The 55067-nt window shown below is 73.3% G+C and carries 54 protein-coding genes and 1 pseudogene (1 of these 55 running past the window's edge); 24 read left to right on the top strand and 31 right to left on the bottom strand.

From position 1 onward, the window contains the following. The 9 genes from ACFXPX_RS00275 to ACFXPX_RS00235 all read left to right on the top strand — a co-directional run. Nucleotides 1-717, top strand: partial view of an NADH-quinone oxidoreductase subunit J gene (locus tag ACFXPX_RS00275; protein ID WP_380531204.1) — the 3' portion only. The gene continues 180 nt to the left of window position 1, outside the view; the window shows 717 of its 897 coding nt (coding positions 181-897); its start codon lies off the left edge, out of view; the stop codon is at nt 715-717. After that, the gene (gene nuoK, locus ACFXPX_RS00270) at nt 714-1013 is read left to right on the top strand and encodes an NADH-quinone oxidoreductase subunit NuoK (protein ID WP_360244848.1); all 300 of its coding nucleotides are present in this window, start codon (nt 714-716) and stop codon (nt 1011-1013) included. Before ACFXPX_RS00275 ends, nuoK begins: the two co-directional genes overlap by 4 nt. A 14-nt stretch (nt 1014-1027) precedes the next feature. Then, the gene (gene nuoL, locus ACFXPX_RS00265) at nt 1028-2941 is read left to right on the top strand and encodes an NADH-quinone oxidoreductase subunit L (RefSeq protein WP_380638849.1); all 1914 of its coding nucleotides are present in this window, start codon (nt 1028-1030) and stop codon (nt 2939-2941) included. Between the two features lie 157 nt (nt 2942-3098). Beyond that, nucleotides 3099-4718 (top strand): NADH-quinone oxidoreductase subunit M, encoded by a 1620-nt coding sequence (locus tag ACFXPX_RS00260; protein WP_380590768.1) that lies wholly within the window; start codon nt 3099-3101, stop codon nt 4716-4718. Continuing rightward, nucleotides 4715-6352: an NADH-quinone oxidoreductase subunit NuoN gene (nuoN, locus tag ACFXPX_RS00255; protein ID WP_380638847.1), complete on the top strand. Its 1638-nt coding sequence runs from the start codon at nt 4715-4717 to the stop codon at nt 6350-6352. The genes ACFXPX_RS00260 and nuoN overlap by 4 nt, the downstream gene beginning before the upstream one ends. Nucleotides 6353-6605: 253 nt before the next feature. Further along, nucleotides 6606-7616 carry a polyprenyl synthetase family protein gene (locus tag ACFXPX_RS00250; RefSeq protein WP_375888997.1) on the top strand — a complete coding sequence of 337 codons (1011 nt, stop codon included), beginning with the start codon at nt 6606-6608 and terminating at the stop codon, nt 7614-7616. 94 nt (nt 7617-7710) lie between these two features. Further along, a complete protein-coding gene (locus tag ACFXPX_RS00245) occupies nt 7711-8373 on the top strand; it encodes a response regulator transcription factor (protein WP_360244863.1) in 663 nt (220 codons plus the stop codon). A 277-nt stretch (nt 8374-8650) separates the two neighbouring features. Continuing rightward, the gene (locus ACFXPX_RS00240) at nt 8651-10648 is read left to right on the top strand and encodes a 2-oxoacid:acceptor oxidoreductase subunit alpha (RefSeq protein ID WP_380531041.1); all 1998 of its coding nucleotides are present in this window, start codon (nt 8651-8653) and stop codon (nt 10646-10648) included. Continuing rightward, on the top strand, nt 10645-11700 hold the full coding sequence (locus tag ACFXPX_RS00235) for a 2-oxoacid:ferredoxin oxidoreductase subunit beta (protein WP_380590770.1): 1056 nt from the start codon (nt 10645-10647) through the stop codon (nt 11698-11700). The genes ACFXPX_RS00240 and ACFXPX_RS00235 overlap by 4 nt, the downstream gene beginning before the upstream one ends. Before the next feature lie 81 nt (nt 11701-11781). On the opposite strand, the gene ACFXPX_RS00230 is transcribed toward ACFXPX_RS00235, so the two are convergent. From ACFXPX_RS00230 to ACFXPX_RS00220, 3 genes are all read right to left on the bottom strand, one after another. Continuing rightward, nucleotides 11782-12162: a VOC family protein gene (locus ACFXPX_RS00230; RefSeq protein WP_380531035.1), complete on the bottom strand. Its 381-nt coding sequence runs from the start codon at nt 12160-12162 to the stop codon at nt 11782-11784. Between the two features lie 165 nt (nt 12163-12327). Next, nucleotides 12328-14001, bottom strand: coding sequence for an LCP family protein (locus ACFXPX_RS00225; protein ID WP_380638845.1), 1674 nt, complete (start codon nt 13999-14001; stop codon nt 12328-12330). Further along, nucleotides 13994-14344 (bottom strand): DUF6542 domain-containing protein, encoded by a 351-nt coding sequence (locus tag ACFXPX_RS00220; protein ID WP_380590772.1) that lies wholly within the window; start codon nt 14342-14344, stop codon nt 13994-13996. The genes ACFXPX_RS00225 and ACFXPX_RS00220 overlap by 8 nt, the downstream gene beginning before the upstream one ends. A 417-nt stretch (nt 14345-14761) precedes the next feature. Between ACFXPX_RS00220 and ACFXPX_RS00215 the strand changes: the two genes are divergently transcribed. Beyond that, on the top strand, nt 14762-15403 hold the full coding sequence (locus tag ACFXPX_RS00215) for a TetR/AcrR family transcriptional regulator (RefSeq protein WP_380397464.1): 642 nt from the start codon (nt 14762-14764) through the stop codon (nt 15401-15403). A 130-nt stretch (nt 15404-15533) separates the two neighbouring features. Here the strand turns inward: ACFXPX_RS00215 and ACFXPX_RS00210 are convergent, their stop codons facing one another. The 5 genes from ACFXPX_RS00210 to ACFXPX_RS00190 all read right to left on the bottom strand — a co-directional run bounded on the left by ACFXPX_RS00210 (nt 15534) and on the right by ACFXPX_RS00190 (nt 21508). Next, nucleotides 15534-16241 carry a hypothetical protein gene (locus ACFXPX_RS00210; RefSeq protein WP_375889014.1) on the bottom strand — a complete coding sequence of 236 codons (708 nt, stop codon included), beginning with the start codon at nt 16239-16241 and terminating at the stop codon, nt 15534-15536. 292 nt (nt 16242-16533) lie between these two features. Continuing rightward, the gene (locus ACFXPX_RS00205; protein ID WP_380531025.1) at nt 16534-17316 is read right to left on the bottom strand and encodes a GNAT family N-acetyltransferase; all 783 of its coding nucleotides are present in this window, start codon (nt 17314-17316) and stop codon (nt 16534-16536) included. A 64-nt stretch (nt 17317-17380) separates the two neighbouring features. Continuing rightward, a complete protein-coding gene (locus ACFXPX_RS00200; protein ID WP_375889020.1) occupies nt 17381-17941 on the bottom strand; it encodes an RICIN domain-containing protein in 561 nt (186 codons plus the stop codon). Nucleotides 17942-18005: 64 nt separating this feature from the next. Beyond that, a complete protein-coding gene (locus ACFXPX_RS00195) occupies nt 18006-18455 on the bottom strand; it encodes a CAP domain-containing protein (protein ID WP_380638843.1) in 450 nt (149 codons plus the stop codon). Nucleotides 18456-18586: 131 nt separating this feature from the next. Continuing rightward, a complete protein-coding gene (locus ACFXPX_RS00190; protein ID WP_380638841.1) occupies nt 18587-21508 on the bottom strand; it encodes a BTAD domain-containing putative transcriptional regulator in 2922 nt (973 codons plus the stop codon). Nucleotides 21509-21642: 134 nt separating this feature from the next. Here ACFXPX_RS00190 and ACFXPX_RS00185 point away from each other — a divergent pair, with 134 nt between their 5' ends. After that, the gene (locus tag ACFXPX_RS00185; RefSeq protein WP_380531014.1) at nt 21643-23091 is read left to right on the top strand and encodes a BTAD domain-containing putative transcriptional regulator; all 1449 of its coding nucleotides are present in this window, start codon (nt 21643-21645) and stop codon (nt 23089-23091) included. Nucleotides 23092-23106: 15 nt separating this feature from the next. On the opposite strand, the gene ACFXPX_RS00180 is transcribed toward ACFXPX_RS00185, so the two are convergent. The 10 genes from ACFXPX_RS00180 to ACFXPX_RS00135 form a co-directional block, all read right to left on the bottom strand. Further along, nucleotides 23107-23604: a hypothetical protein gene (locus tag ACFXPX_RS00180; protein WP_380638839.1), complete on the bottom strand. Its 498-nt coding sequence runs from the start codon at nt 23602-23604 to the stop codon at nt 23107-23109. A 101-nt stretch (nt 23605-23705) separates the two neighbouring features. Beyond that, nucleotides 23706-24185, bottom strand: coding sequence for a hypothetical protein (locus ACFXPX_RS00175; protein ID WP_380531009.1), 480 nt, complete (start codon nt 24183-24185; stop codon nt 23706-23708). 139 nt (nt 24186-24324) lie between these two features. Next, complete coding sequence (locus ACFXPX_RS00170) at nt 24325-24483, bottom strand: hypothetical protein (RefSeq protein WP_380524109.1); 159 nt, start codon at nt 24481-24483, stop codon at nt 24325-24327. 121 nt (nt 24484-24604) lie between these two features. Further along, nucleotides 24605-24745 (bottom strand): hypothetical protein, encoded by a 141-nt coding sequence (locus ACFXPX_RS00165; RefSeq protein ID WP_380524107.1) that lies wholly within the window; start codon nt 24743-24745, stop codon nt 24605-24607. A gap of 93 nt (nt 24746-24838) precedes the next feature. Then, nucleotides 24839-25969 carry a methyltransferase domain-containing protein gene (locus ACFXPX_RS00160; protein ID WP_380638837.1) on the bottom strand — a complete coding sequence of 377 codons (1131 nt, stop codon included), beginning with the start codon at nt 25967-25969 and terminating at the stop codon, nt 24839-24841. 215 nt (nt 25970-26184) lie between these two features. Next, a complete protein-coding gene (locus ACFXPX_RS00155; protein ID WP_380524102.1) occupies nt 26185-27033 on the bottom strand; it encodes a helix-turn-helix domain-containing protein in 849 nt (282 codons plus the stop codon). Nucleotides 27034-27043: 10 nt separating this feature from the next. Next, on the bottom strand, nt 27044-27562 hold the full coding sequence (locus tag ACFXPX_RS00150) for a DUF6879 family protein (protein WP_380524100.1): 519 nt from the start codon (nt 27560-27562) through the stop codon (nt 27044-27046). Then, nucleotides 27543-27806: a hypothetical protein gene (locus ACFXPX_RS00145; protein ID WP_380524098.1), complete on the bottom strand. Its 264-nt coding sequence runs from the start codon at nt 27804-27806 to the stop codon at nt 27543-27545. The genes ACFXPX_RS00150 and ACFXPX_RS00145 overlap by 20 nt, the downstream gene beginning before the upstream one ends. 135 nt (nt 27807-27941) lie before the next feature. Continuing rightward, nucleotides 27942-28142 carry a DUF397 domain-containing protein gene (locus tag ACFXPX_RS00140; RefSeq protein ID WP_380524096.1) on the bottom strand — a complete coding sequence of 67 codons (201 nt, stop codon included), beginning with the start codon at nt 28140-28142 and terminating at the stop codon, nt 27942-27944. Between the two features lie 10 nt (nt 28143-28152). Beyond that, entirely contained in the window at nt 28153-29091 is a 939-nt protein-coding gene (locus tag ACFXPX_RS00135; protein ID WP_380638835.1) for a helix-turn-helix domain-containing protein, read from the bottom strand. Between the two features lie 132 nt (nt 29092-29223). On the opposite strand from ACFXPX_RS00135, the gene ACFXPX_RS00130 reads away from it, so the two are divergent. The 5 genes from ACFXPX_RS00130 to ACFXPX_RS00110 all read left to right on the top strand — a co-directional run bounded on the left by ACFXPX_RS00130 (nt 29224) and on the right by ACFXPX_RS00110 (nt 31695). Beyond that, on the top strand, nt 29224-29592 hold the full coding sequence (locus ACFXPX_RS00130; RefSeq protein ID WP_380524092.1) for an ATP-binding protein: 369 nt from the start codon (nt 29224-29226) through the stop codon (nt 29590-29592). Nucleotides 29593-29606: 14 nt separating this feature from the next. Beyond that, nucleotides 29607-29840, top strand: coding sequence for a hypothetical protein (locus ACFXPX_RS00125; RefSeq protein ID WP_380524090.1), 234 nt, complete (start codon nt 29607-29609; stop codon nt 29838-29840). After that, nucleotides 29828-29953 carry a hypothetical protein gene (locus tag ACFXPX_RS00120; RefSeq protein WP_380524088.1) on the top strand — a complete coding sequence of 42 codons (126 nt, stop codon included), beginning with the start codon at nt 29828-29830 and terminating at the stop codon, nt 29951-29953. The genes ACFXPX_RS00125 and ACFXPX_RS00120 overlap by 13 nt, the downstream gene beginning before the upstream one ends. A 63-nt stretch (nt 29954-30016) precedes the next feature. After that, nucleotides 30017-30466 carry a hypothetical protein gene (locus ACFXPX_RS00115; protein ID WP_380638833.1) on the top strand — a complete coding sequence of 150 codons (450 nt, stop codon included), beginning with the start codon at nt 30017-30019 and terminating at the stop codon, nt 30464-30466. Nucleotides 30467-30579: 113 nt separating this feature from the next. Continuing rightward, nucleotides 30580-31695 (top strand): alpha/beta hydrolase, encoded by a 1116-nt coding sequence (locus ACFXPX_RS00110; RefSeq protein ID WP_380638831.1) that lies wholly within the window; start codon nt 30580-30582, stop codon nt 31693-31695. Between the two features lie 8 nt (nt 31696-31703). Here ACFXPX_RS00110 and ACFXPX_RS00105 read toward each other — a convergent pair whose 3' ends face one another. From ACFXPX_RS00105 to ACFXPX_RS00095, 3 genes and pseudogenes are all read right to left on the bottom strand, one after another. Further along, entirely contained in the window at nt 31704-32420 is a 717-nt protein-coding gene (locus ACFXPX_RS00105; RefSeq protein WP_380638829.1) for a DsbA family oxidoreductase, read from the bottom strand. Nucleotides 32421-32512: 92 nt separating this feature from the next. Beyond that, complete coding sequence (locus tag ACFXPX_RS00100; protein WP_380638827.1) at nt 32513-33070, bottom strand: GNAT family N-acetyltransferase; 558 nt, start codon at nt 33068-33070, stop codon at nt 32513-32515. Between the two features lie 181 nt (nt 33071-33251). Further along, a pseudogene (locus ACFXPX_RS00095) lies at nt 33252-33623 on the bottom strand (MerR family transcriptional regulator); the annotation flags it as partial. 155 nt (nt 33624-33778) lie between these two features. On the opposite strand from ACFXPX_RS00095, the gene ACFXPX_RS00090 reads away from it, so the two are divergent. Further along, complete coding sequence (locus tag ACFXPX_RS00090) at nt 33779-34759, top strand: oxidoreductase (protein ID WP_380594943.1); 981 nt, start codon at nt 33779-33781, stop codon at nt 34757-34759. Nucleotides 34760-34821: 62 nt separating this feature from the next. Here ACFXPX_RS00090 and ACFXPX_RS00085 read toward each other — a convergent pair whose 3' ends face one another. Both ACFXPX_RS00085 and ACFXPX_RS00080 read right to left on the bottom strand, forming a co-directional pair. Next, nucleotides 34822-35205 (bottom strand): hypothetical protein, encoded by a 384-nt coding sequence (locus tag ACFXPX_RS00085; RefSeq protein WP_380638825.1) that lies wholly within the window; start codon nt 35203-35205, stop codon nt 34822-34824. A 254-nt stretch (nt 35206-35459) separates the two neighbouring features. Continuing rightward, the gene (locus ACFXPX_RS00080) at nt 35460-36176 is read right to left on the bottom strand and encodes a chitinase (protein WP_380524077.1); all 717 of its coding nucleotides are present in this window, start codon (nt 36174-36176) and stop codon (nt 35460-35462) included. A 276-nt stretch (nt 36177-36452) separates the two neighbouring features. On the opposite strand from ACFXPX_RS00080, the gene ACFXPX_RS00075 reads away from it, so the two are divergent. Then, the gene (locus tag ACFXPX_RS00075) at nt 36453-38483 is read left to right on the top strand and encodes a hypothetical protein (RefSeq protein WP_380638823.1); all 2031 of its coding nucleotides are present in this window, start codon (nt 36453-36455) and stop codon (nt 38481-38483) included. 21 nt (nt 38484-38504) lie between these two features. Here ACFXPX_RS00075 and ACFXPX_RS00070 read toward each other — a convergent pair whose 3' ends face one another. After that, nucleotides 38505-38696 carry a DUF6011 domain-containing protein gene (locus tag ACFXPX_RS00070; RefSeq protein WP_375889049.1) on the bottom strand — a complete coding sequence of 64 codons (192 nt, stop codon included), beginning with the start codon at nt 38694-38696 and terminating at the stop codon, nt 38505-38507. Nucleotides 38697-38739: 43 nt separating this feature from the next. On the opposite strand from ACFXPX_RS00070, the gene ACFXPX_RS00065 reads away from it, so the two are divergent. Beyond that, nucleotides 38740-39537: a TetR/AcrR family transcriptional regulator C-terminal domain-containing protein gene (locus ACFXPX_RS00065; RefSeq protein ID WP_375889051.1), complete on the top strand. Its 798-nt coding sequence runs from the start codon at nt 38740-38742 to the stop codon at nt 39535-39537. Here the strand turns inward: ACFXPX_RS00065 and ACFXPX_RS00060 are convergent. Continuing rightward, complete coding sequence (locus ACFXPX_RS00060; RefSeq protein WP_375889053.1) at nt 39524-39943, bottom strand: winged helix-turn-helix transcriptional regulator; 420 nt, start codon at nt 39941-39943, stop codon at nt 39524-39526. The genes ACFXPX_RS00065 and ACFXPX_RS00060 overlap by 14 nt on opposite strands. A gap of 110 nt (nt 39944-40053) precedes the next feature. Between ACFXPX_RS00060 and ACFXPX_RS00055 the strand changes: the two genes are divergently transcribed. Both ACFXPX_RS00055 and rarD read left to right on the top strand, forming a co-directional pair. Beyond that, nucleotides 40054-40941, top strand: a complete 888-nt coding sequence (locus tag ACFXPX_RS00055) for an SDR family oxidoreductase (protein WP_380524072.1) — start codon at nt 40054-40056, stop codon at nt 40939-40941. A gap of 202 nt (nt 40942-41143) precedes the next feature. Continuing rightward, entirely contained in the window at nt 41144-42121 is a 978-nt protein-coding gene (rarD, locus tag ACFXPX_RS00050; RefSeq protein ID WP_380638821.1) for an EamA family transporter RarD, read from the top strand. On the opposite strand, the gene ACFXPX_RS00045 is transcribed toward rarD, so the two are convergent. The 3 genes from ACFXPX_RS00045 to ACFXPX_RS00035 are packed head-to-tail and all read right to left on the bottom strand — an operon-like array spanning nt 42111 to nt 45465. Further along, on the bottom strand, nt 42111-43106 hold the full coding sequence (locus ACFXPX_RS00045) for an ABC transporter permease (RefSeq protein ID WP_380638819.1): 996 nt from the start codon (nt 43104-43106) through the stop codon (nt 42111-42113). The genes rarD and ACFXPX_RS00045 overlap by 11 nt on opposite strands. After that, nucleotides 43093-44136, bottom strand: coding sequence for an ABC transporter ATP-binding protein (locus tag ACFXPX_RS00040; protein ID WP_375889061.1), 1044 nt, complete (start codon nt 44134-44136; stop codon nt 43093-43095). The genes ACFXPX_RS00045 and ACFXPX_RS00040 overlap by 14 nt, the downstream gene beginning before the upstream one ends. Nucleotides 44137-44139: 3 nt before the next feature. Beyond that, nucleotides 44140-45465 carry an outer membrane lipoprotein carrier protein LolA gene (locus ACFXPX_RS00035; RefSeq protein ID WP_380638817.1) on the bottom strand — a complete coding sequence of 442 codons (1326 nt, stop codon included), beginning with the start codon at nt 45463-45465 and terminating at the stop codon, nt 44140-44142. 181 nt (nt 45466-45646) lie between these two features. Between ACFXPX_RS00035 and ACFXPX_RS00030 the strand changes: the two genes are divergently transcribed. Then, nucleotides 45647-48253 (top strand): bifunctional FO biosynthesis protein CofGH, encoded by a 2607-nt coding sequence (locus ACFXPX_RS00030; RefSeq protein ID WP_380638815.1) that lies wholly within the window; start codon nt 45647-45649, stop codon nt 48251-48253. A gap of 271 nt (nt 48254-48524) precedes the next feature. After that, nucleotides 48525-49640 carry an ADP-ribosylglycohydrolase family protein gene (locus tag ACFXPX_RS00025; RefSeq protein ID WP_375889069.1) on the top strand — a complete coding sequence of 372 codons (1116 nt, stop codon included), beginning with the start codon at nt 48525-48527 and terminating at the stop codon, nt 49638-49640. A 188-nt stretch (nt 49641-49828) separates the two neighbouring features. On the opposite strand, the gene ACFXPX_RS00020 is transcribed toward ACFXPX_RS00025, so the two are convergent. The 3 genes from ACFXPX_RS00020 to ACFXPX_RS00010 form a co-directional block, all read right to left on the bottom strand. After that, the gene (locus ACFXPX_RS00020) at nt 49829-50038 is read right to left on the bottom strand and encodes a DUF397 domain-containing protein (protein ID WP_350505095.1); all 210 of its coding nucleotides are present in this window, start codon (nt 50036-50038) and stop codon (nt 49829-49831) included. Then, a complete protein-coding gene (locus ACFXPX_RS00015) occupies nt 50035-50898 on the bottom strand; it encodes a helix-turn-helix domain-containing protein (RefSeq protein ID WP_375889071.1) in 864 nt (287 codons plus the stop codon). Before ACFXPX_RS00015 ends, ACFXPX_RS00020 begins: the two co-directional genes overlap by 4 nt. Before the next feature lie 596 nt (nt 50899-51494). Next, a complete protein-coding gene (locus ACFXPX_RS00010; RefSeq protein WP_375889073.1) occupies nt 51495-52247 on the bottom strand; it encodes a GPP34 family phosphoprotein in 753 nt (250 codons plus the stop codon). A 297-nt stretch (nt 52248-52544) separates the two neighbouring features. Here ACFXPX_RS00010 and ACFXPX_RS00005 point away from each other — a divergent pair, with 297 nt between their 5' ends. Next, entirely contained in the window at nt 52545-54977 is a 2433-nt protein-coding gene (locus ACFXPX_RS00005) for a D-alanyl-D-alanine carboxypeptidase family protein (protein WP_380638813.1), read from the top strand. Nucleotides 54978-55067: the final 90 nt, after the last annotated feature.

Raw genomic sequence — 55067 nt, 5'->3', positions numbered from 1 at the left:
GGCGCGGTGTTCCTGGGCGTGGTGCAGATCGTGGTGTACACCGGCGCGATCATGATGCTGTTCCTGTTCGTGGTGATGCTGGTCGGCGTGACCAGCGAGGACTCCCTCAAGGAGCAGTTGAAGGGCCAGCGGTTCGCGGCGGTGCTGTGCGGGCTGGGCTTCGGGGTGCTGCTGATCGCGGGCATCGCGAACGCGCGGCTGGACCACTTCACCGGGCTGGCCGAGGCGAACGCCGAGGGCAACGTGCCGGGCCTGGCCCGGCTGATCTTCACCCGCTACGTGTGGGCCTTCGAGGTCACCGGCGCGCTGCTGATCACGGCGGCGGTCGGCGCGATGGTGCTGACCCACCGGGAGCACGTGAAGGCGCCGAAGACCCAGCGGGAGCTGGCGGAGCAGCGGGTGCGGGACAACATCCAGTTGCCGCCGCTGCCGGCGCCGGGCGTGTACGCGCGGCACAACGCGGTGGACGTGCCGGCGCTGCTGCCGGACGGCACGATCGCGGAGGACTCGGTGATGGCGACGCTGCGCGAGCGCGGCCAGGTCCGGGACGTCAGCCAGGAGATGCTGCGGCGGATGGCGGAGCTGGAGAACAGTACGGCGGACTGGCTGGGCCGGCCGTCCTCGGAGCGGCCGGTGGTGGCGGCTCCGCGCGGGCCCCTGGAGCCGGTCCCGGGCCACGGGTCCGAGCCGCGCGAGGCCGGGGAGGGAGAGCGGTGAATCCGGTCAACTACCTCTATCTGTCCGCCCTGTTGTTCACCATCGGCGCGTCCGGGGTGTTGATCCGGCGCAACGCGGTGGTGCTGTTCATGTGCGTCGAGCTGATGCTGAACGCCTCGAACCTGGCACTGGTGACGTTCTCCCGGCTGCACGGGACCCTGGACGGTCAGATCATCGCGTTCTTCACGATGGTGGTGGCGGCGGCCGAGGTCGTGGTCGGCCTCGCCATCATCGTCTCCATCTTCCGGACCAGGCACTCCGCTTCGGTCGACGACAGCAATCTGATGAAGCTGTAGGCGGAGGACCTTCGGTGAACTCTCTCATTCCGCTGCTGGTGGCGGCTCCGCTGGCCGGTGCCGCCCTGCTGCTCCTGGGCGGTCGGGCCTTCGACCGCTTCGGCCACTGGCTGGCGACCGCGCTCGCCGCGCTCTCGTTCGGCTTCGGCCTGGCCCTGTTCTCGGACATGCTGGGCCGGGACGTCGAGCACCGGGCGGTGACGAAGCACCTGTTCAGCTGGGTGCCGGTGAACGCCTTCCAGGCCGACGTCTCGTTCCGGCTCGACCAGTTGTCGATGACCTTCGTGCTGTTGATCACCGGGGTGGGCACGCTGATCCACCTGTACTCGGTGGGCTACATGGCGCACGACGAGCGCCGGCGCCGCTTCTTCGCGTACCTGAACCTGTTCCTGGCCGCCATGCTGCTGCTGGTGCTGGCGGACAACTACCTCCTGCTGTACTTCGGTTGGGAGGGCGTGGGCCTGGCCTCGTACCTGCTGATCGGCTTCTGGCAGCACAAGCCGAGTGCGGCGACGGCCGCGAAGAAGGCGTTCCTGGTCAACCGGGTCGGCGACATGGGCCTGTCGATCGCGATCATGCTGATGTTCGCCGAGTTCGGCTCCTTCGCCTTCACCCCGGTCCTCGGTTCGGAGGGCGCGGTCGGGGCGGTGCACGGGGCGAGCGAGGGCAGGCTGACGGCGATCGGCCTGATGCTGCTGCTGGCCGCGTGCGGCAAGTCGGCGCAGGTGCCGCTGCAGTCCTGGCTGGGGGACGCGATGGAGGGCCCGACCCCGGTCTCGGCCCTGATCCACGCGGCCACCATGGTGACCGCCGGGGTCTACCTGATCACCCGGTCCTCGGCGATCTTCGACCTGGCGCCGGACGCCCAGACCGCCGTGGTGGTGGTCGGTGCGGTGACGCTGCTGTTCGGTGCGGCCGTCGGTTGCGCCAAGGACGACATCAAGAAGGCGCTGGCCGGCTCGACCATGTCGCAGATCGGCTACATGGTCCTGGCGGCCGGGCTGGGCCCGATCGGCTACGTCTTCGCGATCATGCACCTGGTGACCCACGGCTTCTTCAAGGCCGGGCTGTTCCTCGGCGCCGGGTCGGTCATGCACGGCATGGACGACGAGGTGAACATGCGCCGCTACGGCGGCCTGTGGCGGCACATGCCGTGGACCTTCGCCACGTTCGGCCTGGGCTACCTGGCCATCATCGGCTTCCCCGGGCTGTCCGGCTTCTTCTCCAAGGACAAGATCATCGAGGCGGCCTTCGCCAAGGGCGGCACCGAGGGCTGGATCCTCGGCCTGTGCGCGCTGGTCGGCGCGGCCGTCACCGCGTTCTACATGACCCGGGTGATGCTGCTGACCTTCTTCGGCGAGAAGCGCTGGCAGCCGGACGCCGAGGGCAACCTCCCGCACCCGCACGAGTCGCCGCGGACCATGGTCGTGCCGATGGTCCTGCTGGCCTTCGGCTCGGTCTTCGCCGGCGGGCTGTTCGTCTACCACGGCTCCTTCCTGAAGTGGCTGGAGCCGGTCACCGGCCACAGCGAGGGCAACCCGCCGCTCGGCTCCTGGACGGTCACCGGGCTGACCACGGCCTGCATGCTGGCCGGCGTCGGGCTGGCGTACCTGATGTACGGGCGCTCGCCCGTCCCGGTGGTGCCGCCGGTCGGCTCCCCGCTCACCCGGGCGGCCCGCCGCGACCTGCTGCAGGACGACTTCAACCACGCGGTGCTGGTGCGGCCGGGCTCGGCGCTGGCGGCGACCCTGGTCTACTTCGACAGCCGCGGCCTGGACGGCTTCGTCAACGGCCTGGCCGCCCTCATCGGGGGCCTGTCCGGCCGGCTGCGGCGGGTCCAGAACGGCTTCGTCCGCTCGTACGCGCTCTCCATGTTCGGCGGCACGCTGGTGCTGGTCGCCTCGACTCTCCTGATGAGGTCCGTGTGATGACTGTGATTCGCCCGCTCGCCTCCGGGCGCTCGGACCCGGCGCCGGCACTCTTCGCTCCGGCACTCCCTCCTTCGTCGGTCGCTGGTCGCTCATCGCTCTCGGCACCGGCGCGCCCTTCGGCTCGGGGCGGGGAAACGCGTCGGGAGGCCAGGCCGTGAGCGTGCTACTGACCACCACCTGTGCCGTCCCGGCGGCCGGCGCGGTGCTGACCGCCGCCCTGCCCGCCGGGTCGAACGCGGCCCGGCGGCGCACCATCAAGACCGTCGCGCTGGCCGTGTCGGGGGTGACCCTGGTGCTGGCCGCCCTGGTGGCGCTGCGCTTCGACCCGCACGGCGCCCGGTTCCAGCTGACCGAGTCGTACAGCTGGATCCGCTCCTTCGGCATCACCTTCTCGCTCGGCGTGGACGGCATCGGCGCGGTGCTGGCCCTGCTGACGGCCGTCCTGGTGCCGATGGTGATGCTGGCCTCCTGGCACGACGCGGACCCGGCCGCCCCGGGCCCCGACGGCAGCTTCGAGAACAAACGGCGCACCCAGGCCTTCTTCGCCCTGATCCTGGCGGTGGAGGCGATGGTGGTGGTGTCCTTCTACGCCACCGACGTCTTCCTGTTCTACGTGTTCTTCGAAGCCATGCTGATCCCGATGTACTTCCTGATCGGCGGCTTCGGCGACCGGGCCGGCGGCCCGGACTCGGCGCGCCAGCGCTCCTACGCGGCCGTCAAGTTCCTGCTGTACAACCTGCTCGGCGGCCTGGTGATGCTGGCCGCGGTGATCGGGCTGTACGTGATCGCCCAGGAGCAGGGCTTCGGCACCTTCGACCTGCCGACCCTCACCGGGGCGATCGCCGACGGCAGCCTCAAGCTGTCCGGGACGGCGCAGAACGCGCTGTTCCTCGGCTTCTTCTTCGCCTTCGCGGTGAAGGCCCCGCTGTGGCCGCTGCACACCTGGCTGCCGAACGCGATGGGCGAGGCGACGGCCGGCACCGCGGTGCTGATCACCGCGGTGGTGGACAAGGTCGGCACCTTCGCGATGCTGCGCTTCTGCCTCGGGCTGTTCCCGGACGCCTCGAAGACCTTCGCCCCGGCGATCCTGGTGCTGTCGCTGGTCGGGATCGTCTACGGCGCGCTGCTGGCGGTCGGCCAGAAGGACATCAAGCGGCTGGTCGCCTACGCCTCGATCTCGCACTTCGGCTTCATCATCATGGGCGTCTTCGCGATGACCAGCCAGGGGCAGAGCGGCGCGACCCTCTACATGGTCAACCACGGCCTCTCCACCGCCGCGTGGATGCTGGTGGCCGGCTTCCTGATCTCGCGCCGCGGCTCGCGGCTGATCGCCGACTACGGCGGCGTGCAGAAGGTCGCCCCGGTGCTCGCCGGGACCTTCCTGATCGGCAGCCTGGCGACCCTGTCGCTGCCGGGACTGGCCCCGTTCGTCAGCGAGTTCCTGGTGCTGGTGGGCACCTTCACCCGCTACCCGGCGATCGGCGTCGTCGCCACCCTCGGCATCGTGCTGGCCGCGCTGTACGCGCTGCTGCTGTACCAGCGCACCATGACCGGCCCGGTGAAGGAGGGCGTGCGCGCGATGCCCGACCTCAAGGTCCGGGAACTGGCCGTGGTGGCACCGCTGGTGGCGCTGACGATCCTGCTCGGGGTGTACCCGAAGCCGCTCACCGACCTGGTGAACCCCTCGGTGGACGCGACGCTCTCGCAGGTCCACCGGACCGACCCGGCGCCGGCCCACCCGGTCGCCGCCACCTCAGGAGGTGAGCAGAAGTGAGTGCCACCGCAGTGCTCGCCGCCGTCGGCGGCAACACCCCCGGCATCCCGGCGCCGCACATCGAGTACGGCCAACTCTCCCCGATGCTGGTGGTCTTCGGGGCCGCCGTGGCGGGCGTCCTGGTCGAGGCCTTCGTCCCGCGCCGGCTGCGGCACTGGACCCAGGTGTCGCTGGCGCTGGTCGCGCTGGCCGGCGCGTTCGCCGCCGTGGTGGTGCTGGCGACGCAGGGCCACGGCGCGCCGCGGGTCGACCTGCTGGCCATGGAGTCGGTCGCCCTGGACGGCCCGGCGCTGTTCCTCCAGGGCGTGATCCTGCTGGTCGCCGTCGTCGCGGTGCTCACCTACGCGGAGCGCAGGCTGGAGCCCAAGGCCGGCGGCCTGCCCGCCGACGCCTTCGCCGCCCAGGCGTCCGCCACCCCGGGCGGGGAGCAGGAGCGGGACGCGGTCCGGGCCGGCTTCGCGACCACCGAGGTCTTCCCGCTGACCCTGTTCGCGGTCGGCGGCATGCTGCTCTTCCCGGCCGCCAACGACCTGCTGACCATGTTCGTGGCGCTGGAGGTCTTCTCCCTCCCGCTGTACCTGCTGTGCGCGCTGGCCCGGCGCCGCCGGCTGCTGTCCCAGGAGGCGGCGGTCAAGTACTTCCTGCTGGGCGCCTTCGCCTCGGCGTTCTTCCTGTTCGGCACCGCGCTGCTGTACGGCTACGCGGGCAGCGTCAAGCTCGGCGACATCGCGGACGTCATCTCCGGCAAGGCGATGACGACCCCGGCGCAGCTGAGCAGCACCCAGAGCGACGCGCTGCTGCTGACCGGCCTGGCGCTGCTGGCGGTGGGCCTGCTGTTCAAGGTGGGCGCGGTGCCGTTCCACTCCTGGACCCCGGACGTCTACCAGGGCGCGCCGACCCCGGTGACCGGCTTCATGGCCGCGGCCACCAAGGTCGCCGCGTTCGGGGCGTTCCTGCGGCTGTTCTACGTGGCCTTCCCGGGCCTGCGGCTGGACTGGCGGCCGGTGCTGTGGGGCGTGGCGATCCTGACCATGGTGGTCGGCGCGGTGCTGGCGGTGACCCAGCAGGACGTCAAGCGGCTGCTGGCGTACTCCTCGATCGCGCACGCCGGGTTCATCCTGACCGGGGTGATCGCGGTCAACAAGCAGGGCCTGTCCTCGGTGCTGTTCTACCTGGCGGCGTACTCCTTCGTGACGCTGGGGGCCTTCGCCGTGGTCACCCTGGTGCGCGACTCCAAGGGGGAGGCGACCCACCTGTCCAGCTGGGCGGGGCTGGGGCGGCGCTCGCCGCTGGTGGCGGCGGTCTTCGCGCTGTTCCTGCTGGCCTTCGCCGGGATCCCGCTGACCTCCGGCTTCACCGGGAAGTTCGCGGTGTTCCAGGCGGCGGCGGCCGGCGGGGCGACGCCGCTGGTGATCGTGGGTGTGCTGAGTTCGGCGGTGGCCGCGTTCTTCTACATCCGGGTGATCGTGCTGATGTTCTTCTCCGACCCGCAGCCGGGCGGTCCGACGGTGGCGATCCCGAGCGCCTTCACGGCGACCGCGATCGGGGCGGGGGTGCTGGTCACGCTGGGTCTGGGCCTGCTGCCGCAGTACTTCCTGGACCTCGCGTCCAAGGCCTCGCTGTTCGCGTACTGACCGTAGCCGGTCGGTTTGTTCGGAGATCGGCCCGGATCCGCGGGCCGATCTCCGGTCTGTGTTTCCCGATGAATTCGCCCCCACCGCCGCTGCGTCCGCGCAGGCCTCCTGACCAGGGCTTCCGGCGCGGTCATGACGGGATCCGCACGCCCGTGCAGTGATCCACTCGCGACCGGATACCCTGCCTGTATGGCCAGCGGCGGCACTCAGGGACCAGGCCGCTAGATCGACCAGGGACAGAGGAGTGGTCTTCGTGACCGTCGTGGGACCCTTCGGGCTCAGCGTGCAGGACCGCGACCTGACCCGGGACGTCCAGGCCGGACTGGACGCGGTGGAGGCGGCGCTCTCCGAGGCCGTCAAGAGCGACGTCCCCTTCATCACCGTCACCGCCTCCCACCTGATCGAGGCCGGCGGCAAGCGCTTCCGCCCGCTGCTCCTGCTGCTGGCCGCCCAGTTCGGCGACCCGGGGGCGCCCGGGGTGGTGCCGGCCGCGGTGGTCGTCGAGCTGACCCACCTGGCCACGCTGTACCACGACGACGTGATGGACGAGGCCCCGGTGCGCCGCGGCGCGGAGAGCGCCAACTCCCGCTGGGACAACTCGGTGGCCATCCTCACCGGCGACTTCCTGTTCTCCCGCGCCTCCCAGGTGCTGGCCGACCTCGGCCCGGAGGCGGTCCGGATGCAGGCCGAGGCCTTCGAGCGGCTGGTGACCGGCCAGATCCTGGAGACCCGCGGCCCCGGCCCGGAGGCCGACCGGCTGCTGCACTACCTGGACGTGCTGGCCGGCAAGACCGGATCGCTGATCGCCGTCTCCTGCCGGATAGGAGCGCTGATGGCCGGCGCCCCGCCCGCACTGGTGGACACCCTCGGCGAGTTCGGCGAGCGGATCGGCATCGCCTTCCAGCTCGCCGACGACGTCCTGGACGTCGCCAGCGACGGCCACGAGTCCGGCAAGACCCCCGGCACCGACCTGCGCGAGGGCGTGCCGACCCTGCCGACCCTGCTGCTGGAGCAGATGCCGGCCGACCCGGACGACCCGGCCGACACCCGGCTGCGCGAACTGCTCGACGGGGACCTCTCGGACGACGACCTGCACGCCGAGGCGCTGCGCCTGCTGCGCGCCCACCCCGCCCTGGAGCGCGCCCGCCGGGAGACCCTGCGGCACTCCGAGGAGGCCCGGGCGCTGCTGGCCCCGCTGCCGGACTGCGCGGCGAAGGCCGCCCTGGACGGGCTGTGCGACGCGGTGGCCATCCGCACCATGTGAGCGTCCCCGGGCGGATCCGACCCCGAGCCCGTGCGGGCGCGGGCGGATGGGGGAGACTGACACCCGTCAGCTCACGCCTGCCCGGAAGGTCGCCATGCGCCGCGTCGTCATCGCCGAGGACTCCGTACTGCTCCGGGAAGGCCTGACCAGGCTGCTCACCGACCGCGGCCTGGAGGTCGTGGCGGGGGTCGGGGACGGCGCGGCCCTGGTGAAGACGATCCACGACCTGGCGGCGGCGGACGCCCTGCCGGACGTGGTGGTCTCGGACGTGCGGATGCCCCCGACCCACACCGACGAGGGCCTGCGCGCCTGCGTGGAGCTGCGCGGGCGCTATCCGCAGCTGGGCGTGCTGGTGCTGTCGCAGTTCGTGGAGGAGCGCTACGCCTCCGAGCTGCTGGCCGGGTCGACCCGGGGCGTCGGCTACCTGTTGAAGGACCGGGTCGCCGAGGTGCGCGAGTTCGCGGACGCGGTGGTGCGGGTCGCCGAGGGCGGCACCGCGCTGGACCCGGAGGTGGTGCAGCAGCTGCTCAGCCGCAGCCGCAAGGGCGACGTCCTGGCCAATCTCACGCCGCGCGAGCGCGAGGTGCTCGGTCTGATGGCGGAGGGGCGCACCAACGCCGCCGTGGCCAAGCAGCTGGTGGTGTCCGACGGGGCGGTGGAGAAGCACGTCAGCAACATCTTCCTCAAGCTGGGGCTGGCGCAGAGTGCGGAGGACCACCGCCGGGTGCTCGCGGTGCTGACCTACCTCAACTCCTAGCCCGGGGCCGCCCGGGGCCGCCCGGGGCTGTTCGGGCCGTCCGGGGTTTGCTCGGGGGCTGTTCGGGGCGCCCGCCGCGGGGCGGCTGCTCCGTACCCGGAATGATCTCCGGCGGCCGGGCGTTGTCCTTGGGTGCGGTACCGGCGTGGGCGGGGGAAATTCCTGCGGGAGTTCCAACCGGGCCCGAGGTCGCGCGCATAGGATGCGAGCGGTGCACCAAGCGGACGGGGCACGGGGCCGCGCCCGCGGTGGTGCGTCCACGAGGAGGTCCGCGGCAGTGACCAGTCAGGTCGATCAGTCGGAGGCAGTGGACGGATCGGGCGGCGACGAGGGTCGTACCGGCAGTGGTGACGGACGCCCCGGAGCGGCCGGACCAGCCGGCCCGCACGCCCCGGGCGGTCCACCGGAGAGGCGCCCCAAGCCCGTTCGCAGACTCGACCGGGTGATCATCCGCTTCGCGGGGGACTCCGGCGACGGCATGCAGCTCACCGGGGACCGGTTCACCTCGGAGACGGCCGCGTTCGGCAACGACCTCTCCACGCTGCCGAACTTCCCGGCCGAGATCCGGGCCCCCGCCGGCACCCTGCCGGGCGTCTCGTCCTTCCAACTGCACTTCGCCGACCACGACATCCTCACCCCGGGCGACGCCCCGAACGTGCTGGTGGCGATGAACCCGGCGGCCCTGAAGGCGAACCTGCCGGACCTGCCGCGCGGCGCGGAGATCATCGTCAACACCGACGAGTTCACCAAGCGCGCGCTGGCCAAGGTCGGTTACGCCGCGGACCCGCTCGGCGACGACTCGCTGGACGCCTTCCACCTGCACCGGGTCCCGCTCACCACGCTGACCCTGGAGGCGCTCAAGGACAGCGGGCTGGCCCGCAAGGACGCCGAGCGGGCGAAGAACATGTTCGCCCTGGGCCTGCTGTCCTGGATGTACCACCGGCCCACCCACGGCACCGAGTCCTTCCTGCGCGCCAAGTTCGCCAAGAAGCCGCAGATCGCCGAGGCCAACATCAGCGCCTTCCGGGCGGGCTGGAACTTCGGCGAGACCACCGAGTCCTTCGCGGTCTCCTACGAGGTGCCGCCGGCCAAGCTCCCGGCCGGGCGCTACCGCAACATCTCCGGCAACCTGGCGCTGTCCTACGGGCTGATCGCCGCCGGGCAGCGCTCCGGGCTGCCGCTCTACCTGGGCTCGTACCCGATCACCCCGGCCTCGGACATCCTGCACGAGCTGAGCCGGCACAAGAACTTCGGGGTGCGCACCTTCCAGGCCGAGGACGAGATCGCCGGCATCGGCGCCGCGCTCGGCGCGGCCTTCGGCGGGGCGCTCGGCGTGACCACCACCTCCGGGCCGGGCGTGGCGCTCAAGTCGGAGACGATCGGCCTGGCGGTCTCGCTGGAACTGCCGCTGCTGGTGGTGGACATCCAGCGCGGCGGCCCGTCCACCGGCCTGCCGACCAAGACCGAGCAGGCGGACCTGCTGCAGGCGATGTTCGGCCGCAACGGCGAGGCGCCGGTGCCGATCGTCGCCCCGGCCACGCCCGCCGAGTGCTTCGACGCGGCGCTGGAGGCGGCCCGGATCGCGGTGACCTACCGCACCCCGGTGTTCCTGCTCTCGGACGGCTACCTGGCGAACGGCTCGGAGCCCTGGCGGATCCCGGAGGTCGACGAACTGCCGGAGATCGAACCGAAGTTCGCGACCGGCCCGAACCGCGAGGACGGCGCCTTCTGGCCGTACCTGCGGGACCAGCACACCCTGGCCCGCCCCTGGGCGGTGCCCGGCACGGCCGGCCTGGAGCACCGGATCGGCGGCATCGAGAAGCAGGACGGCACCGGGAACATCTCCTACGACCCGGCCAACCACGACCTGATGGTCCGCACCCGGCAGGCCAAGGTCGACGGGATCACCGTCAAGCCGCTGGAGGTCGACGACCCGACCGGCGACGCCCGGGTGCTGGTGCTCGGCTGGGGCTCGACCTACGGCCCGATCACCGCAGCGGTGCGCCGGGTGCGCGCGGACGGCGGCGAGGTCGCCCAGGCGCACCTGCGCAACCTCAACCCGTTCCCGGCCAACCTGGGCTCGGTGCTGCGCAGTTACGAGAAGGTCATCGTGCCCGAGATGAACCTGGGCCAGCTCGCGCTGCTGCTGCGGGCGAAGTACCTGGTGGACGCCGAGTCCTACAACCAGGTGCGCGGACTGCCGTTCAAGGCGGCGCAGTTGGCGGACGTGCTGTGGGCGGCGATCGGCACCCTGGACGAGGAGGACCACCGATGAGTGAGCACGCGTTCCCGTCCTTGGAGCTGGTGCCCAAGGCCGACGGGCCGCAGAGCGCCCGGGACTTCAAGACCGACCAGGAGGTGCGCTGGTGCCCGGGCTGCGGGGACTACGCGGTCCTGGCCGCGGTGCAGTCCTTCATGCCGGAGCTCGGCATCAGGCGGGAGAACACGGTCTTCGTCTCCGGCATCGGCTGCTCCTCGCGCTTCCCGTACTACATGAACACCTACGGGGTGCACTCGATCCACGGCCGGGCGCCGGCGATCGCGACCGGGCTGGCCTCCTCCCGGCGGGACCTCAGCGTGTGGGTGGTGACCGGGGACGGCGACGCGCTGTCGATCGGCGGCAACCACCTGATCCACGCCCTGCGGCGCAACGTCAACCTCAAGATCCTGCTGTTCAACAACCGGATCTACGGCCTCACCAAGGGCCAGTACTCGCCGACCAGCGAGCTCGGCAAGATCACCAAGTCGACCCCGATGGGCTCGCTGGACGCGCCGTTCAACCCGCTGTCGCTGGCGATCGGCGCCGAGGCCTCCTTCGTCGCCCGCACCATCGACTCGGACCGCCAGCACCTGCAGTCGGTGCTGCGGGCGGCGGCCGAGCACGAGGGCACGGCGCTGGTGGAGATCTACCAGAACTGCAACATCTTCAACGACGGCGCCTTCGAGGTGCTCAAGGACGCCGGCACCCGGGACGAGGCGCTGATCCGGCTGGAGCACGGGCGGCCGATCCGCTTCGGCGCGGACGGGGCCAACGGCGTCTTCCGGGGCGAGGACGGCGAGTTGTCCACCGCCCCGGTGACGCCGGAGAACGAGGCGCGGGTGCTGGTGCACGACGCCCACGCGGCCGGCCCGACCGGCGCCTTCGCGCTCTCCCGGATCGCCGACGCGGACACCCTGCACCACACGCCGATCGGCGTGCTGCGCGACGTCCGGCGCCCGGTCTACGACGAGCTGATGGACAGCCAGCTGGCCACCGCCGTCGCCCACCGCGGGCCGGGCGACCTGGCGGCCCTGCTGGCGGGCGGCGACGCCTGGACGGTGGACTGACCACCCCGCCCGGTCCCGCCGCGACGCGACGCGTGGGCGCCCCCGTCCCCTTCCGGGACGGGGGCGCCCACGCGTTCACGGCTACGGCCGGGCCCACTCCACCAGCTCGATCGGGACCCCGTTCGGGTCGGTGACCTGGAAGAGCCTCTCGCCCCACGGCTCCTCGCGCAGCGGCAGGGTGATCTCGACCCCCTCGCCGCGCAGTCGCGCCTCCTCCGCCGCGACGTCCTCGACGGTGAACGCCAGGATCACCCCGTCCGCGGTCCGGTGCCGCTGCTCCTCGGGCAGCACCTCCAGCCCGCGCCGCAGGTAGACGACGCCGACCCCGCCGCCGGGGTGGCCGAGCGAGACGAAGCCGTCGGCGGACATCAGCTCGGTGTAGCCGAAGTGCCGCTGGAGGAAGGCGGCGGAGGGGGTGGTGTCCTCGACGGTCAGGGAGACGACGGTGCTGGTGATCTGCATACGGAGCCCTCTCGTCACTGCGCACGGTTATCCCGTACGCAGTACACTATACACAGTACGGAGAATCATGCCAGGAGTCGGCCAGGAGTCGGTCAAGGGTCGGCCAGGGAAAGCGCCGAGGGAGGCCCCGGCGGGGACCTCCCTCGTGCGGTGCCGCGGTTCGCGTCAGAAGACGCAGGGGATGCCGCCGTCGGACGTGGCGTCGACGCCGGGGCCCTGCATCGGCAGGTTGGCGGCCGGGTCGCCGGTGGGGGCGGGGCCGCCGGGGGCGGCGGACTTGTCGTCGGCGCCGGTGAAGGCGGTGCCGAGGGTGACCACCACGTGGTCGGCGGCGGCGCTGGCGGACTCGGTGGCGGTCACGCCGTAGCGGGCGGCGACCTGGTCGGCGGCCTCCTTGGCGCCCTTGCCGTAGGTCACCGTGGTGGTCTTCGGCTTGCTGCGGGCCGGGCCGGTGGTGCCCTCCTTGAAGCCCATCGCGACCAGGGCCTTGGCCTCGGCGGAGGAGGAGACCCCGGCGGCGGTGGAGGCGTTGTACACGTCGACGGTGGCCGGGGAGGCCGCCTTGGCCGGGGCGGTCGCGCTCGGCGAGGGGCTGGCCGGGGCCTCGGTGGTGGGGGCGTCGGTGGCGCCGCCCGCCGGGGCGGCCGCGTCGGCGTAGCCGAACAGCTGCTTGACCACCTTCTGGATCTTCGAGGGGGTGACCAGGTTGACGTCCTGGCCGTTCCTGGTGCCGAAGCCGTCGAAGGTCAGGGTGTTGAACTCGACGTTGCCGCCGGTCAGCGCCGGGGCCTGCTGGGCGAAGTCCAGGACGTTCCACTCGTTGTCGATCACCAGGTCCTTCTGGACGACGCCGAACAGGTCCTTGAGCTTGCCGAGGTCGCTGATGATGCCGTCCTGCTTGAGCTTGTGCACGACGGAGGAGATGAAGGCCTGCTGGCGGTGGGTGCGGGCGAAGTCGCCGGTGTTGCCCTTGCCGTCGTCCAGGTTGTGGCGCTGGCGGACGAAGGCCAGCGCCTGGGAGGCGTTGAGGGTGTTGATGCCCTTCTTGAAGTCGGCGCCGGAGCCCTGGCCCTCCATCGCCGGGTCCTTGGTGTCGTGGGTCAGGCAGACCTGGATCGGCTCCACGGCCTTGGCGATGTCGTAGAAGCCCATCAGGTTGACCTCGGCGATGTGGTCCACCGGCTGGTTCACGAAGGTCTGGACGGTGCGGATGGTGGCCGCGCGGCCGGCGTCGCGGCCGGCCTTCTCCAGGTCGGCGCCCTTGAGGCCCTTGGCCTTCGGGCTCCGGTCGAAGGCGTCCTTGGCGTTGCCGTACGCCTCCTTGATCTTGTGCATGCCCTGCTGGGAGCCGTCGCCGTTGTAGGTCATGACGTAGTCGTCGCGCGGGATGGAGACCGCCTGCACCTTGCCGCCGCCGGCCGGTATGTGCAGCAGGATCAGGGAGTTGGTGTTGTAGCCGCCGATGTCCGAGCTGTGCCCGGCGTGCAGTTCGTCCTGGACGAACTGCGGGGGCAGGTCGGAGCCGTCCATGGCCTTGCGGCTGTCCAGGCCGATCAGCAGCAGGTTGACCGAGTTGTCCAGGTGCTTGGGGGCGTCCTTCTTGGTCTCCGCGATCGCGTTGGACGTGGTCATCCCGTCGGTCAGCGACGTGTACTCGTACCAGACCACCCCGCTGGCCGCGAACACCGCGAAGCCCACCGTGGTGGCGACCACCCGGCCGGCGATCAGCAGCGGGGAGTTGCGGCGCCCCGCCGCCGGGGCCGCCGCGGCCCTGCGGTCGGCGGCCCGGCCGCCCCCCGGCCGTTCCCGTTCCCGCTCGTGCCCACGCTCGTCAGCCATGCTGCCTCCTCCGGTCCAGGACCACCCGGGCCACGATCACCAGCAGGGCCGCCACGGCGGCCTGCGCCATCACCGGGAAACCGTGCACCACCCACTTCGCGGCGCCGGTGGCCAGGGCCTTGCCCCGGTACGTGTCGCCGTTCGCCGCCAGTTCGGCCGCGGCCGTCACGCCGAGCACCACCAGCGGGGAGGCGGCGACCACCCACCACCAGCCGCGGCGGGTGCTGAGCCCGGCCGCGACGCCGGTGCCGAGCACCGCGCACACCGCGAAGGCCAGGCCCATGCCCGGCCCGGAGAACTCGTCGACCACCGCGCCGACCAGCGGCAGCCCGAGGGCCGCCACCGCGGGCAGTGCGGGCCCGCCGGAGAAGGGACGTGTGGGGCCCGCGGGCCGGCTCGTCGTCCGCCGTCGCGAACCCTGGTCGGACGAACGTCCTCGCTGCCCCGCCACTCACTCACCCCCGGGTGTTCCCGTGCTTCGCGCGCCACGTCGGCGCTGCGCCGGGTCTGCCGTGGTAGAGCGGTTGCGGCGCTGCCAGTACGGGACGCTGGTGTTCGGCCGGCCGGTTCCCGTTCTCGGTTTCCCGCTGCTGCTCGGGGGCAGGCCCGTTTTCGGATTTGCTCTACAGAGGTGTAGAGATCGTACGCAGCATAGAGCACGCCTGTTCGGTGGCAAGTCCGCTCGTGAACGGGCCAGCAGACACTACACCGGGCAGTTTCTGAGACGGTCGGCGGGGCGCCGACGGAGAAGGAGAAGGTCGTGGCGACCACGGGCGCAGCGGGACGGCCGGAGAAGCGCAGGGCGATCACCGGGGCCGCGACCACGGTGTTCGGGCGGGAGGGGTACGTCCGGGCCAGCATGGACGCGATCGCGGCCGAGGCCGGGGTGTCCAAGCGCACGGTCTACAACCACTTCGCCGACAAGGAGACCCTCTTCCTGTCGGTGGCACTGCAGAACTCGGCGGAACTGGCCGAGCGGATGCGGGAGTTGCTGGCGGAGCACCTGGACGGGGCGGTGGACGTGCGGCGCGCCCTCACCGCCTTCGCGGTGGAACGGGCGAACGCGGCGCCGGCCGCGGGTGAGCTCGGGGCGCTCGGCCGGGCGATCCGGGCCGAGGTGGCCAACATCCCGGCGGACGTCCTGGAGGCCTGGCTCGAGACCGGCCCGGCGGCGGCCCAGCGCGCCCTCGCGCAGTGCCTGGCGGAGCTCGGCGGGCGCGGGCTGCTGGCGGTCCCGGACCCGGGGCTCGCGGCCGAGCGGTTCACCCTGCTGACCTTCCACGGCGTGGCCGAGCGCTCCTTCTGGGGCGCCCTGCCGGTGGCCGAGGAGGAGGTCCGGCGGACGGCGGAGTCCGGGGTGGACGCCTTCCTGCGGATCCACGGCGGGCCGGCCGCGGGCTGAGCGCGGGCCGGCCACGGCCGACCGGCGGGCGCGCCGGTGGCCGTGCCGGTGGGCGGGGCGGCCCGGAGCCGCCCCCCCCACCGGGTCGTCGAAGGTGCACCGGCGGTCGCCGCCGGTCACCGTCGACGGGTCACTTCCAGTTGACGCCCTTGCCCAGGGTGTACGGCTCGCCCCAGTACTCGGCGCCCGACACCTTGGTGGCCGTCGGGGCCAGCGCCAGCACGCAGGAGGTGATCGACTGCCCGTTGGTGAAGCCCTTCGGGAAGGACGGGTGCGGGCACTTGTCGAAGCTGCCGATCAGCATCACCTCGGCGGCCTCCGAGCCGTCCGGCAGGGTGCCCTTCACCTGGGTCAGGCTGGAGAAGGACAGGTCGGTGCTGCCGGTGTTGGTGACCTTGAAGCGGATGTAGTACGGCACCATGCCCGCGGCCTTGTCGCCGAGCTTGAGCGAGGTGAGGTCGGCCGGGTCGCCCTTGTCGATCGAGGTGACCGCGAGCGCGACGGTGCCCTTGGTGCTGCCCGAGCTGAACGGGATGGTCGCCGCGTCGCCGAGCTTCACCGTGGTGCCGGGCGCCGCCGTCGCACCGGCCTGGGCCGGGGCGCCGCCGGTGGTCCCGCCGGTGGCCGCACCGCCGGTGCCGCCGGTCGGCGCGGCCGCCGAGGCGGAGGCCGCCGGGGTGGTCGGCGCGGCGGACGGCGTGGCCGGGGCCTGGGTGGCCGGCGGGGTGGTGGCGCTGTCGGACGACGCGGCGTCGTCGTTGCAGGCGGTCATGGTGAGCGCGCCGACCACGGCCAGGCCGGCCAGGGCCATGGTGCGACTGTTGCGGATGGTCTTCATGTGAGGTCCCCCGTGCGTGCGGACCGCCGTGTCGGCGGTTCTCCTGAGGGACGTTCATAGCGCAGTGGGGAAGCCGGGCGCCATTCCTCGCCGCCGTCTTGACGCCGCCGTGACGAGTCCCACGCGGGTTCGTGACAAGGGATGCCGAGTCGTGATCAGTGGTACCCGAACCGCCTGCCACCTCGGTCGATCCGGTGCCGTGCGATTCTGTTCGCCATGCGTACGGATGCCGTGACGATGATCGGCCAGGCCCGCCGGCCGGCGGCCGACCCGGAGCCGGGGGCGGCGCCGCTCAACGCGCCGTCAGCACCAGTTCGTTGTAGGTGGTGACGGTGGTGAAGCCGAGCTGCCGGTAGAGGTGGATCGCCGGGGCGTTGTCGGTGCGGACGTTGAGGCCCAGGTGGTCGGTGGTCGGGGCGAGCCGGCGGGTCAGTGCGGTGACGCAGGCGCGGGCGAGGCCGCGGCCGCGCGCGTCGGGGTGGGTGACGACGTTGCCGAGCACGGCGACCCGGTGGGCGGGGGAGTGCACGTGCACCCCGGCGGCGGCCAGCAGCCGCCCCCGCTCGCGGACGCCGACGTAGCCGCCGCCGGCGAGCAGCCGCGGGTCGAACCAGGACTCGGGGTAGCCCTCGGCCAGCAGGGCGCGCAGGTCGCCCTGGTCGGACGGCGTCAACGGCCGGGCGCGGTGGCCGGGTTCGGCGGGGAGCAGCCCGTGGTCCGGGAGGATCATCCGCAGCAGCGGGGTGCGCCGCTCGGTGGTGTAGTCGGGGGCGAGGGCCCGCTCGGCGCCGTCCGGGAGCCCGGCCGTGAACCGGCGCGGCAGGAAGGGGCGCAGCGCGCCGAGCAGGTCCTCCAGGGCGGGGACGGCGGCGGGCCGGGCGAAGGCGAGCAGCACCGGGGTGTCGCCGCCGCTGTAGAGCAGGGCGACCGGCCCGTGGTCGGGATCGGCGGTGTACCAGGCGGTGTTGGGCCAGAGGGTGTCGTCGAGGTCGCCGAGTTCGAACAGGTGCAGCGCGGGGTCGGTGCGGAACCGTTCGGCGAGGGCGGTGCGGTCGTGCAGGCTGATGAGGGGCACGTGACCGAGGATAGGCCCGTTCCGCAGGCCGCCTCCGGCCGGCGGAACGGGCCCCGTGGGGTGCCTACTTGTGCCAGCGCTGGGCCGGGTCGGCGGCGTTGCAGGAGGTCACCGAGGTGTACTGGGCGATGCCGTTGCCCTTGAGGCACTGCCCGGTGGCGACGTTGCGGATCAGGTACCAGCCGCGGTCCTCGTCGGTCAGCCGCCACTTCTGGTTGGCGCCCATCCCGGGGCCGTTCTGCTGGTTGAGGCCGTCCCAGCCGCCGGGGGTGTCCCAGAGCTGGACGGCGCCGGTGCCGTGCGAGTCGAGGTCGAGCACCTTGCCGCTGCCGCCGTGCGAGATGGCGGTGGTGCCGTCGCAGTAGTCCCAGAACGTCCAGGTCTGGGCGGGGGACTGGTTGGCGGTGTAGGTGCCGACCCGCGTCCCGTTGGTCTCGTTGTCGGACGGCAGGTCGAGGGCGCCGGCGGAGCCGTTGAAGACGTTGACGGTGGCGCTGACGGACGGCCCGAGGTCGCAGGGCCCGGGCGTGGCCGCCTGGGCGGCGGGGGCGGCGACCAGGACGGTGGTGGCCAGGGCCGCGGCGGCGCCGAGGCCGGCGAGCAGGCGGCGGGTGGGGGTGGTCATGGCGGTTCTCCTTCGGGTGGGGTGCGGTGGGTGTTACTGCGTCACTGCGGTGTGCGGTCGGCCGTCAGACCTGGCCGAGGGTCAGCACGTAGCGGCCCGGGGCGCCGGAGCGGCCGGGGGCGAAGCCGGTGCCGAGGTGGTCGAAGCGCGGGTCGAGCACGGCGTCGCGGTGCCGGGGGCTGTTCATCCACAGCTGGACGGCCCGGGGCACGCTGTCGGCCGGGGCGATGAGCTCGGCGGCGAAGCGGAACGCGAAGCCGGCCGCCCGGATCCGGTGCCAGGGCGTGCTGCCGTCGGTGCCGTCCTGCTGGAGGAGGTCGTGCGCGGCGAGGTCGGCGGCGTGGCGCTGGGCGGCGGCGTCCAGCCGTCCGTCCGGGGTGAGCGGCCGGGCGCCGGCGTGGACCCGCCGGAAGTTGACGGAGGTCAGCAGCTCGGTGCGGAAGTCGACGCCCGGTCCGGTCGGGTCGGCTGCCGCGGGGGTCAGGACCCGGCCGTCGTGCACGAGCGTGGTCATGGGTCGCGCCTCTCCTCGGGGTGTCGCCCCGGGGCGGCGGGTGCCGCGGTCCGGGGCCGGATGAGGAGTACGGTCCCGGACCGCGGTAGACAGGCGGTCAACGCGCGTAGCGGGCGATCACCCGGGGCCGGTCACCCCAACTCGGCCAGGACGGCGCTGACCTGGGCCGCGTCCTCGTCGAGGCCGAGCCGCCGGTAGCCGTCCAGGGCGTCGGTGAGGCAGGCCCGGGCCTGGCGCGGGCGGCCGAGGCCGGTGAGGGCGGTGCCGAGGGTGCGCAGCAGTCCGGCCTCCAGGGCGGGGCTGGTGCGGCGGGCCTGCGGCAGGGCGGCCTCGGCGACGTCGGCGGCGAGCAGCCAGCGCTGGGCCTCGCCGTGGATCCGGGCGGCGAGCTCCCCGGCGGCGGCCTCGAACACGGTGACCTGGAGGGCGGCGAACTCGTCCCGGGCGCCGAGCGCATGGGTGAGGGCGCCCGGGCCGTCCCCGCACAGCCGCAGCACCCGGGCCAGGTAGTAGCGGCCGGTGGCGGCGGAGACCGGTCCGGCGGCGGTCATCAGCCGGGCGCCGCGTTCGGCGGCCTCCCGGGCCTCGGCGAGGCGTCCGGTCTGGGCGGCGTTGAAGGCGAACTCGCCGAGGGCGCTGCCTTCGGCGCGTTCGGCGCCGAGGCGGTGGAAGAGTTCGGCGGCGCGGCCGGCGTGTTCGGCGGCCTCGGCGTGGCGGCCGTGGACGCGGGCGTTGCCGCCGAGGTTGACCAGGGCCTTGGCGAGGACCCGTTCGGTCTCGGGCGTGGTGCAGAGGTCGACGGCGCGGTGCAGCTCCGCCGCCGATTCGGCGTAGTGGTTGAGGTGCCAGAGCATGGCGCCGCGCAGGTAGCGGGCGAGGGCGAGCGGGCCGTGTTCACCGCGGGCCCTGGCCTCGTCGGCGAGGCGTCCGGCGAGGTCGACGATGATGCCGGTCTGGGTGCGTTCGGCGAGCACGGCGCCCATCCGGTCGGCGAGTTCGGCGGCGCGGTCGAGCGGCCGGGAGGGGTCGGCGCAGCTGAGCGCGATGGCGGCGGCGTGCACCTCCGCCTGCTCGCGCATCCAGCGCACGGCCTCCTGGCCGTCGGCGATGGGCACGCCGGGGGAGGCCACGGGGGCGCGGAGCAGGCTGAGTTCGGCGTCCTCGGCCTTGCGGGCGGCCCGGTCGGCGTTGCGGGCGGCGGCGAGGCAGAAGTCGGTGAGCCGGTCGGCGGCGGCGGTGTGCTCGGCGGTCGGTTCCTCGGCGGCGAGCCGGCCGCGGGCGTAGTCGCGGACGAGGTCGTGGAAGCCGTAGCGGCCGAAGCGGGGGGAGTGGAGCAGGTTGAGGTCGACGAGGGTCTCCAGCAGCCGGTCGGCCTCGTCCTCGGTGCGGCCGAGCAGTGCGGCGGCGCAGGACAGCGGGAGGTCGGGGGCGTCGGGCAGGGAGAGCAGGCGGAAGGCGCGGGCGAGTTCCGGGTCGAGGCGGTGGTAGGAGAGGGCGAAGGTGGCCTCGACGGTCCGCTCGCCGTCGCTGAGTTCGGCCAGCCGGTGCTCCTGGCGCAGTCCTTCGGCGAGGCCGGCCAGGGTGAGCGCGGGGTCGGTGGAGATCCGGGAGGCCGCGATCCGGACGGCGAGCGGCAGCAGGCCGCAGGCCCGGACGACGTCCTCGGCGGCCGCCGGTTCGGCGGCGACGCGGTCGGCGCCGACGATCCGGGTGAGCAGTTCCAGCGCCTCGGCGGGCGGCAGGGTGTCCAGGCGCAGGTGGTGGGCGCCGGAGAGGCCGGTGAGCCGCCGTCGGCTGGTGATCAGGACGGCGCAGCCGGCCGCGCCGGGCAGCAGCGGTTCGACGTGGTCGAGGGTGGCGGCGTTGTCGAGGACGACGAGGACGCGCCGCCCGGCGAGGGCCGAGCGGTAGAGGGCGCTGCGTTCGCCGGTGTCGTCGGGGATCCCGCCGGGGGCGACGCCGAGGGCGCGCAGGAAGCCGGCCAGCACGGTGCCCGGGTCGGGCGGGGTGCGGTCGGCGCCGCGCAGGTCGGCGAAGAGCTGGCCGTCGGGGAAGCGGGCGCGGACCTGCCGGGCGGTGTGCACGGCGAGGGTGGTCTTGCCGACGCCGCCCATGCCGTCCAGGGCGGAGACCACGACGGCGCGCCCGCCGGCCCCGGCCAGCCGGTCGGTGAGGGCGTCCAGTTCCTCGGTGCGGCCGGTGAAGTCGGGCAGTCCGGAGGGCAGCTGGTCGGGCGCCTGCCAGGGCTCGGCGGCGGGTTCGGGGTCGGCGCCGGCGGCCCGGGCGGGCAGCAGGGTGGTGTCCTCGCGCAGGATGCGCAGCTGGAGTTCGGCGGCGGCCCGGTCGTGCGGGGGCAGGGCGGGGCGGGCGTCCTCGTAGACGGCGAGCGCCTCGGCCTTGCGCCCGGCCTGGTAGAGGGCGCGCATCAGGACGGCGGTGAGCCGGGGCCGGCCGGGGTGTTCGAGGGCGAGTGCGGTGGCCTCGGCGGTGAGGTCGGTGCGGTCGCCGAGGTCGGCGTCCAGTTCGAGCTGGGTCTCCTTGGCCGAGATGCGCTGTTCGGCGAGGTGGGCCCGGAGCGCTTCGGCGTGCGGTCCGGGGAGCCCGGCGAGGGCTTCGCCGGCCCACAGCCGCTGGGCGCGGCGCAGCACTTCCCGGACGTCCTGCCCGGGCGCGTCCGCCCGGCGCAGGTGCTCGGCCTCGGCGAGCAGGGCCTGCCACTGCTGGGTGTCGGTGGGGGCGGTGCGCAGGGCGTAGCCGTCGCCGACGCGGTGCAGCGGCAGCTGGTCCGGGTCGCCGGCGGTGTGCGGCCTGAACGCGGCGCGCAGCCGGGAGACGGCCAGCTGGACGGCCTTGCGCGGGTCGGACGGCGGGGTGCCGCCCCACACGCCCTCGACCAGCACCGAGGTCGCGACCGTCCGCCCGGCGGCGCCGATCAGCACGGCGAGCAGGGCACGCTGCTGCGGGCGGCCGAGCTCCACCTCTTCCGTCCCGTACCAGGCCCGTAGCGGGCCGAGCAGCGCGAAGCGCAGTCCGGTCCCCCCGATGTCCACCATGTCGTCCCGTTTCGTGAGTCGTCGCGTGCCGGGTTCTCGCCACTTCCGTCCGGACGGCGGCGCCCCCATGTCCCGGCTTCTATGCTCTGTTCACAGATTGTGCCCTGGACGTCGGAATTCCGAGAGGGTGGGGAGTGGAGCTCGATTTCCGCGTACTGGGGCCGTTGCGCGCCCGGTGCGAGGGCCGTGAGGCCGACCTCGGCAGGCCGCAGCAGCGTGCGGTGCTGGCGGCGCTGCTGCTCGCCCCGGGGGAGTTGGTGGCGACGGACCGGCTGGTCGAGGGCGTGTGGGGCGAGGACGACGCGCACTGGCCGAAGGATCCGGTGGGCCAGATCGGCACCCACGCGCACCGGTTGCGGCGGGCCCTGGACGCGCCCGGGCTGCTGGTCGCGGCGGCCGGCGGGTACCGGTTGTCGGTGCCGCGCGCCTCGGTGGACCTGTTCCGGTACGAGGCCGCGGTGGCCGAGGCCGTCGCGCTGCGTCACCGGGAGCCGCTGCGGGCCCGGGAGTTGCTGGTCGGGGCGCTCGACGCCTGGGAGGGGCCGCGGGCGCTGGAGGGCGTACCCGGTCCGCTCGCCGAGCGGGCCCGGGAGCGGCTCGCGGCCGGGCGGCTGGCGGCGCTCAAGGTGCGCTACGACCTGGACCTCGCGCTCGGCGGGCACGAGGAGGCACCGGCGGCGCTGGAGCCGCTGGGCGAACTCGCGCGGGCGTACCCGCTGGACGAGGAGGTGCACCGGCTGCACCTGCTGGCGCTGCACCGCTGCGGCCGTTCCGAGCGGGCGCTGGCGGCGTACGAGGAGCTGCGGGAGCGGCTGGACCGGGAGCTGGGCCTCGAACCGGGGGCCGCGGTGGCGGAGCTGGCCGAGCGGGTCCGGGGCGGGGAGCCGGTGGTGGCGGTGGCCGCGGTGCGGGCACTGCCCCGGCCGTGCCAGCTGCCGCCGGACATTCCCGACCTGGTCGGCCGGGCGGGGTTGGTGGGGGAGGCGGAGCGGGCGCTGCGCGCGCTCGCGGCCGGCGCCTCGCCGGTGGTGGGGCTGTCGGGGCCGTCCGGCAGCGGGGCCTCGGCGCTGGCGGTGCACGTCGCGCACACGGTGCAGGACGCCTTCCCGGACGGGCAGTTGTACGCGGCCGGCGGGGAGGCCGGTGCGGTGCTGGCCGGCTTCCTGCGCGCCCTGGGGGAGCGGCCCGGCGACGGTGCGCAGGTCGCGCAGCTGCGGGTCCGGTACCACGAACTGCTCGCCGGACGGCGGGTGCTGGTGGTGCTGGACGGGGTGGCCGACCCCGGGCCGCTGCTCCCGGAGGTGCCGGGCTGCGCCGTGGTGGTGGCGGGCGCCGAGCCCGGGGCGCTGCCCGGCTGCGCCGTGCGGCTCGCGGTGGGACCGCTGGAGCCGCACGACGCCTACGAGCTGCTGGCCCGGATCGTGGGCGCGGAGCGGATCCGCCGCGAGCCGGACGCGGTGGCGGGGCTGGCCGCGGCCTGCGGGTACCTGCCGGTCCTGCTGCGGACGGCGGCGACCCGGTTGGCGGCCCGCCCGCAGTGGTCGGTGGCCGACCTGGTGCGGTGGTTCGCGGGGCGGGGGTGAGCCCGCCCCGCGGTCTCAGTACAGGTCGGAGGAGAGGGCGACGGTGTTGGAGTCGGGGCCGTTGCTGCTGCGGGGGATGATGCCGCCGTTCCAGTGGACGCCGGAGCGGCCGGCGTCGAAGACCATCAGCTTGGCGTGCGGGTGGCCGGCCGTGCCGAGGGACCAGCAGACGCCGCCGTTGGCGGCGTAGACCACGAGGTTGCCGTCGGACTGCATGACGGCCTTGTAGCCGCAGCCGACGGTGCCGCTCGCGAAGGCGACCTTGCTGAACTGCCCGCTGCCGTCCTTCTGGTAGACGACGAAGTTGCCGTCGGGCTGCATGATCACGCGGGCGGTCATCGAGTCGACGTGCCAGCCCGGGTAGAGCGGCTCGTCGTCGTAGATCGCGGTGTAGCCGTTGCCCGTTTCGAGCGCCGCCTGGGCGGTGCCGGTGGCGGTCATCGTCCCGGCCAGGGCGAGGGCGGTGGTCGCGCCGGCCATCGCCAGGTGCCGGAGGGTCTTCGTCGTCTTCATGTCCCCGTGTGTCTCTTCCAGTTGCTCCGCGCCCCGTGTTCCCCCGGGGGCGCCGTGTCGAAGGTGGTTCGCGGGGCGGGGGTGGGCCCGCCCCGGCGGTCTCAGTACAGGTCGGAGCTGCGCAGGGTCGCCCAGTCGAGGCTGTGGCCGGGCGGGTTGGTGAAGGAGATCGCGAGGCCGCCCTTGTTGGCGACCACCAGGGTGGCCTTGCCGGCGGGGTTGGGCTTGAAGGTGCCGCTGGCCCAGCAGACCTTGGCGTTGGCGCCGTAGACGACGAAGTTGCCGTCGTCCTGCATGATCGCCTTGAGGCCGCAGCCGAGGGTGCCGGGGGCGACCCACGCCACGGTGGGGTAGGCCGTGTTGGTGTTCTTGTAGAGGACCAGGTTGCCGTCGCCCTGCATGATCAGGCTGGTGTCGTCGCTGGAGAGGCGGTTGCCCTGGTAGAGCACCCCGGGCTCGTCCATGCCCACCATGGGGTCGGCGTGCGCGGCCCCCGCCGACACCACCGTCCCGGCCAGCGCCAGCACACCGACGGTGGCGGTCATGGCCATGTGCCTCAGCGTCTTCTTCGTCTTCTGCATGTCCCCGTGTGCCCCTTCTCCGTGCTCCGCGCCCCGTGTTCCCCCGGGGGCGCCGTGTCGAAGAGGATCATGGCGCACGGCGGTAGACAAGCGATGAACGCCCGCCCGCCGGTGACGGCGGGCGGGCGCGGCCGCGCGGCTAGCCGTTCAGGTACGGGCAGGTGCCCGTCAGGATCTGCCACTGGGTGCAGAAGCCCGTCCCCCCGTCCCGGGGCGACGCGGCGGCAGCGGCGGCGGGCACGGCCAGCGCCCCGAGCAGGGCGCACACACTGAGGACGAGAGTGGCGATACGGCGCACGGAGGTGCCTTCCCACGAAGCGGCTGGACGGCCCCGGCCTACCCGCCGCAGTGCCCCGCACGCACGGTGTCGCCCGTGTGAGTGACGAACCCAGGCCGCCGCCCGCTCTGGGTCAGCGGTCTCAGTACAGGTCGGAGCTGCGCAGCCGCACCCACGCCAGGCTGTGGGTGGGCGGGCTGGTGAAGGAGATCGCGAGGCCGCCCTTGTCCTTCGCGCCCCGTGATCCCCCGGGGGCGCCGTGTAGAAGAGGATCATGGCGCACGGCGGCAGGTAAGCGATCAACGCGCCCGCCCGTCGGACTCCGACGGGCGGGCGGTGCGCTGGTCGAGGCGTCCAGTCGGGCTGCGGCCCGGGGTCAGCGCAGGGTGCTGCCGGGGTTGTCCAGCCACACGTGCTGGTCACCGCGGGCCGTGACGGTCAGGCCGAAGCGGGTCAGTTCCGGTCTGCCGTCCGCCAGCCAGGCGCGGCGGGCGGCCACCACTTCGTCCCACAGTCGGCGGGGCCCGCTCTGGTGGACGGCGTCGGCTCCGTGCCAGTCGTTGAAACGCACGGTCGCCCAGGACCCTGATTCGTCCGAGAGCCGGAAGCGGTGGGTGCCGGCCGGGTCGGCCGCCTGCCAGGTGTGCAGGGTCCGGACGCCCGGCACCCGCAGCCCGACGGCGAACGCCGCGTGGACGTTCTCCTCGGCCAGGTCGGGGTCCATGGGGGACGGGCCCCGGCGGGCCGGAGGCAGGTCCGGGCTCGTGACCGTGTGGGGTCGCTGGGCCCGCATCCACATGAACGACACGTCGCCCACGAATCGCCCGTGCGAGTCCCGCCCCCGCTCGCCGACTTCCAGCCGCAGCAGCCCGGCGTTGGCGTACGGGGTGCCCCAGGGGGTCACGACGACCCCGCCGGGGCGGGTCTGCTCGATCCACGCGAGCGGCACCCGCTGAACGGCCGCCGTCGAGTGGATCCGGTCGAAGGGGCCACCGGCGGGGTGGCCGAGCAGACCGTCGCCGACGACCTGGCAGGGCTTCAACCCGAATGCCGCCAGGTGCTTCCCGGCGGTGGCGGCCACCACCGGGTCGACCTCGACCGTCGTGACGGCCCGGTCGCCGAGCCGGTGGCACAGCAGGGCGCTGGTCCAACCGGTGCCGGTGCCGACGTCGAGCACCGTGTCTCCGTCCGCTACGTCCAGGTGATGGAGCATGGACGCGACCAGGCGCGGCATGGATCCCGACGACGTGGCGACACCGGGTCCGTCCGCCCGTCCGTCGTCGAGCTGGGTGACGACCTGCCGGCCGGAGTTGACCTCGGTCCACCACCCGACCGGATCGGCGCCCTTGTCGACCAGGCGGTATCCGTTGGAGGCATCGCCGTCCTCGACCCAGATGCGGTCGGGCACGAAGGCAGAGCGCGGGGCGTGCTCGAAGGCGCCCCGCCACTCCTCGTCCAGCTCGCCGGCCTCCGCGAGACCGGCGAGCAACTGCGCGTACTCGTCCATCGGTTCGGGCTCACTTCTTAGGCGGGTCGGTGACGGGCTTGGTCCACTGGCCGTCCGACTCCTTCGGGGACTGCTTCTTGTCCCCGGACCCGCCGCCCTTGCCATCGCCGTGCTTGCCCATGTCGGCCACTCCCTCGGAGGTGCTGGAATCGATGGCAATACGCTAGGAGGGCGGGCGAGTTGGGATCCACGGGATTCTGCGGGATTGCACGACGTCACCCGATTGCAGCAATCGCGGCCGTGATCAGCGCACGAGCCTTCGAACCGTGGACCGCCATGCCCGCCAGTGCGGTGAACGTGTCGGCGTACATGGTCACTTCGCCGGGCTGGGTCAGCGTGAGGTGCCCGGAGACCAGCTCCACGTTCACCTGGGTCGCGTCGAAGATCCAGAACCCTTCCACGGGCATCCTCGTGCGGTGCATCCGGGTGGGGACGATTCCCACGCTGACATTCGGCAGAGTGCTCGCTGCCATCAGCTGCTCAAGCTGCTCCGCCTGGGTGTCGGCGTCACCGAGCCCGTTGCGCAGCACGGACTCCTCGATGAGGAAGGCGAAGCGACGCTGTCCCTCGCGGAGCACCTGTTGCCGTTCCATCCGGACCGCCACGGCAGCGGCCACGTCGTCGACCGGGACCCGCCTGAGCTGGACGGCGCGCAACACGTCCTCGGTGTACCGGCGCGTCTGGAGGAGCCCGGGAACGAGCCATGACGAATAGGCCCGGAACCGGTGCGTTCGCTCGAAGAGCGGCAGAACGGCCTCCTGTGCCCTCCGCAGGCCCGCCCGCTCCATGCGGCGCCACTCCACCCACATGCCTTCGACGGTCCGCAGCGAGGCCACCAGGTCCGCCGCCTCGTCCTCCCTGCCGCAGGCGCGGCACCACGCGCGCAGGTCGTCAGCGGACGGCGAGGTTCTGGCACTGGAGATCCGGGACACCTTGGACGGATGCCAACCGCACAGCGCCGCAAGCTGCTTGCCGTCCAGCCCGGCGTCCTGGCGCATCTCCCGAAGGCGATCCGCGAGGACCTTGCGGGCGGCTTGGACGTGAGACGATCCGGAATCGGGCATGGGGGTCAGGTCAGGTCAGCTCGTAGTCCTCGTGCGGCGTGGCCCGTTCCCAGACGGTCTCGAAGGCGGAGCCGACCAGTTGAACGGTGGCCCGGTCCGTCCGCCACTCCCGGTCGACGACCTCACCGGCGCCGGAGAAGTACGTGAACAGCACGGCTGATCCGTCGAACATCCAGAGGTCTGTTCCCGGCAGCGCGATGTCGGCAGCCCTCCGCCGGGGCAGCCAGCGGACCAGTTCGCCCGCGGCGATGTTGGCGAACGTGAGGTCATGCTCGTACCGGATGTAGTCCGTCACCGGCTCCGAGACGATGCGGGCCCGCCGCATGACCACGCCCCGCCCGGTCGTCTCGGCCGCGAGGTCGGCCCAGGAGCCCCACCAGCCGGGCAGCTTGGAGGGATCGCTGTCGTACCGGTGGCCGGCGCGCCAGCGGGCGAACTCCGGGTCGTCGGGCGTGTAGCTGTCGCGCATCTCCAGATGCACGGCGGAGCGCTGCGCCTTGGCCAAGCCCTCACGTACGGGGTACTTCACCGGTTCCGTCCTCCAGTCGCGGAATGAACTGCCGCATCACGGCGGGGAGCCGGACGATCGTCTCGTGATCAGGGACGCCCGTGCCGTGGCCGGGGATCGATCCGATCTCCTGGCACGCCTTCACTTCTTCCGCCGTGGCCTTGTAGGACTGGATCAGCAGGTCGCCGCTGTCCTCGTCCAGCCAGATCGTCGGCGAGTCGTCGACGGGGGTGTTCGGGATGATCCCCAGGAAACGCAGCCTCATGACCTCTCCCTGTATCGGTCCGGTCGCACTCAGTTGCACGACTATCGCCCCGGGCAGTCGATGAGCGCAAGAACCGCTGGTACGAACCCCGCCCGCTCGTTGGGGGCCAACGAGCGGGCGGGGGCGGGCGGTGGTTCAGGCGAGGTGGTCGAACTCGCCGGCCTTGGCCCCGAGGAGGAAGGCCCGGAGCGCGGCGGCCGAGGTGGTCAGGATGGAGAAGGGCTCGTCAGACTCGCGAAGGTGGCGGACGTCCTCAGCTCCGGCTGCGAGTTCAACGCAGCTGCCGCCTTCGTTCGAGCCGCTGAACGATGACTTTTGCCAACGGAGTTCGGACATCGGAAGCCTTTCAACTTTGCAGCAAGTAGAGAAGATGTCGAATGAGTCCCCACGAGTCGCGCGAGGAAAGCGTGTTGAGCGACTGGTCGACTGGAGGTAGAGCCAGCTCACTCAGCTGGTTGAAGGTCCTCCGGTAGGTCTCGATCGAATGCTGGTCGCCAAGATACTCGGTGTGGCTTGGGTGATCCACGACGACAGTGGAGAGGTCCGACGATCCGGGATCGACGAGCACAAATTGGCTGGTGTAGGGCGGCTTCTGTGTGGCAGTGAAGGGCAGGACCTGAATGCTGACGTTCGGAAGCTCTGAAATCTCCAGCAGATGAACGAGCTGTTCCCGCATGGCTGCATCGCCCGGGAATCGCATTCGCAACGCTGTCTCGTGGATGACAAATCGAAACTGGCGCAGTGGCAAGTCTGCGAGAATATGCTGCCGCTGCCTCCTGAAGTCGATTTCCGCCGCGACGTCCAACTCGCGCTGCTGGCTGGCATCCTTGTAGATCGCCTCGATGTAGGCGGGTACCTGGAGAAGCCCAGGGATGAAGAACGTCTCGAAGTTGTCGAGCCTGGCGGCGCTGTGTTCCGTCTCGGCCAGGTCGAGTAGCAGGGTTGGCACGCGGTCCGCGAAGTCGGTCCACCAGCCCTTCCTTGTGCTCCGGCCCATCTCCGCGAGCTTCGCACGGTAGGTCGAGTCCGCACATCCGTACGCGTCGAGCCAGATCTTGAGACGTTCGGAGTTGAGCGTGATCCGACCGGCCTCGGTGTGGCTCACCGCCGGGCCCTTCATCCCTACAAGCGCGCCCGCCTCCGGCGCGGACAACCCTGCTGCCGTGCGCAGGCGCTGCAACTCCTCGCCGAAGCGTCGTTGCCGCTGGCTGATCGGTCCCTTGTATGCCACTACCGGCCCCTCCTCGTCGGTGCAGTTTTCCGCATGGGTCGAGCTGCTCGCCACCGCGATCTCACCGCAGCATATGCAGCGTTGCTTGTTCGATTGCAGAGATGGCAACGGCTCCCCTGCTCTCAGTGTTGCACCGGTCACATGACGGAACGTCAGTGACTCCCCTCCTCTCCCCAGGGGTTACTCATGTGTGCCTTCGTTCCCCCCGACTGCTCCGCCGCCCGCAGCGAGCTCTCCTCCCTCCTCTCCAGCGCCGGGTGGCCGCCCTCCCGCATCTCGGACGCCGAACTCGCCTTCCACGAGCTCTTCGTCAACGCCTGGGAGCACGCGGGCAGCCCCGCGCCGCTCTGCACCTTCTCCCTCTCGCCCCGCCGCCTCCGGGTGCAGGTGTGCGACGACAGCCCCCTGCTCCCGCCGCCGCCCGACCTCCCCGCCGACCCGCTCGCCCTTTCCGGGCGGGGGCTCCACCTGGTTCGCGCGCTCACCCACCGGTTCGGCGCCGATTCCCGCAAGCACGGCAAGGTCGTCTGGTTCGAACTGGAGCCCCTGGCATGAACCACCGTCGCCCCATGCAGCCCACCGATCCCCGGATCCGGGCCTACAGCGACGAGCACATCCGTACGCTCCTGGCCGAACTCCACGAGCGCGGCCGCAAGTTCGGTCTGGTCTTCCCGTCCGCGACCACCGACAAGACCCTCGACGGCCGCGTCCTCGTCCGCTTCAACACGGCCCCGGCGTCGACTCTCCTCAACCTGCTCACCCTGCTCCTCGACGCCGACCGCGAGCGCCCGTGCGGTTCCTGATCGCCGCCGCCTTCGCCGTCCTCCTCGCCCTGGCGCTGGCCACCGTCGCCCTGGGCGTGATCACCGCACTCAACGTTGCAAGACCCGACGAAGAGGAGTCCGGGGAGGTCTGACCTGAACCTCTACCGCCTCCTCTCTGCCGCCCAGCGCATCGCCGGTGTGGAACTCTGAGTCGCATGGACGAGGTTGCGAGCCGCCTGCGCGGCGCCTGGGAGTGGTGGCACGCCGCCATCGAGGACTCCCAAGAAGGCCACTGGATCCGCACCGACTTCGAGCGGGAGGTCGTGGACGACATCGCCGCCGTGACCGTCGGCGGCCCGGTGCCGTCCGGTGAACTGCCATGGCGCGGCCGGCTGGCCCGGATAGCCATGTGGGGCTCGGCCGTCCGGCTCGCGGCAAAGGCCGGGGGTTGGGAGCTGACGTCCGTCGTCGGGGTGGACCCGCCCCGGCCCGCGGGCATGGCCGAACTGCTCTCCGCCCTCTATGCCGTGGGGGAGCTGGGCGAGCTCTGGCTGATCCGGCTCAAGGAGGACGGCCCGCCGCCGGCGGTCCTCGCGGCGCGGGCGGAGGCCTTCCTCTTCGGGCCGGGCTCGGCCGAGGACCTCCGCCAGTTCTTCTACGACTGATCGATTCCCCGGAAGCTCCCGGAACGGGAAGTCGGCCCCGCCGACGTCCGGTGCGTGAATTCCCTGCCGCCCCAGCTGCAACCGAACACCCGTTTCCACCCGTTTCAGCAGGTGTGAAGCTCACCGGCACTCCGTTCTTCGTCCTCGCGCTGCTCCTCCTCCCGCTCTCCGTGGGCCTGCTGATGTACCTGTGGAACCGGGTGCGCGGCCCGCAGGCCCTGCGGTTCGGGTCGCGGCTGCTGATGGTGGCCTTCGCCCAGATCACGGCGGTGACGCTGGTGTTCGTGCTGGTGAACAACGACAACCAGCTGTACGGCAGCTGGGACGACCTGCTCGGCACCGGCAACCACGTGCGCGCCGTGCCCGTGCCGCCCCCGGCGGACGCCACGGCGGCCGCGAACGCGCCCGACCAGCCCAAGGTGGTGCAGCAGTTCGGGCCGGTGGACGACAACGCCGTGCCGAAGGACGTGAAGACGACCCAGCTCAAGGGCCGGGTGTCCGGGGTGGACGGTGAGGTGCTGGTCTGGACGCCGCCGCAGTACGACGACCCGGCGTACAAGGACAAGAAGTTCCCGGTGGTCGAGCTGCTCGCGGGCTTCCCCGGCTCCTCCAGCGCCTGGTTCGGCAGCATGAACGTCTCCAAGCAGCTGGGGCCGCTGATGAAGTCGGGGCAGATCGCGCCGTTCATCCTGGTCTCGCCGCGGGTGGTGCTGCTCGGCAGCCACGTGGACACCGGCTGCGCGGACGTGCCGGGCAAGGTCAACGCCGAGACCTGGCTGGCGCGCGACGTGCCGCAGATGGTGCTGGACAACTTCCGCGCCGAGCCCGGCCCCGAGCGCTGGGGGGTGGCCGGCTATTCGGCGGGTGCGCACTGTGCCGTCCGGCTCGCGCTGGGGCACCCGAACCGCTTCCACGCGGGTGTCAGCATGTCCGGCTACAACGACCCGATGGGCGAGAACGACTCGCTGACCGCCAAGGACGGGCACCTGCGCGAGGTCTCCAACCCGGTCTACCTGCTCCAGCACGCGCAGACGCCGCCCAACGTGGCCCTGTACATGACCGGGAAGAAGGGCGACGGCCTGGAGGACGCCCAGGCGCTCCAGAAGAACGCCAAGGCGCCGACCACCGTCACCCCGGTGGAGGTCAACGGCCCGCACCTGACCTCCACCTGGCAGCCGCTGGTGCCGTCGGTGTTCACCTGGCTCACCCAGACCATCGGGAAGAGCTGAGCGGGGTGTTACCGCTGCGGCAGCTCGCAGCCGTCCGGCCCGCAGGCCTCGGCGTCGCCGGACGCGCCGACCTGGACCAGCGGAGCCGGCACCCGGCTCTCCCAGGCCTGCTCCAGCGCCATGGTAAAGGTCTCGGCGGGCTGGGCGCCGGACACCCCGAGCCGCCGGTCGAGGACGAAGAACGGCACGCCCGTCGCCCCCATGGCGCTCGCCGTCGCCTCGTCCTCGCGCACCGCCTCGGCGTAGGCCTCCGGGTCGGCCAGCACCGCGGCCGCCGCCCCGCCGTCCAGTCCGGCCCCGACGGCCAGCTCGACCAGCCGCCCGGGGTCGAAGGCGGAGCGCTCCTCGGCGAAGTTGGCCCGGTACAGCGCGTCCAGCAGCTCGGCCTGCCGGCCGTGCTCGGCGGCGAAGTGCAGCAGCCGGTGCATGTCGAAGGAGTTCGCGGCGTCCCGGCCCTCGTCCAGGTACGGCAGGCCCTCGCCGCGCGCGTTCTCGGCGATCCGGGCCTCGGCGGCCTCGGCCTGCTCCAGGCTCAGCCCGTACTTGGCGGCGAGCAGCGGGATGAGCGGGCGGGCCGCGCTCGGCGCGTCGGGGTCCAGCTCGAAGGAGCGGTGGACGACCTCCACCTCCTCGCGGTGCGGGAACGCCGCCAGGGCCCGTTCGAACCGGGCCTTGCCGATGTAGCACCACGGGCAGTTGATGTCGCTCCAGATCTCCACGCGCACGGCGCCGCACTCCTTTCGTCGCGCAGGGCTGTCCCGCGTCGATACCCGGGGGAACGTGCTCCTGGACCTGAATATTTCTCGTTCTGAAATATTCAGGTCCGGGGGTCGGCGAGCGCCCGCTCGTAGCGGCTCATCCACAGGACCGGGACGTCCTCCCGCCGCTGCCCCGGCAGGCCGAGCCACCGGGCGTCGCCGCGGTGGGTGAAGCCGCGGTGCTCGTAGTAGTCGCGCAGTGAGCGGTTGTGGGAGACGCAGTCCAGGCGCAGCGCGGCCGCGCCGCGTTCGCGGGCGCGGTCCTCGGCCCAGGCGAGGATCACCCCGCCCAGGCCGCGGGCCGACCGGCGGACGGCGAGCCGGTGCACGTAGCCGGCCGTGCCGCCGACGTCCGCCCACAGTTCGTCGGCCCAGTCCAGGGTGACCGTTCCGGCGGTCTTGTCGCCGACGTCCACCAGCCAGGTCTCGCCGCGTTCGATCGCCGCGGCCACCCAGGTGGGCGGGAAGCGGTCCGGCCACTGGCGGATGCCGCGCCCGCCCAGCCAGCCGGCCGCCTCGTCCAGCACCTCCAGCACCTCGCCGGTGTCGGCCGGGGTGGTGGGCCGGAACGACACCCGGTCGCCGGCCCACTCGATCGGAGCGTTCGTCGTTGCCACAGTCCTACCGTCCTGCCGTTTCGGGTGCGAAGGCCGATGCGGGATCCCCCGCCGTCCAGCGTTCCGGCCCCGCCGGTTCTTCCGGCGCCTCCGGCGGCCCCGGGGTCCCCGGTGCCTCTGGGGCCTCTGGGGCTCCCAGCGCCCCCGGGGCTCCGGGTGCGGGCGGGCGGCCCGGGCGGACGGTCGGGTCCCAGAGGCCGGTGGCCTCGCCGCGCGCGAGGTGCTCGGCGTAGACGGCGGTCTTCCAGGCGATCACCGAGCGGCACTCCTCCAGCGCCCGGATCCGCTCGTCGACGCGCCGCTGGTGGGCGTCGAGCAGGCGCAGCCGCTCGGCCTCGTTGCCCGGGCCCCGGCGCACCAGCTCGGCGAAGTGCCGCAGCTCGGCGAGCGGCATGCCGGACTCGCGCAGCTTGACGCAGATCCGCAGCCACTCCACGTCGAAGGCGCTGTAGCGCCGGCGGCCGCCCGCGCTGCGCCGGACCGGCTCGACCAGCAGGCGCTCGCGCTCGTAGAAGCGCAGGGCGTCCACGCTGAGCCCGGTCCGCTCCGCCACCTCGCCGATGCCCAGCACCGCCCCGCCGTCCCCGGCCCCGGCCCCGTCGCCGCCGCCGTCGCCGCTCCCGCCCCCGTCATCCGCCATGCCGCCCAGCCTAGTTCGGAGGCGACGGACTTGAACTGGACCGCACTCCAGCTCCTACCGTCCTCGCCATGACCACCGATGACCAGCGGCCGCTCGGCTCGCCCTTCTCCGCCACCAGCACCGCCGAGGCCGTCACGGCCGGCCTCGACCTCTCCGGCCGGACCGCCGTCGTGACCGGCGGCGCCTCCGGCCTCGGCCTGGAGACCGTACGGGCCCTGAGCGCGGCCGGAGCCCGGGTGATCGTCCCGGCCCGCCGGCCGGAGCACGCCCGCGACGCGCTGCGCCACCTCGACGGCTGCGAGGTCGTGCCGGCGGACCTCACCGACCTCGACAGCGTGCGCGCCGCCGCCGAGCTGATCGCCGGGGCCGCCCGGCACGTCGACCTGCTGTTCGCCGTCGCCGGGGTGATGGCCACCCCGGAGCGGCGCGTCGGGCCGGGCTGGGAGGGTCAGTTGGCCGCCAACCACCTCGGGCACTTCGCGCTCGCCCGCGCGCTCCACCCGTTGCTCGCGGCGCGCGGGGCCCGGGTGGTCGTCAACAGCTCGGCCGGGCACGCCCTGACCGACATCCGCTGGCACGACCCGCACTTCCACGACGGGTACGACAAGTGGCTCGCGTACGGCCAGTCCAAGACCGCCAACGTGCTGTTCGCCGCGCACCTCGACGTGCTCGGGCGGGCGGACGGCGTCCGGGCCTTCGCGCTGCACCCCGGCAAGATCATCACCGGCCTCCAGCGGGAGCTGACGCTCCGGGAGCAGGTCGAGCGCGGCTGGGTGGACGAGCGGGGCGCGGTCGTCGGGGCGGACTTCAAGTCCCCCTCCCAGGGCGCCGCCACCGGCCTGTGGGCGGCGACCTCCCCCCTCCTCGACGGCCGGGGCGGGCTCTACCTGGAGGACTGCGAGGTCGCCCGCGTCGCCGCCCCCGGGGAGGCGATGGACGACGGCGGCGTCCGCGCGTACGCCCTCGACCCCGGTTCGGCGGCCCGCCTCTGGGACGTCTCCCTCGCCGCGACCGGAGCCGCCCCGATCACCCGTGGTCGAGCCCGCTGAGCCCGTCGAGCCTGCTGAGCTGTTGAGCCCGCCGAGCCCGGCCGAACACGCCGAGGCGCCCGCTACAGGCAGACCCAGCAGTACAGCCGTTCGCCCGCCGCCCGCGCCCGGCGGGCGAGGGCGATCAGCTCCCCGGCCGGCGGGAGCAGATCCGTCGGATCCGCCCCGCCCCACTCCTCCGCCTCGGCCCACTGCCGGACGGCCTCCGGTATCCGGTCGTCGCGGACCTCGGCGAGCGCGTCCCGGGCGGCGTCACCGAGCTCGAACGCCCACGGGCCGGTCGCCCACGGGTCGTCCTCGTCCCAGGGCCCGTCCGGGCCGGGTTGCGGAGCGGTCGGCCAGATCGGCGTGTCCTCCACCAGGTCGACCCGCCACGGCTGCGCCAGGATCGCCGCGACGAGCTGCCCCAGCACGACGCCCGGGTCGATCCGCTTGGCCTCGACCACGTCGAAGTCCGGTGGACGGCGGCCAACGAGCCGTCGGCCGCCGCCAACGCCCGCACCACCGTCTCCGCGTCAGGTGCGCGGAAGTAGTCCGTCAGCACGCCCATCCAGGCCGCCCCCTCGTCTCGTTGCCTGGGGGCAGTCCAGCAGACGCCACTGACACCGTTCACTCGATCGGCTGACGCGCGGAACGGGAAGTCGGCCGGGTCGACTTCCCGTTCCACGGACGGGCCCGTCGGGCCGTCGGGCGGCGCGGGTCAGCAGGAGATGTTGCCGCCGCCGACGCTGGTGCCGAGCACGCCGACGAACTGCTTGAACAGGTTGATCCGGTCGTTGCGCTCGTCCGGGTTCTTGCCGTTGCACTCCAGGTCGCCGTTGATGCTGCGGATGGTCTCGCCGAAGCCCCGGTTGTTGACGATCGCGTCGTGCGGGGTCACGGTGCCGGCGCCCTTCTGGGTGTCCCAGAACCAGAGGCCGGTCTTCCAGGCGACGGCCGGGTCCTTCTCGACCTTGTACGGGTCGTGCAGCAGGTCGATGCCCAGGGCGTCGCCCGCGGCCTTGTAGTTGAAGTTCCAGCTGATCTGCAGCGGCCCGCGCCCGTAGTAGGCGGACTTCCCGGCCGGACAGCCGTAGGGCTGGCTGGTGTCGCAGTAGTGGCTGTAGTTGGCGGTGTTCTGCTCGACGACGTAGCGCAGCCCGCCGGTCTCGTGGCTGACGTTGGCCAGGAAGGCGGCGGCCTCGCGCTTGCGGGTGGCGTCGTCGCCGCTGGTGGCGAACTTCGGGTAGGCGCCCAGGGCGTCGGTGAGGCCCTTGTACGTGTAGAAGGAGTTCCGGTTCGGGAACATCTTGTTGAACTGGGCCTCGCTGACCACGAAGGACGCCGCGGAGGCCGGTGTGGCGACCGGTCCGGTCAGGGCGAGGGTGCTCAGCACGGCGGCTGCGGCGAGTGCGGAGAGGGTGCGGGAGAGCTTCATCGTTCCTCGTCAGGCTCGTCAGGGATGGGGTGCGCAAGGTGCTTCGCTCTCGAAGCACCGGAGCCATCGTGCTGGCCGCCAACCCCTACCTGAGCCCTTCTCAGGTCTAAACCACTCGTAAGGGTCGCATCAGAAGGGTCGTCACGGGCGGGGCAGTTGTCCGCCGCGCCCGTCGCGGGGTGATCATCGGCCAGTCATACGCACCGGATAACCTCGTCCGCGCACGAGGACCGAGGAACCAGCGAACACCGCGCGACCGCGACCGGGGGACAGGGCATGGCGCACACCGACGACGACGGCGACGAACGGCTGGCGGCCGAGGGCGAGGTGGCCGTCGCCCGGCTGGCGATCGACTCCGGCGACCTCGACCACGCCGCCGAGCACCTCGCCGACGCCATCCTCGCCGACCCCCAGCTGCCCGAACTGCACGAGGCCCTGGCCGAGTTGTGCGCCGCCACCGGCGGCCCGGCCGCGGCCCGCGAGCTGTTCCCGCTGGACGGCGAGGTCTACCTGGGCACGGTCGTCTGCCGCGCCCACGTGGAGGCCGCCGCCGGGGACTGGGACACCGCCGTCGGCCTGCTCGCCTCGGCGATCCAGTACGAGCCGGCCCGCCCCTGGGCCCACACCGCGTGGCTCGCCCGCGAGGACCTGCCCACCCTGGTCGACCCGGACGCCGTCGCCCAGGCGGTGGCCCGCGCCGCCGGAGCGCTGCCGGACCCGCTGCCCACCGAACTCGCCGACGCGGTCAGGCCCTTCGAGCGCTTCCTGCGGGCCGTGGTGGACCGCCACCCCGACCACCCGCTGCTGCTGGCGATGGCCTCCGGCCTGACCCGCCGCTTCGGCGCCACCACCCGCGCCGTCGAACTCGCCGAGCGGGCCCACCGGCTGGCCCCCGACTACCTGCCCGCCGTGATGCTCGGCAACGCCCTGCGCGCCGACGGCCGCCCCGAGCACGCGCTCGCCGTCTGGGAGGCCGAACTGGCCCGGGTCGCACCGGCCGAGGGCAACTCCAGCGGCTACCTCGCCGTGGACGTCGCCGAGCTGTACGGCTCCCTCGGCCGACCCGCCGAGGGCATGCCCTGGCTGGAGCGCGTCCTCGCCGCCGAACCCGGGCACCCCAAGGCCGGCCCCGCCCTGTACGGCCTGCGGCACGCCGTCGACGGCGAGGCGGTCCACCTGCTCGCCCTCGCCGACCACCACCGGGACCACCCCGACCACGCGTACGCCCAGGACCTGCTGGAGCGGCTCAGCCACCGGGAGTCCTGGCTCGGGATGGTCACCGGCACCACCGAGGCGACCGTCAACGTGCTGCACCAGGTGCTCGGTTCGTCCGGCGCCGGACGCGACACCGAGGTCGACTGCACCGCCTCCGCCGTCGAGCCGCCCAGCTCGATGCTGGCCGTGCACCTCGCCCTGCCGCGCTCCACGGTGTCCTACCGCTCCGTCGGCGAGCCCGACCCCCGGCTGCCGCTGACCGAGCCCACCACCCGGATCTGGGCCTGGGACGGCACCGACCCGCGCCCGGCCGTCGCCGCGCCCGCCCCGGCGAGCGCCGACCTCGTGCGCGCCACCGCCGAGATCGTCTGGCCGACCGTCCCCGCCGCCTACGACCACGCCGTCCGGCTGGCCGGGCTCCCGCTGGACGAGCTGCTCGGCGTCCTGGTCCACCCGCCGCTGCCGCGCGAGGACGACCTCGGCCGCGCGCTGCTCGCCCACCAGCCCGAGCTGTGGGTGCGCGCCGTCCAGGCCTTCGCCTGCCTCGGCATCGCCCACCACCGCACCGACCAGCCCTGGGAGGGCTCCGAACGCCGCCGGGTGCTGCGCGACCTGCTGCTCGGCCCGGAGGACTGGGTGGTCGAGGCGGCCGGGTTCGCCCTGGTCGCGATCGGCTGGACCCACCCCGCCGCCCGCGCCGACGTCGCCGCACTGCTGCGGCAGCGGCTGCACTACAGCGCCCGGGCGAGCCGCAGCCGGGTGGTGACGATCCTGCGCTCGTACTGCGCCCTGGTGCTGGCCGCGCCGTGGGTGGAGCGGTCCGACCGCGAGCTCGCCCGGCGACTGCTGGCGGCGGCCGAGGCCCAGGACGCCCGGGACGGCGAGGACGGCGAGGACGCCCGGGACGGCGACGACGGCCGGGACGGCGGCGACAGCGCGGCCGCCGAGGACGCGAAGGGGGCCGAGGAACCCGGGGGCGCCGACGCGCCCGGCCCGGCGGCGCCCGAACCCCCGCAGCGGCGGCGACAGCGACCGGCCGAGCCGGGCCGGGCCCGCCCCGGCCTGCTCCGCCGCCTCTTCGGCCGACCGTAGGGCCCGTCCTCGAACCCCGCCCTACACGCCCGGCAGGGTCTCCTGGTCCACCTCGAACCGGGCGACCCGCTCCGCCGGGTCCCGGCACTCCGGCCCCAGCCGGAGCATCCGCGACTCCGGGTCGTGCAGCGGCCGGTGGCAGCGCCGACAGGTGACCCGGGGGCGGAGGACCTGGGCGGTGTCCGTGCCGGGAAGCGGCTCAGTGCTGGTCATGGGGGAGACGGTAACCGCCGCCTCCCGTGGGAGGATCCTCCGCATGGCCACCGACCGCAGCAGCGCCGACCGCAGCGGCGCCGACCGCAGCGGCGCCGGAGACCCGGCGCGCACCCTCGCCCTGCTCTGGGGGCTCACCGCCGAGGAGAAGCCGGGCCGCCGCGGCCCCCGGCAGGCCCGGTCGACCGGCGAGATCGCCGCCGCCGCCGTCGCCCTGGCCGACGCCGAGGGCGTGGAGGCCGTCACCATGCGCCGGGTCGCCCAGGAGCTGGGGCTGTCCCCGATGGCCCTCTACACCTACGTGCCGGGCAAGGCCGAGCTGCTCGACCTGATGCTCGACACCGTCTACGCCGCCGTGCCCCGCAGCGCCCCGGCGGACGCGGGCTGGCGGGCCCGGGCCACCGCCGTCGCGGACGACAACCGGGCGCTGTTCCGCGCCCACCCGTGGGTCGCCGCCGTCTCCACCAGCCGCCCGCCGCTGGGCCCCGGCCTGATGGCCAAGTACGAGTACGAGCTGCGCGCCCTGGAGGGCACCGGCCTGCCCGACGTCGAGCTGGACGCCGCGCTGACCCACCTGCTCGGCTTCGTCCAGACCTGCGCCCGGATGGCCGCCGACGAGCGGGCCGCCCAGCAGGACAGCGCGATGACCGACGCCCAGTGGTGGCAGGCCAACGCCGAGCTGCTGGCCCGGGTCTTCGACCCCGAGCGCCACCCGGTGGCCGCCCGGGTCGGCGCCGCGGCGGGCGAGGCGCACGGCGGCGCGTACGACCCGGACCACGCGTACGCCTTCGGCCTGGCCCGGGTGCTGGACGGGCTGGAGGCCCTGATCAGGGAGCGGTAGCCCGCCCGTCGTACTCCTCGCGCGCCGCGACCACGGCGCCCACCCGCTGCTCCGACCAGTGGGCGAGCGCCGCGACCAGCTCCGCCGCCTCCCGGCCGAGCGGGGTGAGGCTGTAGTCGACCCTGGGCGGGATCACCGCGTGCGCCTCGCGCAGCACGAAGCCGTCCCGCTCCAGCGTCTGGAGGGTCTGGGCGAGCATCTTCTCGCTGACCCCCGAGACCTGCCGCCGCAGTTCGCTGAACCGGTAGCCGCGCTCGCGCAGCGCGCCGAGGACGAGCACGCCCCAGCGGCTGGTGACGTGCTCCAGCACGCCCCGGGACGGGCACATCCGGTCGAAGACGTTCGCCGGGGGCGGCACCGCGTCGACCGGTGCCCCGCCCACCATGCGCAGGGTGCTTACCTTCATGTCAGTACCCTACTTCGAAGTGCGTACTTTCGAAAGGTTAGTGCCAGCCCTAGGGTGAGTGTCGAGGCCAGAGGCCATTCGAGGTCGGACACCATCCAGAGGAGCACCCCATGTACGTCGTCACCGGAGCCACCGGCCAGCTCGGCCGCCTCGTCGTCGAGGGCCTGCTGGCCCGGGTCCCCGCGGGCGAGGTGGCGGTCGCCGTCCGCTCCGCCGGGAAGGCGGCCGACCTGGCCGCGCGCGGGGTCGACGTCCGGGTGGTCGACTACGACCGGCCGGAGAGCCTGGCCGGCGCCTTCGCCGCCGGGGACCGGGTGCTGCTGATCTCGGGCAGCGAGGTCGGCCGCCGGATCCCGCAGCACCGGGCCGTGGTCGAGGCCGCGCGGGCCGCCGGGGTCGCCCTGCTCGCCTACACCAGCATCCCGGCCGCGGCCACCTTCCGGCTGGCCGACGAGCACCGGGCCACCGAGGAGCTGGTCCTCGCCTCCGGCCTGCCGTACGCCTTCCTGCGCAACGGCTGGTACACCGAGAACTACCTGGGCGACGCGGCCGGCACGGTCGAGCGCGGCGTGGTGCTCGGCAGTGCCGGGGACGGCCGGGTGGCCACCGCCCCGCGCCGGGACTACGCCGACGCGGCGGTCGCGGTGCTGCTGGGCGACGGCGCGGGTGGCGGCGAGGGCGAGGGCGCCCGGGGCCGGGTGTACGAGCTGAGCGGCGACACCGCCTGGAGCCTGCCCGAGCTGGCCGCCGAGCTGGCGCAGGCCTCCGGCAAGCCGGTCGCGCACCGCGACGTCACCCCGGCCGAGCACCTGGAGGTCCTGGTCGGCGCGGGCCTGCCGCAGGGCTTCGCCGAGGCGCTGGTCGACGTGGACGCGGGCATCGCGCGCGGCGAGCTGGCCGGTACTCCGGGCGACCTGGCCCGGCTGATCGGCCGCCCGACCGCCCCGCTGGCGCAGTCCGTCCGCGAGGCGCTGGCCGCCCGGTCGACCGGCGCCTGACACCGGCGCCTGACACGGGCGCCCGAAGGGCCCCTGACCGGCGCGGACACGGCGCCGCCGCCGGAGTCCGACCGGCACGGACGCCGGAGCCGTCCAGCATGCAAGCAATGTCATGACCAAAATCCGGAAACGGAGATGACAGTCTGCCCTCCCGCCCGCTACCGTCGCATCGATATTCGCGCGCGCGGGAGGGCACTCGGCCATGCCACAGACGACCCAGCAGGACAGCGGCCGAGGCCTCTGGTACGGCACGGCGGCCTACGGGATCTGGGGGATCTTCCCCCTGTTCTGGCCGCTGCTGGAGCCCGGCGCCGCCGACGACATCCTGGCCAACCGGATGGTCTGGTCGCTGGTCGCGGTGGTGCTGATGCTGGTCGCCCAGCGGCACTGGAGCTGGATACGCCCGCTGCTGCGCCAGCCCCGTCGGCTCGCCATGCTGGCCGGCGCGGCCACCGTGATCTCCGTCAACTGGGGCGTCTACATCTGGGCCGTCAACAACGGCCACGTGGTGGAGACCAGCCTCGGCTACTTCATCAACCCCCTGGTCACCATCGGCTTCGGCGTCCTGGTGCTCAAGGAACGGCTGCGCACGGTGCAGTGGACGGCCGTCGGCATCGGCGCCGCCGCCGTCGCGGTGCTCACCGCCGCCTACGGGCAGCTGCCCTGGGTCGCGCTCACCCTGGCGCTCTCCTTCGCCACCTACGGCCTGGTGAAGAAGCAGGTCGGGCTGAGCGGGCTGGAGAGCCTGGCCGCGGAGAGCGCCTTCATGTTCCCCTTCGCCCTCGGCTACCTCGTCTACCTGGAGGTCAGCGGGCGCGGCACCTTCGGGCACACGGTGGCCGGCTCGTACGGCTGGGGGCACTCCGCGCTGCTGGTGGTCAGCGGGGTGATCACCGCGATCCCGCTGCTGTTCTTCGGCGCGGCCGCCGTCCGGGTGCCGCTGACGGTGCTCGGCCTGCTGCAGTACCTGGCGCCGGTGTTCCAGTTCCTGATCGGCGTCGCGGTCTTCCACGAGTCGATGCCGCCCGCGCGCTGGGCCGGCTTCGCCCTGGTGTGGGCCGCCCTCGCGCTGCTCACCTGGGACGCGCTGCGCCAGGTGCGGGCGGACCGTGCGGGGCGGGCCGCGGCCGTGCCGCGGCCCGCCCCGGCGGGGGCGGCGAAGGAACCCGTCAGGCGCTGATGTCGCGGCTGGTGAACCGGGCCCAGGCCGCCGAGCCGAACACGGCGACGTAGGCGGCCTGGAGGCCGAGGTCCTTCCACACGCCGTCCCAGTACATCGGCTCGCGCAGCAGGTCCGAGAAGCTCGTCCAGTAGTGGGTGAACAGGAACGGCCGGACCGCGTCCAGCTGCGGGAAGGCGTCCAGGATCTGCACCGTGATCACCAGTCCGACGGTCGCGGCCATCGCCGCGATGCCGCTGCCGGTGAGGGTGGAGACGAACAGCCCGATCGCCACCAGCCCGGCCAGCGAGGCGGCGACCACCCCGGCCACCAGCACCGCCCGCAGCAGGGCGTCGCCGAAGCCGATGGTGTCCCCGGAGATCAGGGTGACCTCGCCGAGCGGGAACAGGGCGGCGCCGGCGGCCAGCGCCGTCACCGCGACCGCCGCGGTGGCGGCCAGGCAGAACACCAGCCCGGCGGTGAACTTGGCGGCCAGCAGCCTGGTCCGCCCGGCGGGGGCGACCAGCAGGTAGCGCAGCGTCCCGGTGGCCGCCTCGCCCGCCACCGAGTCCCCGGCGACCACGCCGACCGTCATCGGCAGGAAGACCGGCAGGGCCACCGCCAGCGCGGTGAACACCAGGAACAGGCCGTTCTGGGTGGTCTGCGCGATGAAGCTCGGCGCGCCGCCGCCACCGCCGTGCGGACTGTCGGTGTTGAGCTTGACGATCACCCCGATCAGGACCGGCAGCGCCGCCAGGATGCCCAGCAGCACCTTGGTGCGCATCCGGCGGAAGGTCAGGTGCAGTTCGTTGCGGAACAGCGCCAGGAACCCGGACGCGGTCTGCGGCCGCCGCCCGGCCACCAGCACCGTCCCGCCCACCGTCGTCCCGCCCGCCGTCGACCGGCCCGCCGTCGACCCGCCCGCGGCCGCTCCGCCCGCGGCCGCTCCGCCCGTGGCGGCTCCGGCCGTCGCCGTCCCGCCCGCCGAAGCCTCAGCCCGCGACATCGAAACCCTCCCCGGTCAGCGCCACGAAGGCGTCCTCCAACGTGCCCCGCTCCAGCCCGAACCCGTGCACCCGGACCCCGGCCTCCACCAGCGCCGCGCACAGCTTGGGCAGCGCCTCGTCGCCGCTCGCGCCCAGCTCGCCGTCGACCCGGCCCTCGCCGGGCACCAGCGCGCCCACCTGGTGGGCGGCCAGCACCTCGGCGGCCTGCGCCACGTCGGGGGTGCGGACCACCAGCCGGCCCTGGGCCCGGGCGGCCAGCTCGGCCACGGTGCCCTGGACGACCAGCCGGCCCCGGGACATCACGGCCGCGTGGGTGCAGACCTGCTCGATCTCGTCCAGCAGGTGCGAGGAGAGGAACACCGTGGTGCCCTCCGCCGCGACCTCCCGCACCAGCGCCCGGATCTCCCGCATGCCCTGCGGGTCCAGCCCGTTGGTCGGCTCGTCCAGCACCAGCAGCTCGCGCGGCTGCAGCAGCGCCGCGGCCAGGCCCAGCCGCTGCTTCATGCCGAGCGAGTAGGCGCGGGCCTTCTTCCCGGCGGCGGCGCTCAGGCCGACCCGCTCCAGCGCCGTCCCGACCCGCTGCCGGCGGGTGCGCGGGTCGGCGGTCGGGTCGGCGGCGTCGAAGCGGACCAGGTTGTCCCGGCCGGAGAGGAAGCCGTACAGCGCCGGGCCCTCGATCAGCGCGCCCACCCGGGGCAGCACGGTGGCGACGGACTGCGGCATCGACTCGCCGAGCACGGTGGCCGTGCCGGAGGTGGGGGCGATCAGGCCCATCAGCATCCGGATGGTGGTGGTCTTGCCGGAGCCGTTGGGGCCGAGGAAGCCGAACACGGAGCCGCGCGGCACGGCCAGGTCCAGTCCGTCGACGGCGAGTTGGCCGCCGCGGAAGCGCTTGGTCAGGCCGCGGGTCCTGATCACGTCGTCGGTACGGGGGGCCTCGGGGGCGGAAGGAACGGGGGCCGGGCGCGACGCGGCGCCCGGACCCCCGGCCGACTCCGTAACGTCCCCCGTTACGGGAGCCTCGGTCATCCGTCAGTTCACCCCGGCGGCGTGCTGGAGGACCGGCAGGGTCACCGCACCGGCGAAGACCCGGCCGTCGTCGGTGAGCAGGACGTTGACGACCTTGGTGCTGATCAGGGTGCCGCCGCCGACCGGCTTGCCGAGCGACTTCACCAGCGCCTGCGGGTTCATCGACCGGCTCTGGTGCTTGCCCTGCTTGCCGTCGCCCTGCTTGCCGTCGCTCTGCGGGCCGCCGAAGGGCGCCCCGGTGCTGCTGGGCAGCTGGGTGGAGACCACGGCCGTCCAGCCCTCGCCGATCACGTTCACGCCGTCGTGGCCCTTGGCCCGCTCGCCCGCCTGGCCCTGCCCGCCGGCGGCGCCCTGGGCGCCCTGGTCGCGGGAGCCGTGCGCGCCCTCGGCCCCCGCGTCCGCCTTCTGCTCCGTCACCTTGGCGCCCTTGGGCACGGTGAAGTCGAAGGTCTTGGCGGCGGGCTTGGCGAAGGACACGTCGGTGAAGTGCACGTCCAGCACGGTGGAGCCGTCGGTGGACTTCACCACCACCGCGAGCGGCACCCCGTTGTCGGCCGCCACCGAGATCCGGACCTCGGAGATCGTCGAGCCGGCCTGGGTCGGCTTGACGCTCAGCCGGTAGGCCTTCTGCCCGGCCACGTCGGCCGTTCCGTCGACGGTGACGGAAGTGGTGCCGGCGCTCCCGGTCAGGAACTGCTTCGCGGCCTCCTGCGGGGTGGTCGGCACCCCGGTGAGCGGGCCCTTCGGCTTCCCGGCGGGATCGGCGTGATCGGCGGGACCGGCGTGCCCGCCCGGACGCCCGGTCAGGTGCAGGGCGGTGTTGGTCGAGCTGTCCCAGGCCCAGCTCTGGTCGCCGTTGCGGACCAGGGTGTAGCCGGCCATGTTCTCCATCAGGTCGACCCGCTGACGGTCCGGGCCCTCCACCGCGACCCGCAGCGTCCGGTCCCCGCCGAGCAGGCCGAGCAGCTTGGCCTGCGGGTCCGCGCCCGCGCCGCCCCCGTCGCTCCCGCCGCCGTGTCCGGCCGCCGCGCCGAGGCCGCCCGCGGCCGCGCCCAGCAGCTGGCTGGGCACCCCGAGGTCGGTGGAGACGGAGACCGTCCCGGACAGGGTCTGGGCGTCCGAGCCGAGCACCTTGGCCACCACCTGCTCGGCGGACAGCTGCGGCAGGTCCGGTGGCGAGTCGGCGGCCAGCGCCGGCACCAGCCCGACCCCGGCGGCGATCGCCGCGACCACCGCCGCCGGCACCCCGACCCGCACCAGGGTGCGCCGCCGTGAGCGGTACGGCACCCCGCCGTCCGAACGGTCTTCCCCCGCCGTCCCATTGGTCATGGCGTCCTCAACTCCTCTACGAACCCGTGCGATTGGCCCTGCACCTCCATTAGAGGCCGGTACCGCCGCCACGTCATCGCCCTGCAGGGGCACTTCGAGGTGAACCTGGCGGGTACGCCGACCCTGAGACGGCCTCAGGGTTGGGTCATCCCGTCGTACCACCCTGGCGTAGGGTCGCGCCATGGACGGAACCGCAACGGACGCAAGCAACCCTCCGACCGCGAACGCCATGCGGCGCGCCCTGCGCCGCGCCCGGGACGGCGTGGCCCTCGACCCGACCGAGGCCGCCGTCCTGCTCCAGGCCAGAGGCGAGGACCTGCGCGACCTGTGCGCGAGCGCCGCCCGGGTGCGCGACGCCGGCCTGGAGGCGGCCGGCCGTCCCGGCGTCATCACCTACTCCAAGAGCGTGTTCATCCCGCTCACCCGGCTCTGCCGCGACAAGTGCCACTACTGCACCTTCGTCACCGTCCCCGGCAAGCTGCGCCGGGCCGGGCACGGGATGTTCATGTCCCCGGACGAGGTGCTGGAGGTCGCCCGGCGCGGAGCCGAACTCGGGTGCAAGGAAGCCCTGATCACCCTCGGCGACAAGCCCGAGGACCGCTGGCCCGAGGCCCGCGAGTGGCTGGACGCGCACGGCTACGACGACACCATCGCCTACGTCCGGGCCATGTCCATCCGGATCCTGGAGGAGACCGGCCTGCTGCCGCACCTCAACCCCGGGGTGCTGAGCTGGACGGACTTCCAGCGCCTCAAGCCCGTCTCCGCCTCGATGGGCATGATGCTGGAGACCACCGCCACCCGGCTGTGGAGCGAGCCCGGCGGCCCGCACTTCGGCTCCCCGGACAAGGAACCCGCCGTCCGGCTGCGGGTGCTGGAGGACGCGGGCCGCAGCTCCGTCCCCTTCACCAGCGGCCTGCTGATCGGCATCGGCGAGACCCACCAGGAGCGCGCCGAGGGGCTGTTCGCGCTGCGCAAGGTCTCCCGGGCCTACCACGGCGTCCAGGAACTGATCCTGCAGAACTTCCGGGCCAAGCCGGACACCGCGATGCGCGGCATGCCCGACGCCGAACTGGACGAACTGGTCGCCACGGTGGCCGTCGCCCGGCACCTGCTCGGCCCGACCGCCTGCCTCCAGGCGCCGCCGAACCTGGTCGACGGCGAGTACGAGCGGCTGATCGCCGCGGGCATCGACGACTGGGGCGGCGTCTCCCCGCTCACCCCGGACCACGTCAACCCCGAGCGCCCCTGGCCGCAGATCGACCGCCTCGCCGAACGCTCCGCCGCGGCCGGCTTCGAACTGCGTGAGCGCCTCGCCGTCTACCCCGAGTACGTGCTGCGCGGCGAACCCTGGCTGGACCCGCGGGTGCTGCCGCACGTCCGCGCCCTGGCCGACCCGGCCACCGGCCTGGCCGACCCGGACGCGGCCGTCCTGGGCCGCCCCTGGCAGGAGCCCGAGGACCTGCCCGAGTCGTACGGCCGGACCGACCTGCACACCGCCGTCGACACCGAGGGCCGCACCGGCGACCGCCGGGCCGACTTCGAGGACGTGTACGGCGACTGGGAGGTGCTGCGCGAGCAGGTGCTGGCCAAGGGCGCGCCCGAGCGCCTCGCCGGGGACCTGCGCGAGGCGCTGGCGGTGGCCGCCGACGACCCGACGAAGCTCACCGACGACCACGCGCTGGCGCTCTTCCACGCCGACGGCCCGGCCCTGGACGCCCTGTGCCGGATCGCCGACGACGTCCGCAAGGCGGCGGTCGGCGAGGAGGTCACCTACTGCGTCACCCGGAACATCAACTTCACCAACGTCTGCTACACCGGCTGCCGCTTCTGCGCCTTCGCCCAGCGCCGCACCGACGCCGACGCCTACACCCTCTCCCTGGAACAGGTCGCCGAACGGGCCGCCCAGGCCTGGGAGGTGGGCGCCACCGAGGTGTGCATGCAGGGCGGCATCCACCCGGACCTGCCCGGCACCGCCTACTTCGACATCGCCCGCGCGGTGAAGGAGCGGGTCCCCGGCATCCACGTGCACGCCTTCTCCCCGATGGAGGTGGTCAACGGGGCCACCAGGACGGGCCTGTCGATCCGCGACTGGCTGCAGCGGGCCAAGGAGTCCGGCCTGGACACCATCCCCGGCACCGCCGCCGAGATCCTCGACGACGAGGTCCGCTGGGTGCTCACCAAGGGCAAGCTGCCGGCCGCGACCTGGGTCGAGGTGGTCAGCACCGCGCACGAGCTGGGCATCCGCTCCTCGTCCACCATGATGTACGGGCACGTGGACACCCCCGCGCACTGGCTCGGGCACCTGCGGCTGCTCGCCGAGATCCAGCAACGCTCGCTCGAATCCAACAGCGGTGGCGGCTTCACCGAGTTCGTCACCCTCCCGTTCATCCACACCAACGCCCCGGTCTACCTGGCCGGCATCGCCCGCCCCGGCCCGACCGCCCGGGACAACCGCGCCGTGGTCGCGATGGCCCGGCTGCTGCTGCACCCGCACATCCCCAACATCCAGACCAGCTGGGTCAAGCTGGGCGCCGAGGGCGCGGCCGAGATGCTCCGCTCCGGTGCCAACGACCTCGGCGGCACGCTGATGGAGGAGACCATCTCGCGGATGGCCGGCTCGGCGTACGGCAGCTACAAGTCGGTGCGCGACCTCCAGGCGATCGCCGAGGCCGCCGGCCGCCCGCACCGCCAGCGCACCACCCTCTACGGCGAGGTGCCCGCCGAGCGGCGGGCGGCGGCGCTCGCCTCGGACGGGCACCTGCCGGAGCTGCTGCCGGTCCTGGACTGAGGCCGGGCGCCGGGAACCCCGACCCCCGGCCGCCGTACGGGCGGCGGCCGGGCGGGACCGTACGGTCGGGGGACCGGGCGGGGCAGGGGCCGTGCGGGTAGGGACCGTACCGGCGGGGGCCGGGCAGTGGCCGGGCTGGGGCCGGGCAGGGGCGGCGGACTCCGTGGGACGCCGTCCTTCCGTTCGAACCTTCGAAGTACAGTGCCAGGGCGCGTCGGCGGCCGTGGTGTCGCACGCGGCCCCCGACCCCGACGAAAGGCGCCCCGTCGTGATGCCACTGTGGTCACGAGCCCAGCAGCAGGACTTCCGCAGCCGGGTGCGCGGCTGCCTGCTCGGCGGTGCCATCGGTGACGCGCTCGGCGCCGGCGTCGAGTTCGAGCACCTGGAGAAGATCCGGGCCCAGCACGGCCCGCAGGGCGTCACCGGCTACCTCCCCGCCTACGGGCGCACCGGCGCCGTCACCGACGACACCCAGCTCAGCCTGTTCACCGTGGACGGCCTGATCCGCGCCCACATCCGGCGCGACACCGGCAGCTGGCACCCGCCCACCGACCTGCACCTGGCCTACCTGCGCTGGGCCGCCACCCAGCGCGACTGGGGCCCGGACGAGCGCCGCCCCGACCTCGGCTGGCTCGGCCGCGAGGAGTGGCTGTACGCCCAGCGCGCCCCCGGCCAGGGCTGCCTGACCGGCCTCACCGGCCCGGACGGCGAGCGCCTCGGCACCCTGGACCGGCCCAAGAACCCGCACTCCAAGGGCTGCGGCACGGTGGTGCGGGCGGCGCCCTTCGGGCTGCTCACCACCTGGGAGCCGGGCCTGGTGTTCCAACTCGCGGTGGAGTGCTCGGTGCTCACCCACGGCCACCCCACCGGCTACCTCGCGGCGGGCGCCTTCGCGGTGATCGTCCAGGCCGTCGCCCGCGGCGGCACCCTGGAGGAGGGCGTGCACCTGGCACTGGCCCTGCTCTCCGAGCGGCACGCCCACGAGGAGACCACCGCCGCGCTGCGCGCCGCACTGGACGCGGTCCGGGCCGGCGAGCCGTCCGCCGAGCGGGTCGAGGCCCTGGGGGAGGGCTGGGTCGCCGAGGAGGCGCTGGCCATCGGGGTCTACTGCGCGCTGGTCGCCCACGACGTCCGCTCGGGCCTGCTGCTGGCCGTCAACCACTCCGGGGACAGCGACTCCACCGGTTCGATATGCGGCAACCTGCTCGGGGTGCTGCACGGCGACACCGCGCTGCCGCCGGGCCTGGTGGCCGGGCTGGAGGGGCGCGGCGCGATCCTCGAACTCGCCGACGACTTCGCCCTGGAGCTGATGCACGGCACCGAACTGCACGACCGGCAGAGCCCGGAGGGGGCCGACTGGGCGGTCCGCTACCCGGTGGCGCACTGAACGGCGGCGCTCCGGCCGCCGCCTTCGTGTAGGGCGCCTTGGTGAAGGGCGCGTTGGTGAAGGGCGCCTTCGTGAAGGGCGCCTTCGTGAAGGACGGCCCCCGGAACGGCAGTTGCCCGTAGCGCCGACCGCCGCCGCTCGGGGCGACGCACAGCGCTACGGGCAACTGGGCCGAGCACGGATCCCGTTCAGACCTCGCCGAAGGCCCCCGCCGCCGCAGCGGACGCGAAGGCGTTCCAGGCCTGGGTGGAGAAGCGCAGCTGCGGACCGGCCGGGTCCTTGGAGTCCCGGACCGCGACCGCTCCCGCAGCCGGTCCGGCGATCTCCACGCAGGCGCCCTGGCCTCCGCTGTGACTGCTCTTGCGCCAACGGGTTCCGTGCTCGGCGGGGGTGCTCATTCGTGGTATCCCTTTTCGATGTCGGCTATCAGCGACCGGCTCTCCGCGACACCGAGTGCGGCCGCTCTCAGGTAGTCGTACAGACCGGTATAGCGGCGCACATCGGTCTCCTTCTCCAGGTAGAGATCGCTCGTCACACCTTCGAAGTAGACAACCGTGGAATCGGCTGACTCCGGGAACTCCAGCAGGGAGAATGTCCCGGTCATACCGGGGTGGGCGCCGTGCGAGAACGGGATCACCTGGATGGTGATGTTCGGGCGCAGGCTCAGCTCCAGCATCTGCCGCAGCTGGCGGGCCATGATCTCGCGACTGCCGACCTCGCGGCGCAGCGCCGCCTCGTCTATGACGGTCCACAGGCTGCCGAGCTGGTTCTCGCCGTGGACGCGCTCCTGGCGCTTCATCCGCACCTGGACCCGGCGCTGCACCGCGATCGCGTCGGTGTCCGGCTGGGTGCCCTCGACCACCGCCTGCGCGTACTGCTCGGTCTGCAACAGGCCGGGGATGAAGGAGGACTCGTAGGCGCGGATCGAGGAGGCCTCGGCCTCCAGCCCGATGTAGACGCTGTACGGGGTCGGCATGTCGTTGAAGTCGTGCCACCAGCCGCGCTGGCGGGACTCCTTGGCCATCTCCATCAGGCTGCCGCGCATCTGCTCGTCGGCCACGTTGTACACGTCGCAGAGGTCGCGCACGTCGCGCTGGCTGATGCTGCGGCGGCCGTTCTCCAGGCGGCTGATCTTCGACTGGGAGACCATCAGGCGGCCGGCCACCTCCTCCGCCGTCATCCCCAGGCCCTCGCGGAGTTTGCGCAGCTCGGAGCCGAGGCGTCGGCGGCGCACGGTGGGATTGATGTTCGCGGACACGTCGACCTCCGGCCGAACCTCTGGTGATCGTTGGAACGGCAGCCCTCGGAACACTTCGGACATTGGGACCAACCCCCCTGACTTGGAGCAGCATGTCACCTTGGGCCAGGTCGGCGCCGGGGAATCACAGCAGCGCGGTAGAACAGATCATCGGAAAAGCGCGTCTGTGAGACAGCGGAAGCCCCCAGGTGGTAATGCGGCTCGGCGACTCGAACCGGTAGTTGCGGTGGGCCCCCACGGGCCTGCGGGAACGGCAGAGGGGCGGTCGCCGGGCGACTCGCGTCGCGGGGCGACCGCCCCTCTGTGCTCCTGGTGCTTCTCGTGCTTCCGGTGTGCCCGATGCCTCCGGCGGTGCCGGTGGTGCGGGTGGAACCGGTCGTCCTGATGGTGCGGAGAAGTGCGAAAGGTCGTTCAGCGCCGCCGAGGGGCGCGAACGGTGCGCCGTGCGCTGCCGGGCGTTCCCTCGGACCTTCCGTCGGACCTTCCGTCGGACGTGCCGTCGGACGTGCCGTCGGATGTGCCGTCCTCCGGGGCGTCGTCAGGGTCGTCGGACGTGCCGCCCGGGTCGTCGCCCGGTACGGGTCCGGCGGCCCGGGTCAGCGCACCCCGACCCGCGGCGCGGGGACCCGCCCGCCCGGGGACCGGCCCGTGGCACGGGCACCGGAGCGACCGGAAGCGGCCCCGGAACCGGCCCCAGGGCCCTGGGATGAACGGTTCTGCTGCGCCGGCAGGCCGTTCTGCACGTCCATCACGGCATGCGCGACCATCCCGCCCAACGGGTCGTACCGGATCAGGTCGCGCAGCCGCGACCGTGAGGACCGGCCCTCGTTGCCCGGGTACAGGTGCTTGCCCAGCCCCACCGAGTGGGCGAGGGCCGCCAGCGCGGCCGTCCGCGGGTCCGGCGGCACGCCGGTGCGGATCGCGGTGTCCAGCCGCTGCTTGATCGCGGCGTTGGTGCAGTCGTCGGACGCCTGGTACCGGGTCGTCGGCAGCACCCCGCACACCTGCCCCGGCACGGCCGTGACCATGCCGCAGCGCTCCAGGTGCGCCAGGTACGTCTGCCGCAGCCCCAGCCGGGGCCCGCCGATCCAGTGCGCCGCGCGGACCGGACTGCCGCGTCGGCGCAGCAGTTCCAGTGCGTGGTCGAGGGTCGGGTCACCGGTCGGTCGTGCGAGCACGACGGCGATCCGGTCACCCTCCGGTACGATCCGTCCGGCCAGGGACAGCTCGACGAGCTGGGCCCCGGCGAGTCCGAGGTCGAGGGTCTGCGGCTGCGCCGTGGTACCCGTGGTCGGGTCCAAAGCGAGCAGCAAGAGTTCCTCGGGAACAGTTCTGCGGCTCTTGCCCATCCAAGCCTCCCCGCGTGGATGAGAGACAGGGTGACGCCTCTCACACGGGCTTGTCGAGTACGCCTCCGAATCGTGACCTTGCGGTGAAGGCGCGGAACCGGCGGCCTCGGGCCCGGCGTCTGACCCTTGAACAGACCGCGTTGCGGCCGTGCGGCGGCAATAAGCCCCGGTCGGGCGGGGTGTGCGCGGCCGGACGGCCGTCGGTGGCGGAGACTGTACAGGTACACGGGGCGGGGCGTCGGCTTCCCGAAATCGGGTCTGCCGGTGCCCCGCCGGGCGTTGAGGAGGCTGGGATACGTGGGCGAGTCCCCCGACAGGGTGCTGAGGGACGGCGAGCGGGAGCGGGAGCGGGACCGCGAGCGCGAACGGAAGGGCGAACGGGAGGGTGCGGCGGTTGCCGGGGCGTCAGCCGGGGCCGTCCGGTCCTCGGCCGACGCCTCGACCGAGGCCGCCGCCGACGCGTCCGCTGACGCCTCGCCCGCCGCTGGCACCGCTGCCGACACCGCCGCCGGCACCTCGGCCGACTCCTCCGTGGACGGGCCGAAGGCGGGCACCAAGGGCGGCCCGACGGTGGAGCTCCGTGTCCGGGATGTGGACAGTCGGACGACCATGCTGCGGCTGCCGACGGACGATCGCACCACCGCCCTGCGGCTGCCGGTGGACAACCGGACCACCGCGCTGCGCCTGCCGGAAGAGCTGCGCAAGCGCGCGGACGAGGGCGGTTCCGGCGGCGGCGCGCAGAAGGAGAAGGACGCGCCGGAGACCGACGGTGAGAAGGGGAGCGCCGAGCGGACGCCCGTCGCCGACCCGCGTCTCGCCATCCGGACCACCGCGGCGGCGGAGCCGGTCGGCAAGGTGGGCAAGGCCGACGAGGCCGGCACGGCGGACGAAGCCGACGAGGCCGACGAGGCCGACGGGCCCGATGAGGCGGCGAAGGCCGAGAAGCCGGCGGAGGCCGAGAAGCCGGCGGAGGCCGAGAAGCCGGAGAAGGCCGACGCGCCCGAGACCCCCGGAGCTTCCAAGACCTCCGAGACCTCCAAGGCCTCCGAGACCCCCGACGCCACCGCGCCCGTCGCACTGACCGGGAACGGGCAGCCCGGTCAGCGCTCGGGCGGGGCGGGGCAGTCGGGCCGGTCCGAGAAGCTGGAGAAGCCCGCCCCGCTCCGCACCCCCGCGGCCCCGGCGGCGCCGCCCGCCGCCGGCAGCGTCCCCGAGCCCCCGGAGCCCGCTCCGCTGCCGGAGCCGGACCCGGCCCCCGAACCGCTGCCCCGGCCGGCCCCGAAGCCGGCCCCCACCCCCGCCCCCGCGCCGACACCGCTGCCCGAGCCGGACCGGCGGCCGGTGCCGCCCGTCCCGCCGCTGCCCCGGCCCGAGCCGCTGCCCTCCCAGCAGGTGCCGCCGCGGCCGGAGCCCCGGCCGACTCCGGAGCCCCAGCCCCAGCCCTCGCCGGAGAACACCGCCGAGGCGATGGAGGTGCTCGCCACCCTCAACGCCCGCCCGGTCTCGCCGCTGCGCCGCGCGCTCAAGCGGGTCACCATCTGGACGGCCTTCCTGGCCGTGGTGCTCGGCGTGCTCGTGGTGGGCCAGCTGCTGCGCCCGCTGCCGGACCCGAAGCTGCGGATGACGACCGCGGGCAGTTTCAGCTTCGCCGGCGACCAGTTGGACCTCGCCTGGCCGGCCAAGGGCCAGTCCGCCGCCGAGGTGGTCGGCGTCGGAAGCCTGGGCACCTCGGGTCAGGAGGCGCCGGCCTCGATCGCCAGCGTCACCAAGGTGATGAACGCCTACCTGATCCTGCAGAAGTTCCCGCTCAAGAAGGGGGAGAGCGGCCCCAAGATCAAGGTGGACAAGCAGGCCGCTCAGGAGTCCGGCAACGCCGACGAGTCCCGGGTGACGCTCGTCGAGAACCAGGAGCTCACCGAGTACCAGGCGCTGGAACTGCTGATGCTGCCGTCCGCCAACAACGTGGCCCGGCTGCTCGCCCGCTTCCACTCCGGCTCCGAGGACGCGTTCGTCAAGCAGATGAACGACACCGCGGCCAAGTTCGGCATGACCAACACCACCTACGCCGACCCGGCGGGCTACAACGCGGACACCAAGTCCACCGCGAAGGACCAGCTCAAGCTGGCCGAGCAGGTCATGCAGGACGACATCTTCCGGCAGATCGTCTCCACCCCGGACACCACGTTCAACAACGTGAAGATCTCCAACACCAACAACCTGATCAACCCGAAGACCGGCGTCATCGGCGTCAAGACCGGTTCCAGCACCCCGGCCGGCGGCTGCCTGATGTGGGCCGCCTACAAGGAGATCGGCGGTGTGAAGCGGCTGATCCTCGGCGTCACCCTGGGCCAGCAGGCCACCAGCCCGAACCCCGGTGACGGCATCCTGCCGACCGTGCTCAAGGTCAGCGGCAAGCAGATCCAGGCCGCCCAGAACGGGCTGACCGGCCAGACCGTGGTGAAGAAGGGCGACGTGGTCGCCAGCGTGGACGACGGCCTCGGCGGCAAGGTCTCGGTCGTCGCCACCAACGACCTCGTGGTGCCCGGCTTTCCGGGCGTCACCGGCACCGTCACCCTGGACCCGTCCGCCCTGGGCCACAACGAGAAGGCGGGCAAGGAGGTCGGCACGCTGCGCGTGGGCGCGGGCGACAGCCGGACGGAGGTCCGGGTGGCCCTCCAGAGCGACCTGAACCCGCCGTCCATCGAGTCCCGCCTGCTGCGCCTGCTCTGACCGTCCCGGCGCGGGGGGAGCCGGCTCGCCCCGCGGCCCCCCCCCGGGGGCCCCCGCCCCCCCCCCGCCCCCCCCCCGCCCCGGCCCGCC

Source organism: Kitasatospora sp. NPDC059146 (assembly GCF_042786665.1).
Taxonomy (GTDB): Bacteria; Actinomycetota; Actinomycetes; order Streptomycetales; family Streptomycetaceae; genus Kitasatospora.
This window is presented reverse-complemented; position numbering and strand designations above follow the sequence as displayed.

What these genes read in the sequence shown, in the direction of transcription:
- ACFXPX_RS00230 (WP_380531035.1), bottom strand. Translation starts at nt 12,162, where the DNA reads ATGCAGATCACCAGCACCGTCGTCTCCCTGACCGTCGAGGACACCACC.
- ACFXPX_RS00235 (WP_380590770.1), top strand. Translation starts at nt 10,645, where the DNA reads ATGAGTGAGCACGCGTTCCCGTCCTTGGAGCTGGTGCCCAAGGCCGAC.
- ACFXPX_RS00115 (WP_380638833.1), top strand. Translation starts at nt 30,017, where the DNA reads ATGGACGAGGTTGCGAGCCGCCTGCGCGGCGCCTGGGAGTGGTGGCAC.
- ACFXPX_RS00020 (WP_350505095.1), bottom strand. Translation starts at nt 50,038, where the DNA reads ATGAGCACCCCCGCCGAGCACGGAACCCGTTGGCGCAAGAGCAGTCAC.
- ACFXPX_RS00060 (WP_375889053.1), bottom strand. Translation starts at nt 39,943, where the DNA reads ATGAAGGTAAGCACCCTGCGCATGGTGGGCGGGGCACCGGTCGACGCG.
- ACFXPX_RS00055 (WP_380524072.1), top strand. Translation starts at nt 40,054, where the DNA reads ATGTACGTCGTCACCGGAGCCACCGGCCAGCTCGGCCGCCTCGTCGTC.
- ACFXPX_RS00035 (WP_380638817.1), bottom strand. Translation starts at nt 45,465, where the DNA reads ATGACCAATGGGACGGCGGGGGAAGACCGTTCGGACGGCGGGGTGCCG.
- ACFXPX_RS00180 (WP_380638839.1), bottom strand. Translation starts at nt 23,604, where the DNA reads ATGAAGACGACGAAGACCCTCCGGCACCTGGCGATGGCCGGCGCGACC.
- ACFXPX_RS00065 (WP_375889051.1), top strand. Translation starts at nt 38,740, where the DNA reads ATGGCCACCGACCGCAGCAGCGCCGACCGCAGCGGCGCCGACCGCAGC.
- ACFXPX_RS00030 (WP_380638815.1), top strand. Translation starts at nt 45,647, where the DNA reads ATGGACGGAACCGCAACGGACGCAAGCAACCCTCCGACCGCGAACGCC.
- ACFXPX_RS00160 (WP_380638837.1), bottom strand. Translation starts at nt 25,969, where the DNA reads ATGGACGAGTACGCGCAGTTGCTCGCCGGTCTCGCGGAGGCCGGCGAG.
- ACFXPX_RS00075 (WP_380638823.1), top strand. Translation starts at nt 36,453, where the DNA reads ATGGCGCACACCGACGACGACGGCGACGAACGGCTGGCGGCCGAGGGC.
- ACFXPX_RS00130 (WP_380524092.1), top strand. Translation starts at nt 29,224, where the DNA reads ATGTGTGCCTTCGTTCCCCCCGACTGCTCCGCCGCCCGCAGCGAGCTC.
- ACFXPX_RS00195 (WP_380638843.1), bottom strand. Translation starts at nt 18,455, where the DNA reads ATGACCACGCTCGTGCACGACGGCCGGGTCCTGACCCCCGCGGCAGCC.
- ACFXPX_RS00200 (WP_375889020.1), bottom strand. Translation starts at nt 17,941, where the DNA reads ATGACCACCCCCACCCGCCGCCTGCTCGCCGGCCTCGGCGCCGCCGCG.
- ACFXPX_RS00140 (WP_380524096.1), bottom strand. Translation starts at nt 28,142, where the DNA reads ATGTCCGAACTCCGTTGGCAAAAGTCATCGTTCAGCGGCTCGAACGAA.
- ACFXPX_RS00210 (WP_375889014.1), bottom strand. Translation starts at nt 16,241, where the DNA reads ATGAAGACCATCCGCAACAGTCGCACCATGGCCCTGGCCGGCCTGGCC.
- ACFXPX_RS00070 (WP_375889049.1), bottom strand. Translation starts at nt 38,696, where the DNA reads ATGACCAGCACTGAGCCGCTTCCCGGCACGGACACCGCCCAGGTCCTC.
- ACFXPX_RS00175 (WP_380531009.1), bottom strand. Translation starts at nt 24,185, where the DNA reads ATGCAGAAGACGAAGAAGACGCTGAGGCACATGGCCATGACCGCCACC.
- ACFXPX_RS00125 (WP_380524090.1), top strand. Translation starts at nt 29,607, where the DNA reads ATGCAGCCCACCGATCCCCGGATCCGGGCCTACAGCGACGAGCACATC.
- ACFXPX_RS00080 (WP_380524077.1), bottom strand. Translation starts at nt 36,176, where the DNA reads ATGAAGCTCTCCCGCACCCTCTCCGCACTCGCCGCAGCCGCCGTGCTG.
- ACFXPX_RS00145 (WP_380524098.1), bottom strand. Translation starts at nt 27,806, where the DNA reads ATGAGGCTGCGTTTCCTGGGGATCATCCCGAACACCCCCGTCGACGAC.
- ACFXPX_RS00225 (WP_380638845.1), bottom strand. Translation starts at nt 14,001, where the DNA reads ATGGCTGACGAGCGTGGGCACGAGCGGGAACGGGAACGGCCGGGGGGC.
- ACFXPX_RS00040 (WP_375889061.1), bottom strand. Translation starts at nt 44,136, where the DNA reads ATGACCGAGGCTCCCGTAACGGGGGACGTTACGGAGTCGGCCGGGGGT.
- ACFXPX_RS00090 (WP_380594943.1), top strand. Translation starts at nt 33,779, where the DNA reads ATGACCACCGATGACCAGCGGCCGCTCGGCTCGCCCTTCTCCGCCACC.
- ACFXPX_RS00045 (WP_380638819.1), bottom strand. Translation starts at nt 43,106, where the DNA reads ATGTCGCGGGCTGAGGCTTCGGCGGGCGGGACGGCGACGGCCGGAGCC.
- ACFXPX_RS00025 (WP_375889069.1), top strand. Translation starts at nt 48,525, where the DNA reads ATGCCACTGTGGTCACGAGCCCAGCAGCAGGACTTCCGCAGCCGGGTG.
- ACFXPX_RS00010 (WP_375889073.1), bottom strand. Translation starts at nt 52,247, where the DNA reads ATGGGCAAGAGCCGCAGAACTGTTCCCGAGGAACTCTTGCTGCTCGCT.
- ACFXPX_RS00155 (WP_380524102.1), bottom strand. Translation starts at nt 27,033, where the DNA reads ATGCCCGATTCCGGATCGTCTCACGTCCAAGCCGCCCGCAAGGTCCTC.
- ACFXPX_RS00245 (WP_360244863.1), top strand. Translation starts at nt 7,711, where the DNA reads ATGCGCCGCGTCGTCATCGCCGAGGACTCCGTACTGCTCCGGGAAGGC.
- rarD (WP_380638821.1), top strand. Translation starts at nt 41,144, where the DNA reads ATGCCACAGACGACCCAGCAGGACAGCGGCCGAGGCCTCTGGTACGGC.
- ACFXPX_RS00190 (WP_380638841.1), bottom strand. Translation starts at nt 21,508, where the DNA reads ATGGTGGACATCGGGGGGACCGGACTGCGCTTCGCGCTGCTCGGCCCG.